Annotated in this window: 50 protein-coding genes, 2 pseudogenes and 1 CRISPR repeat array (1 of these 53 running past the window's edge); of the genes and pseudogenes, 43 read left to right on the top strand and 9 right to left on the bottom strand. The window is 53.6% G+C overall.

Features of this window, described 5'->3' with window-relative positions; translation table 11 throughout:
* From coaBC to DXH47_RS03115, 9 genes are all read left to right on the top strand, one after another.
* Positions 1–552, top strand: partial view of a bifunctional phosphopantothenoylcysteine decarboxylase/phosphopantothenate--cysteine ligase CoaBC gene (gene coaBC / locus DXH47_RS03155; RefSeq protein WP_129031634.1) — the final stretch only. The gene continues 657 nt to the left of window position 1, outside the view; the window shows 552 of its 1,209 coding nt (coding positions 658–1,209); its start codon lies off the left edge, out of view; its stop codon occupies positions 550–552.
* Between the two features lie 13 nt (positions 553–565).
* Entirely contained in the window at positions 566–2,974 is a 2,409-nt protein-coding gene (gene priA, locus DXH47_RS03150) for a primosomal protein N' (protein ID WP_129031633.1), read from the top strand.
* A 30-nt stretch (positions 2,975–3,004) separates the two neighbouring features.
* Positions 3,005–3,949, top strand: coding sequence for a methionyl-tRNA formyltransferase (gene fmt, locus DXH47_RS03145; protein WP_129031632.1), 945 nt, complete (start codon positions 3,005–3,007; stop codon positions 3,947–3,949).
* A complete protein-coding gene (rsmB, locus tag DXH47_RS03140) occupies positions 3,949–5,289 on the top strand; it encodes a 16S rRNA (cytosine(967)-C(5))-methyltransferase RsmB (RefSeq protein WP_129031631.1) in 1,341 nt (446 codons plus the stop codon). Before fmt ends, rsmB begins: the two co-directional genes overlap by 1 nt.
* Before the next feature lie 12 nt (positions 5,290–5,301).
* Complete coding sequence (locus DXH47_RS03135) at positions 5,302–6,048, top strand: Stp1/IreP family PP2C-type Ser/Thr phosphatase (protein ID WP_129031630.1); 747 nt, start codon at positions 5,302–5,304, stop codon at positions 6,046–6,048.
* On the top strand, positions 6,048–8,096 hold the full coding sequence (gene pknB / locus DXH47_RS03130; RefSeq protein WP_129031629.1) for a Stk1 family PASTA domain-containing Ser/Thr kinase: 2,049 nt from the start codon (positions 6,048–6,050) through the stop codon (positions 8,094–8,096). The genes DXH47_RS03135 and pknB overlap by 1 nt, the downstream gene beginning before the upstream one ends.
* Before the next feature lie 75 nt (positions 8,097–8,171).
* The gene (gene rsgA / locus DXH47_RS03125) at positions 8,172–9,065 is read left to right on the top strand and encodes a ribosome small subunit-dependent GTPase A (RefSeq protein ID WP_129031628.1); all 894 of its coding nucleotides are present in this window, start codon (positions 8,172–8,174) and stop codon (positions 9,063–9,065) included.
* A gap of 12 nt (positions 9,066–9,077) precedes the next feature.
* A complete protein-coding gene (rpe, locus tag DXH47_RS03120) occupies positions 9,078–9,731 on the top strand; it encodes a ribulose-phosphate 3-epimerase (protein WP_129031627.1) in 654 nt (217 codons plus the stop codon).
* A complete protein-coding gene (locus DXH47_RS03115) occupies positions 9,731–10,402 on the top strand; it encodes a thiamine diphosphokinase (RefSeq protein WP_129031626.1) in 672 nt (223 codons plus the stop codon). Before rpe ends, DXH47_RS03115 begins: the two co-directional genes overlap by 1 nt.
* Before the next feature lie 180 nt (positions 10,403–10,582).
* Here the strand turns inward: DXH47_RS03115 and rpmB are convergent, their stop codons facing one another.
* Positions 10,583–10,768, bottom strand: a complete 186-nt coding sequence (gene rpmB / locus DXH47_RS03110; protein ID WP_129031625.1) for a 50S ribosomal protein L28 — start codon at positions 10,766–10,768, stop codon at positions 10,583–10,585.
* A 235-nt stretch (positions 10,769–11,003) separates the two neighbouring features.
* On the opposite strand from rpmB, the gene DXH47_RS03105 reads away from it, so the two are divergent.
* The 22 genes from DXH47_RS03105 to DXH47_RS03000 all read left to right on the top strand — a co-directional run bounded on the left by DXH47_RS03105 (position 11,004) and on the right by DXH47_RS03000 (position 35,021).
* Complete coding sequence (locus DXH47_RS03105) at positions 11,004–11,366, top strand: Asp23/Gls24 family envelope stress response protein (RefSeq protein ID WP_129031624.1); 363 nt, start codon at positions 11,004–11,006, stop codon at positions 11,364–11,366.
* 36 nt (positions 11,367–11,402) lie between these two features.
* A complete protein-coding gene (locus DXH47_RS03100) occupies positions 11,403–13,115 on the top strand; it encodes a DAK2 domain-containing protein (RefSeq protein ID WP_129031623.1) in 1,713 nt (570 codons plus the stop codon).
* A 73-nt stretch (positions 13,116–13,188) separates the two neighbouring features.
* Positions 13,189–15,222 carry an ATP-dependent DNA helicase RecG gene (gene recG, locus DXH47_RS03095; RefSeq protein WP_129031622.1) on the top strand — a complete coding sequence of 678 codons (2,034 nt, stop codon included), beginning with the start codon at positions 13,189–13,191 and terminating at the stop codon, positions 15,220–15,222.
* 18 nt (positions 15,223–15,240) lie between these two features.
* Positions 15,241–16,275, top strand: a complete 1,035-nt coding sequence (gene plsX / locus DXH47_RS03090) for a phosphate acyltransferase PlsX (protein WP_129031621.1) — start codon at positions 15,241–15,243, stop codon at positions 16,273–16,275.
* 75 nt (positions 16,276–16,350) lie between these two features.
* Positions 16,351–16,602, top strand: a complete 252-nt coding sequence (acpP, locus tag DXH47_RS03085) for an acyl carrier protein (RefSeq protein ID WP_129031620.1) — start codon at positions 16,351–16,353, stop codon at positions 16,600–16,602.
* Positions 16,603–16,677: 75 nt separating this feature from the next.
* The gene (gene rnc / locus DXH47_RS03080; protein WP_129031619.1) at positions 16,678–17,376 is read left to right on the top strand and encodes a ribonuclease III; all 699 of its coding nucleotides are present in this window, start codon (positions 16,678–16,680) and stop codon (positions 17,374–17,376) included.
* 12 nt (positions 17,377–17,388) lie between these two features.
* The gene (gene smc / locus DXH47_RS03075) at positions 17,389–20,937 is read left to right on the top strand and encodes a chromosome segregation protein SMC (RefSeq protein WP_129031618.1); all 3,549 of its coding nucleotides are present in this window, start codon (positions 17,389–17,391) and stop codon (positions 20,935–20,937) included.
* Positions 20,938–20,943: 6 nt separating this feature from the next.
* On the top strand, positions 20,944–22,434 hold the full coding sequence (gene ftsY, locus DXH47_RS03070; RefSeq protein ID WP_129031617.1) for a signal recognition particle-docking protein FtsY: 1,491 nt from the start codon (positions 20,944–20,946) through the stop codon (positions 22,432–22,434).
* Positions 22,435–22,610: 176 nt separating this feature from the next.
* A complete protein-coding gene (locus tag DXH47_RS03065) occupies positions 22,611–22,952 on the top strand; it encodes a putative DNA-binding protein (RefSeq protein ID WP_129031616.1) in 342 nt (113 codons plus the stop codon).
* A gap of 19 nt (positions 22,953–22,971) precedes the next feature.
* Positions 22,972–24,420 carry a signal recognition particle protein gene (gene ffh / locus DXH47_RS03060; RefSeq protein ID WP_129031615.1) on the top strand — a complete coding sequence of 483 codons (1,449 nt, stop codon included), beginning with the start codon at positions 22,972–22,974 and terminating at the stop codon, positions 24,418–24,420.
* A 412-nt stretch (positions 24,421–24,832) separates the two neighbouring features.
* Complete coding sequence (locus tag DXH47_RS03055) at positions 24,833–27,484, top strand: cation-translocating P-type ATPase (protein WP_129031614.1); 2,652 nt, start codon at positions 24,833–24,835, stop codon at positions 27,482–27,484.
* Between the two features lie 39 nt (positions 27,485–27,523).
* Positions 27,524–28,702, top strand: coding sequence for a P-loop NTPase family protein (locus tag DXH47_RS03050; protein WP_129031613.1), 1,179 nt, complete (start codon positions 27,524–27,526; stop codon positions 28,700–28,702).
* Positions 28,703–28,705: 3 nt separating this feature from the next.
* Positions 28,706–30,061, top strand: coding sequence for a vWA domain-containing protein (locus tag DXH47_RS03045; protein WP_129031612.1), 1,356 nt, complete (start codon positions 28,706–28,708; stop codon positions 30,059–30,061).
* Positions 30,058–30,351, top strand: a complete 294-nt coding sequence (locus DXH47_RS03040) for a hypothetical protein (RefSeq protein WP_129031611.1) — start codon at positions 30,058–30,060, stop codon at positions 30,349–30,351. The genes DXH47_RS03045 and DXH47_RS03040 overlap by 4 nt, the downstream gene beginning before the upstream one ends.
* Before the next feature lie 87 nt (positions 30,352–30,438).
* A complete protein-coding gene (gene rpsP / locus DXH47_RS03035; RefSeq protein ID WP_129031610.1) occupies positions 30,439–30,714 on the top strand; it encodes a 30S ribosomal protein S16 in 276 nt (91 codons plus the stop codon).
* 9 nt (positions 30,715–30,723) lie between these two features.
* Entirely contained in the window at positions 30,724–30,984 is a 261-nt protein-coding gene (locus DXH47_RS03030; protein ID WP_129031609.1) for a KH domain-containing protein, read from the top strand.
* 99 nt (positions 30,985–31,083) lie between these two features.
* A complete protein-coding gene (gene rimM, locus DXH47_RS03025; RefSeq protein ID WP_129031608.1) occupies positions 31,084–31,602 on the top strand; it encodes a ribosome maturation factor RimM in 519 nt (172 codons plus the stop codon).
* Positions 31,602–32,375 (top strand): tRNA (guanosine(37)-N1)-methyltransferase TrmD, encoded by a 774-nt coding sequence (gene trmD, locus DXH47_RS03020; RefSeq protein WP_129031607.1) that lies wholly within the window; start codon positions 31,602–31,604, stop codon positions 32,373–32,375. Before rimM ends, trmD begins: the two co-directional genes overlap by 1 nt.
* 114 nt (positions 32,376–32,489) lie before the next feature.
* Entirely contained in the window at positions 32,490–32,846 is a 357-nt protein-coding gene (rplS, locus tag DXH47_RS03015) for a 50S ribosomal protein L19 (RefSeq protein WP_129031606.1), read from the top strand.
* A 165-nt stretch (positions 32,847–33,011) separates the two neighbouring features.
* Positions 33,012–33,206: a hypothetical protein gene (locus DXH47_RS03010; RefSeq protein WP_129031605.1), complete on the top strand. Its 195-nt coding sequence runs from the start codon at positions 33,012–33,014 to the stop codon at positions 33,204–33,206.
* Positions 33,207–33,549: 343 nt separating this feature from the next.
* On the top strand, positions 33,550–33,882 hold the full coding sequence (locus DXH47_RS03005; RefSeq protein WP_129031604.1) for a winged helix-turn-helix transcriptional regulator: 333 nt from the start codon (positions 33,550–33,552) through the stop codon (positions 33,880–33,882).
* A 194-nt stretch (positions 33,883–34,076) separates the two neighbouring features.
* Positions 34,077–35,021, top strand: a complete 945-nt coding sequence (locus DXH47_RS03000) for an NADP-dependent oxidoreductase (protein ID WP_129031603.1) — start codon at positions 34,077–34,079, stop codon at positions 35,019–35,021.
* 343 nt (positions 35,022–35,364) lie between these two features.
* Here the strand turns inward: DXH47_RS03000 and yjeM are convergent.
* Positions 35,365–36,872: pseudogene (yjeM, locus tag DXH47_RS02995) on the bottom strand (glutamate/gamma-aminobutyrate family transporter YjeM).
* A 71-nt stretch (positions 36,873–36,943) separates the two neighbouring features.
* The gene (locus DXH47_RS02990) at positions 36,944–38,359 is read right to left on the bottom strand and encodes a C69 family dipeptidase (RefSeq protein ID WP_129031602.1); all 1,416 of its coding nucleotides are present in this window, start codon (positions 38,357–38,359) and stop codon (positions 36,944–36,946) included.
* 268 nt (positions 38,360–38,627) lie between these two features.
* Between DXH47_RS02990 and DXH47_RS02985 the strand changes: the two genes are divergently transcribed.
* The 3 genes from DXH47_RS02985 to glpK all read left to right on the top strand — a co-directional run bounded on the left by DXH47_RS02985 (position 38,628) and on the right by glpK (position 41,459).
* Entirely contained in the window at positions 38,628–39,524 is an 897-nt protein-coding gene (locus DXH47_RS02985; RefSeq protein ID WP_129031601.1) for a YitT family protein, read from the top strand.
* A 66-nt stretch (positions 39,525–39,590) separates the two neighbouring features.
* The gene (locus DXH47_RS02980) at positions 39,591–39,779 is read left to right on the top strand and encodes a 2-hydroxymuconate tautomerase (RefSeq protein ID WP_020090404.1); all 189 of its coding nucleotides are present in this window, start codon (positions 39,591–39,593) and stop codon (positions 39,777–39,779) included.
* Positions 39,780–39,956: 177 nt separating this feature from the next.
* Positions 39,957–41,459 (top strand): glycerol kinase GlpK, encoded by a 1,503-nt coding sequence (gene glpK, locus DXH47_RS02975; RefSeq protein WP_129031600.1) that lies wholly within the window; start codon positions 39,957–39,959, stop codon positions 41,457–41,459.
* 92 nt (positions 41,460–41,551) lie between these two features.
* Here glpK and DXH47_RS02970 read toward each other — a convergent pair whose 3' ends face one another.
* Positions 41,552–42,370 (bottom strand): Cof-type HAD-IIB family hydrolase, encoded by an 819-nt coding sequence (locus DXH47_RS02970; protein WP_129031599.1) that lies wholly within the window; start codon positions 42,368–42,370, stop codon positions 41,552–41,554.
* Between the two features lie 188 nt (positions 42,371–42,558).
* Here DXH47_RS02970 and DXH47_RS02965 point away from each other — a divergent pair, with 188 nt between their 5' ends.
* Together DXH47_RS02965 and DXH47_RS11610 are read left to right on the top strand one after the other, a co-directional pair.
* Positions 42,559–43,929 (top strand): RsmF rRNA methyltransferase first C-terminal domain-containing protein, encoded by a 1,371-nt coding sequence (locus DXH47_RS02965; RefSeq protein ID WP_129031598.1) that lies wholly within the window; start codon positions 42,559–42,561, stop codon positions 43,927–43,929.
* Between the two features lie 193 nt (positions 43,930–44,122).
* A complete protein-coding gene (locus tag DXH47_RS11610) occupies positions 44,123–44,272 on the top strand; it encodes a hypothetical protein (protein WP_170954937.1) in 150 nt (49 codons plus the stop codon).
* Between the two features lie 173 nt (positions 44,273–44,445).
* On the opposite strand, the gene fni is transcribed toward DXH47_RS11610, so the two are convergent.
* From fni to mvk, 4 genes are all read right to left on the bottom strand, one after another.
* Complete coding sequence (fni, locus tag DXH47_RS02960; protein ID WP_129031597.1) at positions 44,446–45,489, bottom strand: type 2 isopentenyl-diphosphate Delta-isomerase; 1,044 nt, start codon at positions 45,487–45,489, stop codon at positions 44,446–44,448.
* Positions 45,490–45,499: 10 nt separating this feature from the next.
* Positions 45,500–46,573, bottom strand: coding sequence for a phosphomevalonate kinase (locus DXH47_RS02955; RefSeq protein ID WP_129031596.1), 1,074 nt, complete (start codon positions 46,571–46,573; stop codon positions 45,500–45,502).
* 86 nt (positions 46,574–46,659) lie between these two features.
* Positions 46,660–47,634, bottom strand: a complete 975-nt coding sequence (gene mvaD / locus DXH47_RS02950) for a diphosphomevalonate decarboxylase (RefSeq protein WP_129031595.1) — start codon at positions 47,632–47,634, stop codon at positions 46,660–46,662.
* Positions 47,631–48,560 (bottom strand): mevalonate kinase, encoded by a 930-nt coding sequence (mvk, locus tag DXH47_RS02945; protein ID WP_129031594.1) that lies wholly within the window; start codon positions 48,558–48,560, stop codon positions 47,631–47,633. Before mvk ends, mvaD begins: the two co-directional genes overlap by 4 nt.
* Before the next feature lie 267 nt (positions 48,561–48,827).
* On the opposite strand from mvk, the gene DXH47_RS02940 reads away from it, so the two are divergent.
* The 7 genes from DXH47_RS02940 (at position 48,828) to DXH47_RS02910 (ending at position 57,570) form a co-directional block, all read left to right on the top strand.
* Positions 48,828–51,665, top strand: coding sequence for a helicase C-terminal domain-containing protein (locus tag DXH47_RS02940; RefSeq protein ID WP_129031593.1), 2,838 nt, complete (start codon positions 48,828–48,830; stop codon positions 51,663–51,665).
* A gap of 58 nt (positions 51,666–51,723) precedes the next feature.
* A complete protein-coding gene (locus DXH47_RS02935) occupies positions 51,724–52,230 on the top strand; it encodes a cell wall elongation regulator TseB-like domain-containing protein (protein ID WP_129031592.1) in 507 nt (168 codons plus the stop codon).
* A 25-nt stretch (positions 52,231–52,255) separates the two neighbouring features.
* Positions 52,256–53,437 carry a pyridoxal phosphate-dependent aminotransferase gene (locus DXH47_RS02930; protein WP_129031591.1) on the top strand — a complete coding sequence of 394 codons (1,182 nt, stop codon included), beginning with the start codon at positions 52,256–52,258 and terminating at the stop codon, positions 53,435–53,437.
* An 88-nt stretch (positions 53,438–53,525) separates the two neighbouring features.
* Positions 53,526–54,269 carry a DnaD domain-containing protein gene (locus tag DXH47_RS02925; RefSeq protein ID WP_129031590.1) on the top strand — a complete coding sequence of 248 codons (744 nt, stop codon included), beginning with the start codon at positions 53,526–53,528 and terminating at the stop codon, positions 54,267–54,269.
* A 215-nt stretch (positions 54,270–54,484) separates the two neighbouring features.
* Positions 54,485–55,540 (top strand): zinc-dependent alcohol dehydrogenase family protein, encoded by a 1,056-nt coding sequence (locus tag DXH47_RS02920; RefSeq protein ID WP_129031589.1) that lies wholly within the window; start codon positions 54,485–54,487, stop codon positions 55,538–55,540.
* 431 nt (positions 55,541–55,971) lie between these two features.
* Positions 55,972–56,272: direct repeats of the CRISPR family, unit length 36 nt; unit sequence GCTTCAGATGCATGGTAAATCTATAAGGTCAAAACC.
* A gap of 312 nt (positions 56,273–56,584) precedes the next feature.
* A complete protein-coding gene (gene cas9 / locus DXH47_RS02915) occupies positions 56,585–57,247 on the top strand; it encodes a type II CRISPR RNA-guided endonuclease Cas9 (protein WP_170954936.1) in 663 nt (220 codons plus the stop codon).
* Positions 57,248–57,255: 8 nt separating this feature from the next.
* Positions 57,256–57,570 carry a CRISPR-associated endonuclease Cas9 REC1/REC2 domain-containing protein gene (locus DXH47_RS02910; protein WP_129031587.1) on the top strand — a complete coding sequence of 105 codons (315 nt, stop codon included), beginning with the start codon at positions 57,256–57,258 and terminating at the stop codon, positions 57,568–57,570.
* On the opposite strand, the pseudogene DXH47_RS02905 reads toward DXH47_RS02910, so the two are convergent.
* Positions 57,567–57,671: pseudogene (locus tag DXH47_RS02905) on the bottom strand (IS30 family transposase); the annotation flags it as partial. The gene DXH47_RS02910 and the pseudogene DXH47_RS02905 overlap by 4 nt on opposite strands.

The following is a 57,671-nucleotide window of genomic DNA, read 5'->3' as shown; positions in this document are numbered from 1 at the left end:
GCGGCTGCGGCCCAACAAGCCGGTGCTGACGTGACGCTGATCACGGCTCCGACACGGTTATCAGCGCCCAGTGGGGTGACCGTGGTGCCGATTGAAAGCACCCAGGACCTGGAACAAGCAGTCATCAGCCGGTTGCCAAAAGCCGATGGGGTCATCATGGCCGCGGCCGTGGCGGATTTTCAACCCCTACACCAAGCAGAGCAAAAAATCAAAAAAAGTGCGGATAACGATCAGCTGGTGTTAACGTTGAAGAAGACGCCCGATATTTTACGGGAAGTCGCCCAACGCAAGCGTGTTGACCAGGTCGTGGTTGGCTTTGCTGCCGAGACCCAGGACCTGTTAGCTAACGCCCAGAAGAAACTAGCGACTAAGCACCTGGACTTATTGGTCGCTAACGACGTTTCGCAGGCAGGAATCGGGTTCAACGGTGATAATAACCAGGTGACCTTCTTGTTTAAAGACGGTCACCGCGACCAGACACCCATTACCAGTAAACGGGCCATCGCCACGGCCCTAATCGAACACGTGGCGAAAATTTTTACAGAGAAATGAGGGCGGGATGACGATGGCACAAATTGCACAAGTTTTAGTGGACGTGCCAACCATGCAGACCAACGACCCCTATTCGTACGCGATCCCGGATCAATTGGCCGACCAACTCCAACCGGGGATGCGTGTGACGGTCCCGTTCGGCCACCGGGTGGTCTCGGGCGTCGTCGTGGGCTTTACGACCAGCACACAGTATGAGGGCCAGTTAAAGTCGATTCGCGCCGTGTTAGACTTGGCGCCGGTCTTGAACCCAGAGCTCCAACAATTGGCCGATTGGCTGGCCCAAACGACTTACGCCTTTCGCATCACCTGTATCCAAACGATGTTGCCTAACTTATTGAAGGCCTCCGTTGAACGTCAAATCGTCCCGACCAACGAATTGACGGCTACGGAACGGGCCGTGTACTTTCCTGACGGGGCGGCGCGCGACTTCGATACCAGTAAACTCGACACAGACACGGTAGCGGGCCTGTTGAAGTTACGTCGCGCTGGCAAGGTTACGGTGACTTATCAAGTCAAGGACAAGGCTAGCGTCAAGACCACCCCGGGGATCACCACGTCTTTGGCCCCACAACAACTGGAAGACCTCAAACAAAGCGTGGCCACGCGGGCGCCGAAGCAGGCGGCTTTACTGACCTATCTGCAAGCCTTGCCTGACCATCCGGTGCCGCAGGCCAAGGTAGCCCACGCTGCGGGGGTCAGCTCAGCGGTGATTCGGGGGGCGGAGACCAAAGGCTGGCTCAAGCGTACGCCACTTGAAGTCTACCGTGATCCGTTTCAACAACCAGTGAAACCCACGACACCGTTACGATTGAACGCCGAACAGCAGGCCGCCGTAGATGCCATTACCACGGCTGTCACCCAGCGCCAAGCCAAAAACTTCTTGGTGGAAGGCGTGACCGGAAGTGGCAAGACGGAGGTTTATTTGCAAAGCATCGCCGTGGCGTTGCAACAGGGCCGTAGTGCGTTGATGCTGGTCCCCGAGATTGCGTTGACGCCGCAGATGACCAACCGGGTCAAGGCCCGCTTCGGCCAACGAGTGGCAGTCTTACACAGCGGTCTGTCCAAGGGCGAACAGTATGACGAGTGGCGCCGCATTGACCGCGGCGAAGCGACCGTGGTCGTGGGCGCCCGCTCGGCGGTCTTTGCGCCGATTCAACATTTGGGCCTCATCATCATGGATGAGGAACATGAAAGCAGTTATAAGCAAGACGAAAATCCGCGCTATCATGCCCGCGACGTGGCATTATGGCGGGGCAAGTATCACGATTGCCCGGTGGTGTTAGGGAGTGCCACGCCGTCGTTAGAGACCAGAGCGCGGGCCGCCAAGGGGCTCTACACCCGCTTAGTGTTGGCGCACCGGATCAACGACCGGCCGCTGCCCACGGTCCATATCATCGACATGCGCGCTGAACTCAAGCAACACCAGGGCGATGACGATTTTTCCGCGCCGCTACTCACGGCGATTCAAGACCGGCTCGACCGGCACGAACAAGTCGTCTTGATGTTGAATCGCCGTGGTTTTTCTTCCTTTATGATGTGTCGGGACTGTGGTTTTGTCTTGAAGTGTCCGAACTGTGACATTTCGTTGACCTACCACGTGAACCCGCGGGTCATGAAGTGCCACTATTGTGGGCATGAAGAAGCTGTGCCGACGGTCTGCCCCAATTGCCGTAGCCGGAAGATTCGTTACTACGGTACCGGGACCCAAAAGGTCGAAACCGCCTTGCAAAAGTTGTTGCCCACGGCCCGTATCTTACGGATGGACGTAGATTCGACGCGGCGCAAGGGGGCCCACGAAAAGTTGCTCAATCAATTTGGGCAGCACGATGCAGATATTTTGTTAGGGACCCAGATGATTGCCAAAGGGCTGGACTTCCCCAACGTCACGCTAGTCGGGGTCTTAAACGCCGACACGGCTTTGGGTTTGCCCGACTTTCGGGCTAGTGAGCGGACCTTTCAACTGTTGACCCAGGTCAGTGGTCGGGCCGGTCGGGCGGAGAAGCCCGGTGAAGTCTACATCCAGACCTTTAACCCTGATCACTACGCCATTCAACTAGCACGCACGCAGGATTACGAACGGTTCTTCGTGACTGAGATGCACATGCGCCACCAGGGCAATTACCCGCCGTACTACTACGCCATTCAGCTCACGGCGAGCCACGAAGATGAAAGCGTCGCGGCCAAAGCGATGTATCAGATCTTAGCCGCCGTCAAGCAAGGTTTAAGCGACCAGGCGATTATCCTGGGCCCGACGCCCAAGGCGATTGCGCGGGTCAAGCGGAAGTATTATTATCAAGTGGTAATCAAATATAAACACGAACCACATTTAAAAGCGGTCTTAGACCAGATTCGGCAAGGCTCCCAGCGCGCACCGCGAGGACTCGCTGTGGCCATTGATGCTGAACCGATGAATTTTATGTAAGAATCAATAATCAGAAAGTATGGTGCCTAAATGACCTCAGTTATTTTTATGGGAACGCCGAAGTTTTCCGCGCCCATTTTACAAAGTTTAATCGACCACGATTACGACGTCTTAGCCGTGGTGACTCAACCCGACCGCCCCGTGGGCCGCAAGCACGTCTTGACCGCTTCACCGGTCAAACAAGTTGCCGTAGCGAACGGCTTAGAAGTGCTTCAACCCGCCAAATTGAGCGGTAGTCCCGAATTGGACCGAGCGATTGCGTTAGCTCCTGACCTGATCGTGACGGCCGCCTTTGGGCAGTTCTTGCCGACCAAGCTGTTAAAAGCGGCCAAGGTCGCGGCAGTCAACGTCCATGCCTCCTTACTCCCGAAGTATCGGGGCGGAGCGCCCGTGCACTATGCCATCATGAACGGGGATGCCGAAACTGGCGTGTCCATCATGTTCATGGTCAAAAAAATGGACGCGGGCGACGTGTTAGCTCAACGGGCCATTCCAATTACCGACCAAGACGACGTGGGCAGTATGTTCGACAAGTTGAGTGATTTGGGACGCGACCTGTTATTAGAGACGTTGCCGAAACTCTTAGCAGGCGACATTACGCCAGTCGAACAGGACCCGGAGAAAGTCACGTTTGCCCCGACCATCAAGCCGGAAGAAGAACGCGTCGACCTGAACTTAAGCGCTCATTTGATTGACTGCAAGGTCCGGGCTTTACGCCCGCACCCTACGGCCCATCTCTACTTGAATGGGGTGCGTACTAAGCTGTGGCAAGTGCGGGTCCTCGACCAAACGACTGATTTAGTCCCCGGGTGCCTAGTTAGTCATGATAAGCACCATTTGGCTATCGCAACGGGGGAGCACGGGGTGTTAGCAATTGATGAACTGCAACCGGCTGGTAAGCCCAAGTTAAGTATCACAGACTTTCTGAACGGTTCAACGGACACGCTCACAGTGGGCGAACAGGTGGCGAAATAATGACAAAAGATAATCCCCGCGCATTAGCGGTTGAAAGTTTGACTCGGGTGGCCAATGGCGCCTACTCCAATTTACAATTAGATAAGATGATCGCCAAAAGCGACTTGAACGATGCCGACCGGCGGCTCTTGACCAACTTGGTCTACGGTACGATCCAACATCGCTTGACGTTGGACTACTATTTACGCAGTTTCGTCAAACCCGGCGAGCGGTTAGAACCCTGGGTCGAAAATACCCTTTTGATTGCGCTCTACCAATTACTCTATCTGGACCGGATTCCCAAGCGCGCCATTTTTAATGAAGCGATTCAGTTCGCTAAGGACAACGGTCACGAGGGGATTCGCCGATTTGTCACCGGAATCTTACACGCCATCGACCGCCAAGGGGTGCCCGATTTAAACCAAATCAGCGACCCGTTGAAGCGCCTTAGTGTGACCTATTCGATGCCGACCTGGCTGGTAACGCGGTTGACGGACCAGTTAGGCGCCGAAAAGACTCAAAGTATCTTAGCAACGATCAACCAACCGGCGGCCCAGTCCGTGCGGGTTAACACGGCGGTCACCACGAAAACCGAGGCCAAGGCGGAACTCGAAATGGCGGGCTTCACCGTTACCGAAAGCGAAGTTTCCGGCGAAGGCTTACGGCTCGACGGACAACCGGCTAGTCGCAGTGAGCTCTTCAACCAGGGCCAAATGACGATTCAAGACGAAAGTGCCATGTTACCGGTCGAAGCCTTACAGTTGCAGCCCGGTGATCAGGTCTTAGATGCCTGTGCAGCACCCGGCGGCAAGACCACCCAGATTGCGGCGGCTTTGGATCCAGAAAAGGGCGGCCAGGTGACGGCGTTAGACCTACACGAAAAAAAGGTCAAGTTGATTGCTAAAAACGCCGCGCGGTTGCAAGTCGCCGACCGAGTCAACGCCATGGCTTTGGATGCCCGCAAGGTCGATTCCGAGTTTTCGGACGCGACTTTTGATAAGATTTTAGTCGATGCGCCCTGCTCGGGAATCGGCTTGATTCGGCGGAAACCGGAGATTCGCTATGATAAAACGCCACAAGACAGTGAACATCTCCAAACGATTCAACTGGCGATCTTAGACGCGGTCAGCCGAAAATTAAAGCCGCAGGGGACGCTAGTCTACAGTACCTGCACTATCTTGGCTACGGAAAACGATGACGTGGTGGCCCAATTCTTGGCTACGCACCCGAATTTTGAAAGTGTGCGGGTGACGACGACTAAGAACGTGAAGGCGGACCGGGAAACCGCAACGCTGTCAATTTATCCCGATGATTTTGACACGGACGGCTTCTTCGTCAGTGCGTTTCGACGGAAAAACTAGGGGTGATCAGTAATGGAAGTGGCTTATCGAACGGCCATTGGCAAGCAACGGGCCGATAATGAAGATTACGTGGATGTGTTCACCAACCAGGCGGGGCAACACCTCGCATTGATTGCGGACGGCATCGGCGGCCATCAGGGGGGCGATGTGGCCAGCGCCATGGCCGTTTCGCACTTAGGCCACGATTTTGAGGCGACTGAGTGGTCCAGTACCCAGGCCGCCGAAGATTGGCTGAGCAACCAGATTACGGCCGAGAACCGGTCCATCATCGAAAAGTCGGCCCAGTTTGCCGATTTAAGCGGCATGGGGACCACCCTGGTGGCGGCGGTGTACTTTCCGACGGCAGTCGTGGTGGCCAGTATCGGGGATTCCCGAGCTTACTTGCTGCGCGAGAGTCACTTACGCCAATTGACCGAAGACCATTCGCTGGTCAATGAGTTGGTCAAACGTGGCGAGATTAGCCGTCAGGCGGCCCGCCATCACCCGCAAAAGAACATTATCGTGCGGTCATTAGGCATTTCGACCGACGCCAACTTTGATTTGAACGTGTATCCGTTGGTGACCGACGACCAACTATTGCTGTGTACCGACGGGTTGACCAACATGGTCAGTGACGACCAGATCAAGACGGTCCTGCTTCGTGACCAGACCGAAGCCCAAAAGTGTGACGAGCTGGTAACCCTAGCCAACGCGGCTGGGGGGCTGGACAACATTACCGTTCTCATCGTGGTGAACCGCACGGGGAAGGTGGCGAGCTGATGCGGACCGGGTATACCCTAAACGGGCGTTATCGAATTTTACGGGCGCTGGGCGAGGGTGGCATGGCCAACGTGTATTTGGCTCACGATTTGATTTTAGACCGTGACGTGTCCGTGAAGCTCTTACGCTTGGATCTCCGTGATGATCCGAACACCATCCGGCGCTTCCAACGTGAGGCGTTGGCAGCCACCGAACTGTTACATCCTAACATCGTGCAAGTCTATGACGTGGGCGAAGAGAATGGCATGCAGTATTTGGTTATGGAGTACGTCAAAGGGATGGACCTCAAGGCCTATATCAAGACGCACTTTCCCATCGCCCATGCTGACGTGATCCAAATCATGGAACAGATTTTAAGTGCGGTCCAAACGGCGCACGCACACGGCATCATTCACCGGGATTTGAAACCCCAAAACATTTTGATTGATGACCAACAAGTGGCCAAAATCACTGATTTTGGTATCGCGGTGACTTTGTCCGAACACAGTCTGACCCAGACCAACACGGTCCTAGGTTCGGTGCACTACCTGTCACCAGAACAGGCCCGCGGGGGGATGGCGACGAAACAGTCGGACATTTATTCATTGGGGATTATTTTGTACGAAATGCTGACCGGGACGGTACCCTTTGAGGGGGAGACGGCGGTCTCGATTGCGTTGAAGCACTTCCAAGCTGACATTCCGTCCGTGCGCGCCGTGGATTCGACCATTCCTCAAGCGTTAGAAAACGTGATCTATCAGGCTACGGCTAAGCGCCCCGAAGACCGCTACGCCGACGTGGCTGCGATGGCCAGTGACTTACAGACGACGTTGTCACCGGACCGGGCGGGTGAAGCCCGGTTTACGCCCCAGTCGGATGATGGCGGCGAGACCAAGGTGCTCCCCGTCAGTGCGTTGAGTAGTCTTACGGCGAACAATTCGGCTTCTGCCGCCGATTCTGCGGCTTCCGCAGCGACGGCAGCCAGCGACCCACCCACGAGCGATGTTGCGGGTAAGGTGCGCTACAAGAAACGCCACCCATTGCGGTACCGATTGATTTGGGTCGCGGTGACCCTCTTCTTCCTCTTGGTGGGAATTCTCATTGGGGTCGCGTTGTTCCGGCCCCAGATGACCAGCGTGCCGAACGTGATTGACCGCCAAACGGCGAGTGCACAGACCACGTTGAAGGCGGCTCACTTGAAACTAGGGAAAATCCACCAAACGACCAGTGCTAAGATCAAACGGCACCATATCGTACGCACGGAGCCGCGGTCCGGGACCCAGCTCAAGCAAAACACTAAGGTCGACCTCTGGGTCAGCACGGGACCGCAGAAGTATAAACTGGCGAATTACCAGGGGGATGCTTATGCCAGTACAGCTGCGAAGCTACAAGCCTTGGGGTTCCGAGTGAACCGTGAGTCGGTCCACTCGACCAGTGTGCCGGCCGGTCGAATCATGCAACAAAGTGTGAGTGCGGGGAAGCGCGTGGTACCCAAAAACGTCACGTTGACTTTTACCGTGTCGACTGGGTCGCAGACCGTGACGCTCAGTGACTTGACCGCCAAGACCAAGGCCCAAGCCCAAGATTATGCGGTAAGCCACAACCTGAACCTGGCCTTTAGCTACGCCTATTCAAACGATGTGGCCAAGGGCAAGGTCATCCGGCAATCGCCGGGGGAAGGGGCCGTGGTTCAAGAGGGTGATGAGATCACGTTGACTCTGTCACGCGGGCCCGAAGAACAGGCATCGGAGACCGACCAGTTCAACGTGAAGGTCAAAATCCCATTTGATAGCAGTGTCACCAGCTCGAGTAGCTCGGACGATGATGATGACGATGACGACAGTGATGAGAGTAGTTCTTCATCCGTGTCATCAGCCAGCGAGAACTTGATCCAAATTTACTTAAAGGATCAGGACCACCAGGACAGTTCAATTTATAAACAACTGACCATTACCGATGACACCACGGTGACCTTACCGTTCACCCTGACCAGCGGAAAGCCCGGGGCTTATAAGATTGTGCGTAATGGTAGCGTGATTGCCGAAGACAAACACGTCACGAAAAATTAAGAAAAAACCTGCATTTAAAGCTCAGTTCTTTTATAATATAAGGGGACTGAGCTTTTTTATGAAGGAGGTGCATCGATGGAAGGACAGATTCGCCAATCGTTAAGCGGCTTTTACGATGTGTTTAGTGATGGCACACTGTACCGAACCCGCGCCCGGGGCAATTTTCGCAAGAAGCGCATCACGCCGTTGGTGGGTGACAGAGTGGAATTTGAAAGCGAGACGCCCAAAGAAGGGTACATCTTAAAGATTTTACCCCGGCACAACGCGTTGACCCGGCCACCGGTCGCCAACGTCGACCAAGGTATCGTGGTCACGGCGGTCAAGGCGCCGGACTTTTCGACTAACCTCTTGGACCGGCAGTTGATTGCCTTAGAGATTAGTCAGATTGCGCCGGTCATCTACTTTACCAAGACCGATTTGATTACGCCGGCAGAAATCGCCAAATTTGAGACTTTGGCGGCCGGCTACCGAGAAATTGGTTACCCAGTCATCCTCACGGCACAACCTTTTGAACAGACGGGCTTAGCCCAATTGCGTGAGTTGCTCAAGGACCGCGTGTCCGTGATCATGGGGCAAACGGGGGCCGGCAAGTCGACGTTATTGAACCACATCGCCCCCGACTTGAAACTTGCCACGGGGGAAATCTCGACGGCCTTGAACCGGGGCCGTCATACGACGCGTAAGGTCAGTCTGATGCCCGTTGCCGGCGGGTTAGTGGCCGATACCCCCGGCTTCTCGTCGTACGACACGTTAACGCTGGACTACCGCGAACTGGGGCAATATTTTCCGGAATTTGCGGCCTTAGCCCCGCAGTGTCGTTTTCGGGGCTGCGTGCACATCAACGAACCGAATTGTGCGGTCAAAGCCGCCGTCGACGCGGGAACCGTCCTGCAGAGTCGGTACGCGACCTATTTACAATTAGTGACGTTGTTAAAGAACCAAAAACCTGTTTACCATAAGAAGAAATGAGGAAGAGAATTTATGATTAAAGTAGCGCCATCCATTTTAAGTGCAGATTATGTCAACTTACAGCCAGACATCGAAAAGGTCGACCAAGCCGGTGCCGAAGTCTTACACATCGACATCATGGACGGTCAGTTCGTGCCCGCCTTGTCTTACGGTCCCGGTTGGGTCAAAGCCATTCGGCCAATCACCAAGATGGTCTTAGATGTTCATATGATGGTCCAAAACCCAGAACGGTTCGTGGACGATTTTGCTCAGGCCGGTGCTGACATCATCGGGGTCCACGTCGAAGCCACGCCGCACATTCACCGGGCCTTACAGATGATTCAAAACGCCGGGGTCACCCCGGAAGTCGTGATTAACCCAGGCACGCCAGTCAGCGCTATTGAACCGGTCTTAGACATGGTCGGCCAAGTGCTGGTCATGACGGTCAACCCTGGGTTTGGCGGCCAGAAGTTCCTGCCAAGTACCGTGGAAAAAATCGCCCAATTAGACGCTATCAAGCGCGAAAAAGGGTATAACTTCGATATCGAAATCGACGGTGGGGTCAACGACCAGACCGTTGTCGACTGTGCCAAAGCGGGGGCCACGGTGGCCGTTGCCGGCTCGTACGTCTTCAACGCCGATGACCCGGCTGCTCGGGTCCAAGCCTTAAAGGACGCGACTAAGTAATGTTACGGGGGGGAACGTTTAATCTGTTAGTAGGGGGTCCTAAGGCCAATTGGCCCGCTGATCTGACCCAGATTCCTGGGACTTGGATTGGGGTCGATCGGGGGACCTTACGGTTGATCGAACACCATATTCAGCCCGTGGCGGCAATCGGTGACTTTGATTCTCTACAGCCCACGGAGCTCCAGCAGGTTCGCCGCAACGTTAAGGACGTGCGGTCGGCGCAAGCGGAAAAGGATTTTACGGACACCCAGATGGCCGTCATGGTCGCTTTTCGTGACTACCATGCTGACCGAGTTGACATTTACGGGGCCACGGGTGGTCGCTTGGACCATTTCCTGGCTAACCTGTTTTTGGTCTTGGAACCGCAGTACAAGACCTATGCCAGCCGGATTCGCTTGATCGATAAGCAAAACACCATCTCGTACTTTTTACCAGGGCAGTACACGATCCATAAGGAAGCCGATAAACAGTACCTGGCGTTTATCCCGTTAACGCCGATCGACCATTTGAGTTTGACCGACGAAAAATACGAGTTGCACGATGAACCCATTCCGTACGCGATTTCCTTCGCCAGTAACGAGTTTGTCGGCGAGACAGGGAGTTTTCAGTTCGATACCGGACTATTGTGCGTGATTCAAAGTTGTGACGCCTATGAGTCGCGGCACGGTTAAAGCTCACAGGGGGCCGTGTTTGGGGGCCAGCAGCCTAGCTAAGAGCAAAAAATAAAGTCGTGAGCGTCCCGTTTGGGGGCGGCTCACGACTTTTTTCGTTAATTTTAAGTGACAAAAAATGCATGTTTGCCGATCACGTGACCAGTTAAACATGCATTCGTGTTATAAACCGTGTTTAACTTAAACGCGGGTTACCTTACCTGATTTCAGAGTCCGGGCAGAGACCCAAACCTTTTTTGGCTTACCGTCCACTAAGATGCGAACCTTTTGCAAGTTCGGCTTCCAAGCACGACGAGATGCGTTCAAGGCGTGGGAACGCTTGTTACCGAAGCGTGTCCGCTTACCATTCAGAAAATCTTTTGCCATGGCGTAAACCCTCCTTTGTGGATTTATTACTTTTAAAAAAAGCAGATGCTTTTTGCTCACCTGACTAATTTACCATAGAACTTTCCCGAACGCAATCTTTTCTTTCAAGGATTATTACTTGACAGTTAATTACCGCTACCCCGTGGTTTTTAGTGTTCCTATTTCTATTTTTCGGTTGGTTGTGGTAAGATTAATTTCTGTTAAGATTCTATTCTTTGACAAGGAGGCTATTTCCATGGCCGTAAAGATTAAGACTCAGTACGGAACAATTGATATTACCAATGAAGTGATTGCGACCGTAGTTGGGGGCGCCGCGACTGACAATTATGGTGTCGTGGGCATGGCAAGCAAGAACCAGATTCGGGATAACGTAAATGACATCCTGCGTCGTGAGAACTATGCACGTGGCGTCGTTGTTCGCCAAGAGGACAACGGCGTGGCCATTGACGTCTACGTGATCGTTAGCTATGGCACCAAGATTTCCGAAGTGTCACGTAACGTTCAATCCAAGGTAAAGTACAACCTGGAAACAATGCTCGGCGTTACCGCCAATTCAGTGAACGTTGTTATCCAAGGAGTGCGGGTATTGGCGGATTAGCCAACCGGACGACCGAAAGTCAAGGAGGATACTTAGTTGAAAGTAACAGAGATTACTAATCTTGAGTTTGGTAAGATGGTTCAGGCCGCCTCGCAAAAACTAAACCAAAATGCAGATTTTATTAATTCATTAAACGTTTTTCCCGTTCCCGATGGGGATACTGGGACGAACATGAGCCTGTCACTGGCCAGTGGGGCCAAGTACGAACGTGATGCCGAAAGTACCGCCGTGGGCGACTTAGCAACAGCCTTAGCTAAGGGTCTGCTCATGGGGGCCCGGGGAAATTCAGGGGTGATCTTATCCCAGATCTTCCGCGGCTTTTCGCGTAAGCTCGCTAAGAAGACCACGTTAACGGCCCAGGACCTCGCTGACGGCTTTGCCGCCGGGGCAGAAACGGCCTATAAAGCGGTCATGAAGCCTACCGAAGGTACGATCTTGACGGTCGTACGTGAAGGGGCTCAAGCCGGGTTAGACGCCGCTAAGCAGACCGACGACGTGTTGGTCGTGATGGATGCGGTCAACAAGGCTGCTGCTGATGCCTTGGCGACGACACCAGACCTCTTACCGGTCTTAAAGCAGGTCGGCGTGGTCGACTCTGGTGGTCAAGGGCTGACCTTCGTATTGCGCGCCTTCGATGATTCGTTGAACGGCCGCGTGGCGGAGAACGATGATTACCAACCCGACGATGCCGAGATGGATGAAATGATCAACGCTGCCCACCACCAAAGTGCCCAAGGTAAATTAGACCCGGCCAGCATCAAGTACGGTTACTGTACCGAAATCATGGTGCGCATTGGTCGCGGCAAGCAGGTCGACCATAAATTCGATTACGATACCTTTTACAAGTACCTCGCCGACCTCGGGGATTCTCTTTTGGTGGTCAACGACGATGAAATCGTGAAGGTCCACGTGCATACGGAACACCCGGGCAAGGTCATTGCTTGGGGGCAGGAGTATGGTGACTTGGCTAAGGTCAAAGTCGACAACATGCGGATGCAACAAGAGACCATCATGGAAAAAGATGACGACGAACAACCGGCCGCAGCCGCTACGGCAGCGGCCGCGCCCGTGGCTACGGCGGAACAGCCGGCCTCGGATACGGCGATTATCGCCATTGTTGCCGGGGATGGGTTAGCCACGCTCTTCAAGAGCTTAGGGGTAACCCACGTAGTGCAAGGGGGCCAAACCATGAACCCAAGCACTCAAGACATCGTGGACGCTATCAACGCCTCGAAGGCTAAGCGCGCCATCGTCTTACCCAACAACAAAAACATTTTCTTAGCCGCGGAACAGGCTGCCGATGTGGCGGACATTCCGACGGTGATCGTGCACGCCAAGTCCATTTCGCAAGGAATGACGGCGATGTTGGGTTATAATCCGGATGCTGAATTGGATGATAACCAATCCGCGATGGAAGATAACCTGAGCACGGTCAAGAGTGGTCAGGTCACGCACGCGATTCGCGATACCGAACTGGATGGTTTGACCATCAAGGAAGGCAATTACATGGGGATCGTGGACGGGACCATCAAGGCTACGGATACGGACCTGTTAAAGACGACTGTGGCGATGGTTAAGGCCATGTTGGATGACGATAGTGAAATCGTCACGATTATTTACGGTGCCGACACCACGGCAGACGTTGCGGACCAATTACAGCAACAAATCGCCGACCTCGATGGCGACCTCGAAACGGAAGTTCATGAAGGTGACCAACCGGTTTACCCATTCTTGATTTCGGTGGAATAATCAGTTGGCACTAAAAAAGATTGGACACGCGTGTCCAATCTTTTTTATCATAGGAAGTGGGAGGTGACGCAGCATGGTGAGTTTAAATGATTCGGTGAGTGCCCTGAGCGGGGTGGGCCCCAAGCGAGTGACTGCCCTAAAGGAACTGGCCATTGAAAACATCAACGACCTGTTGACCTACTTTCCCTTCCGTTATGAAGATCTGCAGGCCAAAGATCCCAGTGAGTTGACCGATCAGGCCAAGGTGACCTTGAAAGGAACTGTCGCTGCGGAACCGGTCGTGACCCGTTTCGGTCGTAAGAAGAGCCGGTTGAATTTCCAGTTGCTTTTAGACGATCACCAGATTATCCCCGTGACGTTCTTCAACCAGCCCTGGTTGCGAGACCAGATGGAAGTTGGCCACGACTTAGTGGTGTACGGGCGCTTTGACGCCAAACGGCAAAGCTTATCTGGCATGAAGCTGTTAAGCAGTGCCAACGGGGCGATGGGGTCGATCTACCCGGCCAATAAGGAGATTCGCCAAGCCACCATTAAGAAATTGGTGGTGGCCGCCTACGATGCTTATGCCCCGACCATCGTCGATTTGATTCCGGAGCCTGTCCGGGTCAAGTACCGCTTGTTGCATCGTCAACAGATGATTCACGACATGCATTTCCCGGCCGACGCCGTGGCGGCCAAAGCAGCTCGGCGCACGGCAAAATTCGAGGAATTTTTCTTGTTCGAGTTGCGTTTGCAGATTATGAAGCAACAGGACCATACGCTGTATGGCCAGGAATTAACCTATGATTTAGCCCAGTTGCGGGCGTTTATCACTAGTTTGCCTTATGAACTGACCGGCGCGCAGAAAAAAGTGGTCAACGAGATCTGCTTCGACCTGAAACGGCCGGTCCACATGAACCGGTTGCTGCAAGGCGATGTGGGGAGCGGGAAGACGGTAGTGGCGGCCATCGCGATGTACGCCGCCATGACGGCGGGCGTTCAGACCGTTTTGATGGCCCCCACGGAAATCTTAGCCGAGCAGCACGCCAATAATTTGGCGCGCCTGTTCGCCGATTTTCCAGTCAACGTGGCGCTACTGACCGGAGCGACCAAACCGGCGGCCCGCAAAGTGCTCTTGCCCCAGATTGCGAACGGTGAGGTCAACCTGATCGTTGGCACCCACGCCTTGATTCAACCAGACGTGCACTACCGTCATTTAGGCTTGGCGGTCATCGACGAGCAACACCGCTTCGGGGTCAACCAGCGCCAAGCGTTACGCCAGAAGGGGGCCCAGCCCGACATTCTAGCGATGACGGCGACACCGATTCCCCGGACGTTGGCGATTACGGCGTATGGCGAAATGGATGTGTCGATAATCAACGAATTACCGGCCGGCCGACAGCCCATCAAGACCACCTGGATTCGTAGTAACCAGGAAGCCAATATGCTCCAAGAAGTCAAGACGCAACTGGCCGCCGGGTCGCAGGCCTACGTGGTCACGCCGCTGATCGAAGAATCTGAAGCGGTCGACATGAAGAACGCCCAGGCGATTTACCAACGGTTCCAAGCGGAGTTCGAGCCGACCTACCGGGTGGGCTTGCTCCACGGTCGGATGAAAAATGATGAAAAAAATGCCATTATGGCGGCCTTTAAGGCCAATGAGTTTCAGGTGTTAGTGGCGACGACCGTCATCGAGGTCGGTGTCGACGTGCCCAACGCCACGTTGATGCTGATTTACGACGCTGACCACTTTGGGCTGGCGCAGTTGCACCAGCTCCGTGGCCGGGTCGGTCGGGGACAAAAGGCCTCGCAGTGTATCTTAGTAGCCGACCCGAAGAACCAACTGGCCATCGAACGGATGACCACGATGACCACGACCACCGACGGCTTCGTGCTGTCACAACGGGATCTGGAATTGCGCGGGCCCGGTGATGTGTTGGGCCGCAAGCAGTCCGGGGTGCCCGACTTCAAGGTCGGTGACCCCGTGGCCGACATTAACGTACTCAGCGTGGCCCAGCAGGTGGCTAAGGTCGTGGTGACCGAACCCAACTGGGCGGAACAACCCGCTAATTTAGCCGTGGCGGCCTTTTTGACCACCACGGCGCACCAACCTACAACCATGGATTAATGAAGGAGACGAAAGTTCATGAAAATTGCCGTTGACGCCATGGGGGGCGACTACGCCCCCGACGAAATCGTCAAGGGTGTCGAGTTAGCCCGCGACGCCTATTCGGATTTAGAATTCTTGCTGTACGGGCAAAAGACTAAGGTCCAACCACTCTTACAGGACCAGACCCGTATCACCTTAGTCGACGCCCCGGAGGTTATCGCCATGGGCGATGAACCCGTCCGGGCGGTTCGGCGGAAGAAAAACTCCAGCATCGTCTTGGCTGCGACAGCGGTCAAGGAAGGCCAAGCCGACGCCTTCTTTTCGGCTGGGAACACCGGGGCCGTCTTAACGGCGGGCCTGTTGATCGTGGGCCGCATCAAGGGCGTGGAACGTCCCGGCTTGACCACGACGCTGCCGGTCCTACGCAAGCTCGACCAGTCGAGCTTCGTGATGCTGGATGTCGGTGCTAACGCCGACACTAAACCCTTCAGCGTGATTCAGTATGCTGTCATGGGGCAGTACTACGCCCAAAGCGTGATGCACGTCGATAATCCGCGCATCGGCCTGTTGAACAACGGGACCGAAGCCGATAAGGGTGATCAAGATCACCGGGCGATTCATGATGCATTGGCCCAGATGCCAGAATTGAACTTCGTCGGTAACGTGGAGTCACGCGAACTGTTAAACGGGGCGGCCGACGTGGTCGTAACCGACGGCTTTACCGGCAACGCCACGCTTAAGGCCATCGAAGGGACGGCATTGTCGATGCTCAAACTCATCAAGGGTGAGATCATGAGCGGCGGTCTGGGTGGTAAAATTGGGGCTGGGCTTTTGCGGCCGGTCTTTCATAACGTCAAGGCGGCCATGGATTACTCGCAATATGGCGGGGCCGTTTTATTAGGCCTCAAGGCGCCGGTGGTCAAGACTCACGGGTCGACCAAGGCACCGACCGTCAAGAACACCATCGGCCAGATTCGGGAGTTATTGAAGGCCCAAAGCGTGCAACAATTGGGTAGCTATTTTGACCAACACGCCGAACAGATGGCGACCATCAAAGAGACTCTGAAGTAAGACCTAGAATCTGCTAGACAAGGCCGTTAAAAACGGTTAGACTACTATTTGAATACTGTGAGCGAGGGATTGGACATGACAAAAGCAGAGATTTTTGATAAGATTGCGGATATTATTGCGGATCGCTTCGAATTTGACCGGGACCAGATCAACGACCAATTGAATTTCAAGCAGGACTTAGATGCCGATTCAATTGATTTCGTTGAGTTTGTCCTAGAGTTAGAAGATACGTTTGGGGCGGAGATTTCCGACGAAGATGCCGAGAAACTCACCACCATTGGTGAAGTGGTCGACTACATCGTCGCCCATCAAGAGCAACAAAAATAGTTACTGAGCGAGTCCGGGCCGCAACCTTTCGTCCCGGGCTTTTTCAATTTAAACGAAAGAAACGAGGAATGTGACGTGATATCTGGATTAAACCAGGAATTAGCGGACAATTTTGGAATATACATCAAGAACCAAGCGTTACTCGACGAGGCTTTTACCCAGGCCTCGTACGTGAATGAGCACCCTAACCAGGGATTGAAATTTTATGAACGAATCGAATTTTTAGGCGATGCCGTCATGCAATTGGTGGTATCGAACTACATTTATCGGCGTTACCCGCAAATGCCGCAGGGGCGTTTGACCCGCTTACGGGCCGCAATGGTCAACGAGAATAGTTTTGCCAGTTTTGCGCGTGAGTGTCACTTTGACCAATACATTCGGTTGGGTAAGGGTGAGGAAAAGGCTCAAGCCCGGCAGCGAGATTCACTGCTTTGTGATATCTTCGAATCCTTCATTGGAGCGCTATATCTCGACCAGGGTCTCGATAGCGTCGTTAAGTTCGTGACCCAGGTAGTCTTTCCCAAGTTGGACGAAGGTCGCTTCGATGAATTCTTCGACCACAAGACGGAACTGCAAGAATTGGTCCAAAAAAATGGGAGCGTGGATATCGACTACCGCCTACTCAACGAAGAGGGGCCGGATAATGACTTGGCCTTTCAAGTCGCCGTGTACGTGGACGACAAGCTGTTAGGTAAGGGAACCGGGCACTCCAAGAAGCATGCGGAACAAAACGCGGCGCGCCACGCCCTGGAAAATTTAAAAGCTGAAGAATAAGGATGGGTCACGATGCGGTTAAAGACACTAGAAATTAGCGGGTTCAAGTCCTTTGCGGACCAGACCCGAATTGACTTTTTGCCGGGGATGACCGGCATCGTCGGTCCGAACGGGAGCGGTAAAAGTAACATTGCCGAAGCGGTTCGCTGGGTATTAGGGGAGCAATCGGCTAAGAGTTTGCGGGGCACCAAGATGCCCGACATCATTTTTGGCGGGTCCTCGGACCGGCACGCGTTGAACCGGGCGGCAGTGACCATTACCCTGGACAATAGCGACCACTATTTAAAAAGTGCGTACACGGAACTCACCATCAGTCGGCGCCTGTACCGTAGCGGGGAAAGCGAGTACCTGCTGAACGGGCAGACCTGCCGACTTAAAGACGTCACGGAACTGTTGATGGATTCGGGGATGGGACAGGATTCCTTTTCAATCATATCGCAGGGTCGCGTCGCCGCGATTTTTAACAGTAAACCCGAGGACCGCCGTAGCATCATCGAAGAGGTGGCCGGGGTCTACAAGTACCGTAAACACAAGGAAAAGGCCCAACGTGAATTGGACAGGACCATGGGCGATTTACACCGGGTCGAAGACATCATCGCTGAACTCGAAGAGCGGCTGAAACCGTTGGAAGAGCAAAGTGATTTGGCTCGCGACTATCTGGACCAAAAACGGCGCTTTGCCATCTTGGACCGCACGCAACTGGTGCGCCAGCTGCAGGCTGAGACCACCCAGAAAGCCACCGTCGATAAAACGGTCCGGCAAAAGGGCGGCCTGGTCCATGAACAGCAATATGCCCAACAGCAGCAGGGAAAACAAGTCCAAACGTTACAGAAAAAGCAACACGACTTGTTAGCCCAAAAAGACACCCTGCAAGCCCAATTGGTCACGACCACGAAAGCCGTCGAACAACGCCAGGGCCAGGTCAATTTGACCAGTGAACAACGGCAGAATCAGGAACGGGAACAGAAACGCTTGGCCCATGAGCTGGCCAGCACGCAGCAGCACCAAACGGCATTGGCCGCCACGATTGAACAAGACCAGGCGGCCTTAGCGGCTTTACGGGCCGAAATGGCGACCCACCAAACTAAGGTCAAGACCTTGAAGAGGGCAACGGATGATCAGGTGTTGGCGCGGTTACGTGACCAATTGGACCATCTGCGGACGGCTTATTTTGACCAGAAGCAACAGGTGGCGAGTTGGCGGAATCAACAACAGTATCTGCAACAAGACCAGGCCCGTCAACAACAACGTGGGCAACGGCTGACCAGTCAGCTCGCCGATCTGAAGCAAACGGCGCAAACGACCGCCCAGCGGGTCCAAGAGTTGACGACTAAAGCGAGTGCGTTACACGACCAACTGACCACGGCTGAACAGGCTTACGACACCGAAGCTGGGCAGTATCAACAACAAGAGACCGCCTACCGACAACTCCAGCGTCAATGGCAAGCGGCCCTTGAAGTCTACCAGCGGGCCAAGACACAAGCAGCCGGGCAACGCGCGGCACTGGCGGAATACGGCGGCTTTTATCAGGGGGCCCGGGCCGTGCTGCGGCAACGAGAGCAGTTCACGGGCTTGCTGGGCGCCGTATCGGAACTCTTGCAGGTTCCAGCAGACTACACCACCGCCATCGAATACGCGTTAGGTGGTCAGCTTCAACAGATCGTAGTGGACACTCCCACCACGGCTAAGGCGGCCATGACCTACTTGAAACAACACCGGGCCGGCCGGGCGACTTTTTTACCGGTCGATACGGTTCACCAGCGGCACTTGGATGCCACGACTCAACGGACGCTAGCACAAATGGATGGCGTCGTTGGGGTGGGGAGTGACTTAGTTGATATCACCCCCGCTGCGCAACCCATTTTAAACTACTTACTGGGCACCACGATTTTGGCCCACGATTTGGATGCGGCCGTGGCCATCAGCCAACGGTTGCACCACCGGTATCGCGTCGTCAGCCTAGCTGGCGATGTTATCAGTGCTAGCGGAGCGATGACTGGGGGCCAGGCGAAGCACGCGTCGACCAGTGTCTTGCGGCAACGGCAGGATTTAGCCCACTTAGAGGCATCGCTGACCACGATGACGACGCAACTGCAGGAACGCGAGACGCAGGTCAAAACGCACCGTGAGGCGTTACAGGCCAGTGACCAACGAAGTCAAAAGTTGCGGGCAACGATGAACGAGTTGCAGCCGCAATGCCGGCAAGTCGACGACCAGTTGGCCACGGCCAAAACCGCGGCCGAACAAGCTAATCGGCAGCTAAAGGCCGCCCAACTCGACTTGCAACAAGCTACGGCGACGGATCAGGACCAGCAGGGCAACGACCTTCAGGCCAAAATCGATCAGGGGGTAGCGACCAGCGCGCAACAGGAACGTGAATTGGCTGACTTGCAGACGCAACTCAAGGACGCGACGGCGCAACAGGCCAGTCGGCAAACGGTCCTGACCGAGCAGCAAACCTGGTTAGCCGGGGCGCAAGAACGAGAACAACAACGACAACAAGCGTTGGCTCAACACCAAAAAGAATTGGCAAGTGACCAGGCTCACCAACGAGGCCTTAAGCACGATCAAGCTCAACTCAAGCAAGACGAGGGCTTGACGCCCCAAGAAGCCGCGGCCCAATTGAAACAAGCGCAAGCTGACCAGACCCAAACGCAACATGCGTTGACGGCGAATGATGATGCGTTGACCACGGTCAACGATCAATCGGCGCAAGCCACGGCGGCAAATGACCGGGCAACCGGGCTCTTGCAGGTCGCAAACGATGACCTGCATAAGGCGCAAGTCACCCAGACGCGCTTAGCGGCGTTGATTGACCAGCAACAGGGTGATCTCGCCGAGAAGTACCAGTTGAGTTTGGCGGCGGCCGCAAAGGACGTGAGTGACTTGCCGAGTGACCAATTGACCAGTCAGCTGAAACTCTTGAAACGGGGATTGGCCGAAATCGGTCCGGTCAACGTCAACGCTATCGACGAATACAAGGACGTGCGACAACGGTACGACTTCTTGACGCAACAACGTGACGATCTTTTGACCGCGCGCGACCAGTTGACCGCGACCATGAGCGAGTTGGATAATCAAGTCAAACAACGCTTCGAGCGGAGTTTTAAGCAGGTGGCTAAGAAATTCACGGCCACCTTCAAACAAATGTTTAATGGCGGCACGGCAGAACTGGTCTTGACCGACCCGGATGATCTCCTGACCACCGGGATTGACATCATGGCTCAACCGCCGGGCAAAAAATTTCAAAACATGGGTCTGTTATCCGGGGGTGAACAGGCGTTGACCGCCATCACCTTGCTCTTTGCGATTCTACAGGTCCAACCGGTCCCGTTTTGTATCTTAGACGAGGTCGAAGCGGCTTTGGACCCGGCGAACGTGACGCGCTTTGCCCGTTACATTCACCAGTTCCAGGCCCAAACACAATTCATCGTCATCACGCACCGTAAGGAGACCATGGTGCAGGCCGACGTTTTGTACGGCGTGACCATGCAAGAATCCGGGGTCTCCAAAATGGTGGCTGTGGATCTAGACCAAGCCAGCACGGTAGAAGGGAAGTAAACACACATGGGGTTATTTGATATCTTTCGGCGGCGCGCTAAGCACCCAAAGAGCGCGGCACCAGACACGAGCGAGACCAGTCAGTCGCTTAGCGAGGCTTCGGCGGCACCCGCCAGTGAGGTTAAAGCGACTAGTGAAGCGGAGACGTCGACTAGTGACCAATCCGTCAGCACTAAGACCACTAATTCAATGACAACACCGACACCCGCGACTGACGGTTCCACGACCGCAGCGAAGACGTTCCAACCGACGCCTACTGAAGAATCAGTTAGCAGTGCGGCACCGGTCGCACCAGCAGCCAGTCAGGAAAATGAGCCGCCGGTTGCCGCTTCAACGACGTCGATTGCTCCGGCAAGTGCCAGTTCAGCCAGTCAGGTTCAGCCAACCAGCAGCTTAGGCTCGACTACCAATGGGGAGTCCGAGACAAGTGCTGAAGCGGAGACGAGCGTCAGTGCTGAAGTCGGCACGAGTGCCGGTGAGAAAGCGGAGTCGATGAGTGAGACGACCCCGAAAACTGCCCCAGAGCAGCCCACCGCAACTAGCGACGAACAACTCTACGATCGCGGGTTGGCTAAGACGCGGCATACGTTTGGCGAACGGCTGAACGCTTTACTGGCGAACTTCCGTCACGTGGACGAGGGCTTCTTTGACGATTTGGAAGAGACCTTAATTGGTGCCGACGTGGGCTTCGACATGGCCGTAAAACTCAGCGATTCGTTACGTGACGAAGTTAAGCTGCAAAACGCGAAGAAGGCCGCCGACGTGCAGAACGTCATCGTCGAAAAGATGGTCGACATTTACGACCAGGCCGGTAGCCAAGAGGAAAGTAACGCCTTGAACGTGGCCCAAGAAGGTCCCACGGTCATCCTGTTCGTCGGGGTCAACGGGGTCGGCAAGACCACGACCATCGGCAAGATGGCCAACCGTTACCATCAAGACGGCAAGAAGGTCTTACTAGCCGCGGCGGATACCTTCCGGGCCGGAGCGACCGAACAATTGGACGTTTGGGCCAAGCGGGCTGACGTGGACATCGTGACGGGCAAGCCACAATCGGACCCCGCCGCGGTAGTCTACGACGCGGTCCAAAAGGCGAAGAAGGAAGACTACGACATCCTCTTCGTCGATACGGCGGGGCGGTTGCAAAACAAGGTCAACTTGATGAACGAGCTGGCCAAGATGAAGCGCATCATCACACGCGAGATTCCAACGGCACCCCACGAAGTGCTGCTGGTCTTGGACGCCACGACCGGGCAGAACGCGTTGACGCAGGCCAAACTCTTCAAGGAAGCCACCGACGTGACCGGAATCGTCTTGACCAAGCTCGACGGAACCGCCCGTGGGGGAATCGTTTTGGCTATCAGAAACGAATTGCACGTGCCGGTGAAGTTTATCGGGCTGGGCGAACAGATCGGCGACTTGCGGCCGTTTGACCCTAGTGAGTTCGTGTATGGCCTGTTCAAGGGCTTGATCGATGTTTCGGCGTTAGGTAAAAAATAAACTAATAAATCATCGGGTGGGTCGTCTGGTAGTTAAATACCGCTGGACGGCCCCCTTTTTGTGGACTGGACCGGCGAATTGTGGGAGTCAGCGGCCGTGACCCACGAAAAAAATTGACGAAAGCCGTAAAAATCGGTACTCTAATAGAGTGTGACACTACCAAGGAGGGGACGTTTATGGAACTAGAGAAGAATTATCGGATTAACTCCCTCTTTGCGTTCTATCAACCGTTATTGACCGTTAAGCAAAATAATTATATGCAGCTCTACTACGGCGACGATTATTCGCTCGGCGAAATCGCCGAAGAATTCAACGTCAGCCGCCAAGCGGTCTACGATAACCTGCGGCGGACCGAGAAAATTCTCGAAGATTATGAGGCTAAGCTGCATTTATATCAAGAATTTACCGCGCGCAACCACCAGGCCGACCAGATTCAGACCTACGTGGCGCAGCATTACCCCCACGATGCGGCGTTGAACCGCCTCGTGGCAGGCTTAGAACATCTCGAAGAACAATGAAAGTTAGGTGGCAGATTTAATGGCGTTTGAAGGATTAACCGAACGATTACAAAACGCGATGCGAAAGTTGCGGGGCAAGGGCAAGGTCTCCGAAAGTGACTTACGGGCCACGATGCGTGAGATTCGTCTGGCCTTACTCGAAGCCGACGTTAACTTTACGGTCGTTAAGGACTTCGTCAAGCAAGTTCGTGAACGGGCGATGGGGGCTGACGTCCTCGAAGGCTTGAACCCCGCCCAACAGATCGTCAAGATCGTGGACGAAGAACTGACCAAGACCATGGGGGAAGAAGCCGTTGACCTGAACAAGGCGCCGAAGATTCCGACGATTATCATGATGGTCGGACTCCAAGGGGCCGGGAAAACCACAACGGCCGGCAAACTCGCTTTGAAGCTGAAGACCGAACAAAACGCGCGGCCGTTAATGATTGCGGCCGACGTGTACCGGCCCGCCGCCATCGACCAATTGGTCCAGGTCGCTCAAGGCATCGACGTGCCGGTCTTTCAACTGGGGACGGACGTCAACCCCGTCGACATCGTACGGCAGGGGTTAGCCCAAGCCGAAGAAAAACATAATGATTATGTCATTATTGATACCGCCGGGCGGTTACAGATCGACGAACAGTTGATGGACGAATTGGCCAACATCAAGGAATTGGCCCACCCCAACGAAATTCTGTTGACGGTTGATGCGATGACCGGGCAAAATGCGGTTGCCACGGCCGAGGGCTTTAACGATAAGCTCGACGTGACCGGGGTCGTTTTGACCAAGTTAGACGGTGACACCCGTGGTGGGGCCGCTCTGTCGATTCGGGCCGTCACTGGTAAGCCAATCAAGTTTATTGGTCAGGGTGAAAAGATGAGCGACTTGGACGTCTTCCACCCGGACCGGATGGCGTCACGGATCTTGGGGATGGGCGACATGCTGTCGCTGATCGAAAAGACCCAAAAGGAATACGACCAGAAGCAGGCCCAACAACTGACCGAAAAGATTCAGGAAAACTCGTTTGACTTTAACGACTTCGTGGACCAAATCAGCCAGATCCAAAAGATGGGGCCGATGGAAGATTTGATGAAGATGATTCCGGGGATGGCCAATAACCCCGCCTTAAAGAACGTCCAGATGGACCCAAAAGACATCGAACATCTCAAGGCGGTCGTCTACTCGATGACCGAGCAGGAACGGACCAACCCCGACGTGTTGAACCCGTCCCGGCGCCGACGCATCGCCGCTGGGTCTGGTCGCCCGATTCACGAGGTCAACCGGATGATCAAACAGTTCAACCAGATGAAAAAGATGATGAACCAGGTTTCCAAGGGCAACATGTCCGGCATGGAACAAATGATGGGCCAGACCGGCATGGGCGGCGGTATGGGTGGCCGCATGCAAAAGATGGCCATGAACCGCATGTCCCGGCAAATGAAGAAGAACAAACGCAAGCGTCTGAAGCGTAAGCGGCGGAAAAAGTAATTAGACCCGGCATTTAAGACCTAAGCTTAGGCTAATGGGTGGCAATCATCCGTTAGCCTGAGCTTTTGCCGGTTATGTAAACGTTTTTACACGGTTGTGCGCCCGTAAATATCACCTGGGGTGGAAGGAGGCGAGCTTGCAATCGCTAGCGCGGTGAAACTGGTTGAACCGTCGGCAATGTAAATGGTAGACAGGCCGCTGGAAGTCCGGTATACTAACCTTACTCATAAGGGAGTAACTAGCAGCAAGCCTGCGACAATATCGTCAGCCAGAAGACGTTCCGGTATTGTCTTAAATAGTGAGACTTATGTGTGTTCACCATTGTGTGTGCATGCGTAGGTCTCATTTTCTTTTATCAGGAGGAAATGAGATCCGCGGGGCACCGAAACCATCACTTTTTTGGAGGCAAAATATGACCAAATTACCGTTATATCAACAGACCGTGGCCAATTTGTACCAAGATTTACAGACCAATGACCAGGGGTTAAACGCGACTGAAGTGCAATCTCGGTTGGATAAGTACGGCCAAAATGCGTTGACTCAACAGAAGAAGCCCTCATTATTGCAACGTTTCATCGGGCAATTCAAAGACCTGATGATCATCGTGTTGCTAGTGGCCGCGCTCTTTGCTGGGCTGACCGGTGAAGTGGTGGATGCCGTCATCATCTTATTAGTGGTGGTCTTAAACGCCATCTTCGGGGTCTTTCAGGAGGCCAAGGCTGAGGAAGCCATCGATGCTTTAAAGGAAATGGCGGCCCCGAACGCCACGGTCCGGCGCGATGGCCAAATCCACACCGTTAAAAGCGACGAGCTGGTGCCCGGCGATATCGTGCTTTTAGAAGCCGGAGACGTGGTGCCCGCCGACTTACGGCTGGTCGAAGTGGCCGGCTTGAAGGTCGAGGAATCGGCGCTGACCGGGGAATCGGTCCCGGTCGAAAAGACCAACGCCACGTTAAGCGGTCAGGACCTGGGCATTGGGGACCGGACCAACTTGGCTTACATGAACAGTAACGTCACTTATGGGCGGGCGACCGGGGTGGTCGTCGCCACGGGGATGCAGACCGAAGTTGGCCGGATCGCCGGGATGCTAGAAAGTGCCGACGAGACCACGACGCCGTTACAAGCTAACCTGGTCCAACTCGGGAAAGCCTTGACTGTTTTGATTCTGATCATCGCCGCCGTGGTCTTTGGCCTCGGGTTATGGCGCGGAACGGCCAACGTAGTCGACATGTTATTGACGGCGATTTCGTTAGCCGTGGCCGCCATTCCAGAAGGTTTACCGGCCATCGTGACCGTGACCTTAGCCTTGGGGACGCAACGAATGGCCAAGCGCCACGCGTTAGTGCGGAAATTACCGGCGGTCGAAACGCTGGGGAGCACCGACATCATTGCCTCGGATAAGACCGGGACGCTGACGCAAAACAAGATGACCGTTGAACAGATCTATCAAAATGGCAAGCTTGTCCCGGCTGGCGACAACCCGGTCCGCCAAGACGACCCGTTAGCGCGGGTGATGCTGCTCAGTAACGACACGCAGCAACTCACCGACGGGTTAGCCGGCGACCCCACGGAAACGGCTCTGGTCCAGTACCAGTTGGACCGTGACTACCCGGTGGCCCAGACGCTAAAGGACTACCCACGGGAAGCGGAGATTCCCTTTGATTCGGAACGAAAATTAATGACCACGGTGCACCCGTTAGCCGACGGTCAGTTCATGATCGCCGTCAAAGGGGCGCCGGACGAATTGCTAAAACGGGTCACCCAGGTCGATAATGCTGGGGAGGTCACGGCCATGACGGCCGACCAACGTCAAGCGATTTTAACGACCAACCACGACTTGGCGACTAAAGCGATTCGGGTACTGGCCTTTGCCTACCGCATCGTGCCCAGTGTGCCGACGACGCTAAGCAGTGAAACCACCGAACAAGACCTAATTTTCGCCGGGTTAGTGGGGATGATTGACCCAGAACGGCCGGAAGTGGCGCAAGCCGTCGCCGAAGCCAAGGGCGCCGGGATTCGGCCGGTGATGATCACCGGGGACCACCGCGACACTGCCGCGGCGATTGCCCAACGGTTAGGCATTATTACTAAGGACGAAACGGCCCACGCCGTCTTGACGGGGGCCGAGCTGGACGATTTAGACGATGCCACGTTCCAAAAACAGGTCGACCAATACGCGGTCTACGCCCGGGTCGCGCCCGAGCATAAGGTCCGCATCGTCAACGCCTGGCAGAAGCGCGGTAAGGTCGTGGCCATGACTGGGGACGGGGCCAACGATGCCCCCGCCTTAAAGGCCGCCGACATCGGGATTGGCATGGGGATCACCGGGACCGAAGTAGCTAAGGGGGCCAGTGACATGGTCTTAGCCGATGACAACTTTGCGACCATCGTGGTGGCCGTCGAAGAGGGGCGCAAGGTCTTTGCCAACATCCAAAAGGCCATCCAATATCTATTGTCCGCCAACTTAGGGGAAGTCTTGACTCTGTTCATGATGACCATGCTGGGCTGGCAGATTTTAGCGCCAGTCCACATTCTGTGGATCAACCTGGTCACGGATACCTTACCGGCCATCGCGCTGGGGGTCGAACCGCTAGAAAAGAATTTGATGGCCCAACGGCCGCGGGGCCGGCAGTCGAACTTCTTCTCCGGCGGGGTCTTTAGCGGCATCCTGTATCAGGGGCTGTTAGAAGGGCTACTGACGCTGGGCGTCTACTGGGTGGCCATCACTTACCCAGTGCACGCCAACGCCGACTTGGCCCACGCGGACGCCTTGACCATGGCGTTTGTGACCTTAGGCTTGATTCAACTCTTCCATGCCTTTAACTCCAAGTCGATTCATGGTTCACTTTTTACCATTGGCATTTGGAAGAACCGCTTCTTCAACTGGGCCATCGTGATTGCCTTTGTCTTACTAGGCATGACGATTCTGGTGCCGGGCTTGAACGGGCTCTTCCACGTGACGGCCTTGACCGGGTTGCAATGGGGGATCGTTATCGTGGCCGCTGCTTTAATGGTCGTGATTGTCGAAATCGTGAAGTTCTGCCAACGACGCGTGGTAAAATAAGACTAAACACGTTTTACGGACAGGAAAGGGAGTTTTTAGGTGGCACTCACTTACCAACAATGTTTACGAGCCGTCGGGGTAGTCTTAGCCAGTGATAGCGTGCCGACCATCGTGGGGGAAGCCGGCATCGGCAAATCCGCGTTGGTGGCCGATTTGGCCCACCAGCGCCACGCCAAGCTCTTCACCACGGTCGTGAGTTTGGTCGAAAAAGGGGACCTGGTGATTCCGGTGCCCCCGCTCACGAAAGAATCCTTTATCCAGACCAAACACTACGGGCAGTTAGCCGACGTGCAGTTTGGTTATTCCCACACCTTGGTGGCGTTGATTCGCTACGCCGAGGCCCATCCGGATGAGGAGATCATCTGGTTTCTTGATGAATTTAACCGGGGCAGTCAGGCCGTGCAAAGTGAGCTGATGAACCTGGTCTTACAACGCCAAATCAATACGTTGTTATTGCCTAAACAGGTCCACTTGATCTTAGCGGAAAATCCGGACACCACCATGCAAGGCTTTCAGCGTAGCCATTACGGGGTCACGCCGGGGGATGCCGCGATTGCCGACCGGACGACACGGTTAGTGCTGCAAGCCGACACGCCGACTTGGTTGGCCTGGGCGCGAGTCCAGGTCAACGGCCAACCGCGCATCGACCCACTGGTCACGGCTTACTTGACGGAGAACCCGACAGATTTATTTACGGCACCAACGGGTGATGAAGAAGGTGCCGATTTACAGCCGACGCCACGGGCCTGGGCGCGAGTCTCGCGGCTCTTACGGGAGCTGGACCGGCAGGACTTGTTGCAAAACACGGCCATCGTTCAAGAACTGTTACGGGGGAATTTGGGCCTTACCGTGGGCACGGCCTTTGCCGGGTACGTCCACACCAAGCGGCCCACCATCACGGTCGAACAGGTCTACACGCAAGATGGCACCGTGGGGCGGTTTCGGGCCTTGAATCCGGCTCAGCAACAACGCTTGTTGAGTCAGTGTGTTGCCGCCCAACACGACTGGCCACTGACCACAAGCGAATACGCGGAACGCTTCACCCAACTGTTGATGCTGTGTGCACCGGACGGGCAATTTGCCCTGGGCCGTGAAATCGCCCAACAAGATGGGCTCCTCGAAGCGCTGCACGACCAAGTTGACGCTACAACGGCCGTAGCTCAGCTCTATTCGGTCCTGACCCAGATTGGGAAACGCGGCAGTCAGATCGAGGTGTAAACCATGCGCAGTCTTTCAGCTCAATTAACCCGCTTAGCGACGTTATCCGCCGCCCAACAAGGGCCAGCCACCCGCGAATTATGGCAATCGAGCGTGATGTATCTGCTCTTGCACGACCCATTTTACGGCCGTGTTTTAAGTCAGCTTACCAGTCGGTTGGCCAACGGGCCGACGCCCTTAGAACTGCGGGCCCGTCCGACCGATTGGCAACTGGTGATTAGCCCCGCACGCTTAGCGCAAACGGGCTGGACGGGACAACAATGGTTGGCGATGTTGCGGCACACGGTCTTACACCTGGTGTGGCAGCACCCGGAGCGCTACGCTCAGGCCGAAACGGCCCCCAAGCAAGCCGCCCTGGTACGCTGGGCAACGGATGCGGCGGTCAACGACTATCTGAGTGACTTGCCGGCCCAGGCGATTACCAGCCGGACCATCCAGGCTTTGACCGGGCAACCCACCACTAAGCAACAGGATTCGGCGGTGTACTGGCAACAATTGCGCCATTGGCAGGCGACCCAAACCACGGGACGGGAGGCGAGTGATACCCGCGCGCCCAACCAGAGCGGCGACCGGACTAGTACCCGCTTGGCAAAAGCCACAACGAATGCGAGTTTACAAGACGGTCACCACGGCTGGGAAACGGCGCTACAAACGCCCCCGGCGGCGCGTGAACAGTGGCGTCAGCAGGTGTTAGCGACCACCGCAGCAACTCTAAGCGCTAAGCAACGGGGGACTTTGCCGGGACGCATCGAAGCAACTTTATCACGAGTCAAAATTGACCGGCCGTTGTCCTGGCAGGGTCTGTTACAACGGCAACTCGGTCAGGTACCGGCGGGTCGCCGACCAGCCTACGGGCGGTTCAACCGCCGCCAGCCGGTACGGATGGATTTACCGGGGCAAATCGTGCAGACCTACCAACAAATTGCAATTTTTATCGACGAATCGGGGTCGATGGGCAACCAGGAGATTGCCTATCTCTTGGGCCAACTGACCCGGTTACTCACGATTTACCCAGCGGCGATTCGGGTTTATCCGTTCGACACCGAAGTGCATCGCCAGGCCAGCTTTCGCTTGCAAGGACGGGTGCCCGACCTTAAACGCGTTGGTGGCGGAGGCACTCGCTTTCAAGCGGTATTCACTGCGTTGCCCCGGTTGCTCGGCAGTGCGCCGGGCCAACTCGTGATTATCTTGACCGACGGGTATGGCGAACGAGCCGTCCGGATGCCGGCACCCGTTGACGTGATCTGGTTACTGACCAGTCCCACCACCCAATTTTCGGTGAGACACGCCCCGGGAACGGTCATTAGCCTGGCCGATGATCCACAACTTAAAGCCTTAGAGGGGGGCAATGTAAGATGACGGTTTTAACGGCGAATGAATTACGGGCGCTATTGTTACAAACGGCGGCGTATCAAAACGCCATGGCGATTTTAAATGATGAGTGGGGCAGTCGGGTGCAGGAAAATCCCCTGTACCAGGCCCCCATCAGTATCGCAGATCTGCAATTTGTGGCCCACCTTCAAGCGACCGGGATTCACCGGCCCGTCCTGGACTTTACGGACTACAGCGCAGTCTCGGAGTGGATTATCACCCATCAAGCGGCCTTAACGCCGAACGTTATCGCCTGGTTACGCCGACCATTCGATTAATTTAAAGGTGTAAAGAAAAAACTCTTTACATCATATCTAGAAACTGGTATATTATTACTCGTTGAAAGAAATACAGGAGGTGTCTATATGTCAGTAAAGATTCGTCTTAAGCGGATGGGTTCTAAGAAGCGCCCATTCTACCGAATCGTGGTTGCCGATTCCCGGAGCCCTCGGGATGGCCGGTTTATCGAAAACGTTGGGACCTACAACCCAATCGTGGCTCCAGCCGAAGTTAAGTTAAACGAAGAATCCATCATGAACTGGTTGAACAACGGTGCTCAACCTTCAGACACGGTGAAGAACTTGCTTTCGAACGCCGGAATCATGAAGCAATACCACGAAGCTAAGTACACTAAGAAGTAGTGATTAGCCATGACCGATTTTAAGGCATTAATTCTTGCGATTGTCAGCCCGCTCGTGGCCCATCCCGGTGACGTGGTCGTCACGACCGCCGAGACGGAGCGATTTTACGAGTATCGGTTAACCGTTCATCCGGACGATGTCGGTCGGGTGATCGGTAAGCAAGGCCGGGTCGCACAGGCTATTCGGACGATTGTCTATAGCGTGCGCGTCCAAGGTAATAAACGGGTTCGGCTCATCATCGATGACCACCCGACAAAGACTCTCGAGTGAGGCGGCGACGTTTCCCTCGAGTTTTTTGTATCATCAAGCTAACGAAGCGGGGCAGGACCCCAGTAAAAATACGACACATAACCAAGATAGGGGGACAACATGACTTACTATACGGTGGGGACTATCGTCAATACCCACGGCATTAAGGGCGAAGTTCGGGTCGTCGCCACGACCGACTTTCCGCAAAAACGTTTCGCTGTGGGCGCCATTCTTTGGGCCTTTTTGCCACAACAAAAACAACCTGTGAAATTGACTGTAGCCACGGTGCGGCAACATAAACAATTTTACTTGTTAGGCTTTACCGACCGGCCGTCGATCAACGACGTGGAAAGTTTGAAGACTGCGACACTCAAGATTACGGCCGACGAACTCCAGGCCGATGACTTAGGCCCCGGTGAATACTACTACCACCAAATCGTGGGCTTAGACGTGGTGGATGAAACGGGCCAAAAGTTAGGGACCGTCAAAGAGATTCTGTCACCGGGCGCTAACGACGTCTGGGTGGTCCAACGCGCGGGTCAAAGCGATTTATTGTTGCCCGTCATCGACCAAGTGGTTAAAAAGGTGGACCTCGACGCCCACCAAATCACGGTAGAATTAATGGAGGGACTCGATTAATGCGGATTGATGTGTTAAGTCTTTTTCCCGATATGTTCAGTGGCCCGATGCACGATTCCATCGTGGGTAAGGCCATCGAGAATGGCCATTTGACCATGCCCGTGACCAATTTTCGGGACTATTCGACCAATAAACACGGCAACGTCGACGATTACCCCTTTGGGGGTGGCGCGGGGATGCTCTTGCAACCCCAACCCATCTTTGATGCGCTAGCCGCGACCGAACACCAGGCAGCTGAAGCGGGCTTGCCCAAGGGGCGGGTTATCTTGACCGATCCGGCTGGGGTGACCTTTGACCAGCATGTAGCCGAAGATTTCGCGCACGAAGAGCATTTGACCTTTTTGTGTGGTCACTACGAGGGCTATGATGAGCGGATTCGCAATCTGGTGACTGACGAGGTCTCGCTGGGTGATTTTGTCTTGACCGGGGGGGAATTAGCCACCATGGTCATGATCGACGCGACGGTACGGTTGCTACCTGGTGTCTTGGGTAATGCCGAGTCGGCGCCCGGCGATTCGTTTTCGACTGGTTTATTGGAATACCCGCAGTACACGCGGCCAGCGGATTTTCGTGGGTTGACCGTTCCGGACGTCCTGATTAGCGGGAATCACCAAAAAATCGATGAGTGGCGGCAAAAAGAGGCCCTGCGGCGGACGTACTTGCGTCGCCCGGACCTCATCGACCACCAGCAGTTAACCGCCTTACAAAAACGCTTGTTGGCCGACGTGCGGATCGAAGAAGAAGAAAAGCAATCTCCTCAGTCAAGCGATTAGCCTTTACAGGGCGCCGGGGATATGCTAAACTTATTTTTGGCTGTTTAGCCACAACAACAACGTTCCGCTGTCGATAATCTGAGATAATGAACGTTGGCGAAAGGAAAGAAAATCATGCGCCAAAATCAATTAATTGCAAAGATCAACCAGGACCAATTACGTGACGACATTCCGGACTTCCGTGCCGGTGATACTGTTCGGGTTCACGCTCGGATCGTTGAAGGGTCTCGCGAACGGATTCAATTGTTCGATGGGGTCGTTATCAAGCGTAAAGGTAGCGGCATTCAAGCAACTTACACTGTTCGAAAGATCAGTAGCGGTGTCGGTGTGGAACGGATTTTCCCATTACACTCCCCACGGGTTGCGAAGATTGAAGTTCTTCGTCAAGGTCGCGTTCGTCGTGCCAAGTTGTACTACTTACGTGATCGGAATGGTAAGGCTGCCCGGATTCCAGAACGCCGTCGGAGCTAAATCGTTTCTAAAAAAGAACGCTCGGTTTTTACCGGGGGTTCTTTTTTTACGCCCTTTTTAAGGGGACACCATTGTTGAGTCGGGGGAAGTCTGACTGGCGGGTTTAAATGGCGAGTCACGTGTGCGATAATTAAAGTCTAGTTGAAGCTGATTGGAGGTGGATTCATGATTAAACAATCAGCCAATTCAATGATTGCCCCAGTACTACTTATTGTGATGAGCATCGTCACGGCATTTAACTTGCCCTTATTCAGCCTTAAGCAGGGCGTGGACGTTGCCGGCATCGTTGTCTTAGGAGGACTCTTGGTGAAGCAAGGGGTTGTGGCCAGAAAAGCAGGTCGCAAGCTGCCTCTGATTTAAAGTCAATTAAGCTCGTGCAGGACCCCAAGCTGGGTGAATTTTGGGGCCTTGCACGAGTTTTTGACTGCCGCTGGCTGAACACACGAAGGTCGGCCTGTGGGAGCTATGATGGCAACGTTTAAATTTATTACTTTAACCTAGGCGATAATTCAAACTGGTGGATCAGAGAAAGGCGCTCCCCGGGGGCTAAATAGTGAGTCGCGTACCGGCTTAAGCGCACCTAGTTGCTGGCTATAGAATTGAACCGATGCCCAACGGATTAATTGGTTGGTACTGGGGGGATAGGTTATATTAAACTAGTGGTGGCTAATATCAAGATTAATAAAAGAGAGGTAAGCATGGTATGGAAAAATCGGACGAAACGATTTTTGTTGATTGCCCAATTGCCGGGGTCCAAAAGATTGTTCGCGGCAAATGGAATATGGTCATCTTGTATTTCTTACATCAGCAGACTTTGCGTTTTGGAGAGCTCAGTCGGAAGTTACCAACGGTCACCCAGGCCCAGTTAACCAAGGATTTACGGTTATTGGAAGGCTATGGGTTGATCAACCGTAAAGTTTACCCCCAAGTTCCACCGAAAGTTGAGTACTCGTTAACGGCTATGGGTGACCAGTTCATGCCGGTCCTACGTGCCTTGGAACAATTCGCGGACGTTTACGAAGTTAAACAAGCTTAGACTTTGGTGGCGCCAAGGTTAAAACCCTTACTGGCACCCCACCGTAAGATGAAAATTTTTATGATTTTTGACGTTGCGCGGCGCGGGAGAAGTCAAATCTATTTAAAAAGATAGTAACTATCAAAAAAGTTAGGACTTTAAACGTGTAGCCAATCTTGTCATACTGGGATTACTTTAAGAAAGTGAGTGACGTCATGAAAAAAGTAATGTTGAAGCAGTATGGCGACGTTGATGTGCTACACATGGTGGAAGTTAAGTCCCCACAACCGGCCGCCCACCAAATCGTCGTGAAGACAGCGGCGATTGGGGTGAACGACCCCGACGTGGTGATTCGGCAAAACGGGCCTTTCCCCACGATGCCGGCCGCTATCAAGCCGGTTTTACCCCATTCACTGGGAGAAGATTTTGCGGGCGTGGTGACGGCGGTAGGATCAGCCGTAAGTCGTTTTGCCGTGGGCGACCACGTGATTGGTATGGCCTACATGGCCACCTATGCCGAAGAAATTTTGTTAGATGATTCTGCGATTGTGGCCACCGTGCCTAAGAACTTAGATTTAGTGCCACTGGGGGGCTTTTATTTAGGTGTGGCAACGGCTTATGCGGCAACGATTCGCGATGGTCAAGTTCAGGCTGGACAAACGGTCTTGATTCACGGCGGGGCTGGTGGTGTTGGCGGTCAAGCCATCCAACTGGCTAAAAATGCGGGGGATCACGTGATTGCAACGGGCTCGGCGAAACAAGCGGCCTATATGCAGCAATTGGGGGCCGATGAGACGATTGATTATCGATCGCAAGATTTCACCCAATTAGTGCAGGACGTTGATTTGGTGGTCAATTTGACGGGGCCCAAAACACTGGCCGCTAGCTATCCCGTCGTCAGACCTGGTGGCCGGGTCACGTCGGTCAATGGGCTTATCGACACGGCGGAAACGAAACGGCGGGGAATTACAGGGATTTATTCAATGGGTTATCTCTCCGTACAGGAGCTTGAAACGGTGATTGCGCTATACAGTCAGGGCAAGCTCACCGTGCGTGTCGACCGGACGTATCCGTTTGAGCTGGAAGCCATTAAACAAGCCCATCGCGATTTTCAAGCGGGTGGTAATACGGGAAAGAAAATCATTGTCTTTAACGATTAAAAAATTGAGAAAAGGCGAGCATTTCTTGTGCGCTAGTCTAGGGGCAGTTCTACCGCTTGGGTTGACAAGTCGTCAAACCAAAAAGGTCGGAGCTGTCTCTTTTAGGTGGGTGAAAAACTAGTGAGCAAGGTGAGCTGGTCAACCATGAGGTTTATGCCTCTGGTTGGCGAAAAAACGGATATGATGGGTTAAAGATTGGATTTAGGGGGAAGACGTAAAAATTAAACAAATTACTTTAACTTATTCATATATTCATCCCAGTGGTTCAAGGGACATAAAATCCAGCTGAAAGCAAAAAAATCCGTTGCTGGTCAAACCAGCAACGGATAATAGAGAAACAATTTTAGTTTTCACTGGGTTCCTCATTAGCCGACGTCCGTTTTTGGGCGTTGTGGTAGAAGAGCCAAGCTACGGCCCCAAAGAAGATGGGACCGATGATGGTCCAGAAGGCCGTCATGTAGTCGTGTTCGAAGATCGGTTGCAGGCAGGTAAAACCAATCCCGCCGACCAATACGATCAGGACGACCGTCACGATGGTGTTGGTCCAGAAGCGGCTGGTGTAGATTTCAAACGGCCACTCCAAGTCGGCGCGCTTCTTGAAGAACGGGAAGGCCCCAATCAAGAAGAGGTACGGGAAGGACGTGGAAACGTTCCCCATGTCGGTCAAAATCAGGTAGAACTGCTTAGCAGCCGAACCCCCGAAAGCTACCAGGAAGACGAAGATGGCCACAATGATGGCTTGAAGCCACATCGAGTAGGCGGGCATGCCGACTTTGTTGAGCTTGGTCATCTTCTTAGGCCACAGCTCCGGTGACGATCCCAAAATGAAGGATTTCAACGGGGAGTAGATCAACACAAAGAAGGAGCCCAAGTAACCCATAAACATGCTTAACCCGGTCAGTCGGGCAAATAAATGACCTAAGCCCACTGCGGTCCCGGTCGACAGGTTCAAGGCGTGGCCCAGAACAAGTCCCAGATTGTTCATTAACACGTAGGTGATGTTTCCTAAGTTTACGGCGTTGTGGCCCAAAATATCGTGCCAATTGGCGCTAATGCCCCATAGGAAGATGGAGATTGAGTACATCAAGGTAATCGCAATCGTGGAAATGATGAGGCCCTTGGGGAAAGTCTTTTCGGGCCGGTCCATCGAGTCGGTGATTCCGCCCATGGATTCCATGCCGGCGTAAGCGAAGACCGCGTACGTCACGAAGGAAATCAAGGCCATCGGGGATGAGAATTGCGGGTTCGGGGAAGCCGTAAAGCTGTGCAACCCGTTGATGGGTTGGGCTAAATGGCCACCGTTAGCAATCACAATCACGATGCTAGCCACGAAGAACAAGGCCGTGAGGAACATGACGAAGATGCCCCCAGTGATGAAATCTTCGCAATCGAGTTGACCCCGCGGGTGGCAAAGAAGGTGACGACTAGGATCCACAGAATTCCCAACAATCCCACGGTTTACGTCGACGTGAGGCCGAACAACGACCAGGTCTGCGTTTGGTCACTGCCGGAAATCAACGTGGACAGTGGAATCCAGACCTTGGACGAGGTCGACAACATCCAAATAATCCACGAGGACAACCAGATGAAGGTGCCAATAAAGGCCCATTTTTCGCCAATCGAGCCGGCTAACCAAGAGTAAATGCCCCCCTTGGCTTCTTTAAAGGCCGACCCATACTCGGCCAGCATCAATGCGCTGGGCAAGAAGAACAATAGGGCGGCCAGCACGTACCAGACGATGCTGGCATAACCCATTTGGTCGTAGGCCACCGTGGTGTTCGCAAACCCATAGATGGCCGTAAATATCATTAAGATTAAAGTAGGTAATTTAATCTTTTGCTGTTTTTCCATTTGTTTTAATATCTCCCATTTGGTACGGGCGAACTCGGATCTAAGACGACCACCAAGTCCGTCCAATCAATTTATAAATTCAAATCTTGGTGGTAGTTCAAGGGTCCTAAGTCCGTGGCCTGGGTAATCAGTTGCGTCGCTAACTGACGGTAACGACTAAGGCCCAATTCGGCGGCCTTAGTGGACTGGGTGGTTAAATAGGTTGCCAATTCCAAGCCAGTTAACTTTTGGGCGACAGCGTCGGTCGTTTGGACTAATTGGCGCAGGTCGATGCGCAATTGTTTTTGCGTGTCGCTGACCAGGGCCTGAGTTGCGTGGTAGTGGGCGTCGTTTAAGACGCTGACCAGCTTGTAGACCCAGTAAGCCGAATCCGGTGAATAGGTTGCCGTGCCGAGACGGTAGGCCGCAGGCGTCTGAGTGATGCCCGCGTAAAACGGGATGTAGACGCTTTGTGCCCCCACGCCCATAGCTAACCAGTGGATACCGGCTAACGCAGGCTCCAGGTCTGGCCGCAGTTGCAAAACGTGTGATTCTTGCGTCTTGGCGAGGCTGACGGGCCGAAACCGGGTCTTGTCGGCGGGACTACCGGCCCCGACCGGATCGTACGGGGTGCCCTGGTAGTGACTGCTGAGGTAGTCTTGGGCGTCGTTGACCCCGAGTTTTTTGGTCGCGTACTGAATAAAGGGTAAGTCAAATGATTGCGGTTGCGCGGCGACTTGCGGGGTGAAGACATGCTGGCCGTACCAGACTCGCGGAGTGTTGTAGTACAGGTCCGATTGGTCCTGGGTCCCAAAGATCTCACGCCAATTGAACCGGTCGTTGTGCGGGTTGAGGTGGTTGTGAGCCACGAATTCCTGCAGGTGCGGCGCGGTGATGAAGTTGGCCGGGTCGTTGAAATCGACCACCTGAATGGCCATCTGGTTAGCGACCACGGCGTAGGCGTTATCCGGAATCCGTTGGGCGACCCAGTAGTGGCCAGCACCCGTTTCGAGGTACCAGGCTTCACGTTGGTCAGCGAACAGGATCCCGTTCGATTCAGCGGTGCCGTAATGGCTGACCAGTTGGCCGAGACGCTTGACCCCGGCTCGTGCACTGTGCACGTACGGGAGAACGACGGTGACCATGGCCTCTTCGGCGATGCCGTTTTTGACTAATGGGTCACAGCCCAGGACCCGCTCGTTGGAGTAGGTACTTTCGGTGGCGCTCATCGCCACACCATACTCGTTGATGCCGGATTCTTCGAAGACGCCATACTTGGTGGTCCACTCGGGCGTGGCCGTGTACTTAGCTGCTTGGGCTGGTAACGGCATGGTAAAGCCATTGTCCGGACTGGTGAAGCTTACCGGTTCACTCGCTGTTTTAGCGGGATGGACCACGAAGTGCTTGGGCCAAGCGGCCTTAGCGTCTTCGTTACGACCGATCATGACCGAGCCGTCCAACGACGCTTTAGCCCCGATAAGAATACTGGTACAAGCAGAATAATTCATAACGACGCTCCTTTCATTTTTTGCATAAAATTACGGTACTTATTCTAACATTTTTGGGTTAAAATGAGTGGTTTCGGGGTTAACTCTCATTAATTAATTTATTATTCTCATCAAAGTAAATATTTATACAATTAGCGCATAGTGTGACGTCCGTAAAGAATAAATCAGTCGGTGGGCTATCCCGCCGTTTGCGGGGCTTAGGCCCATTGCCGGTTAACGGCTGACTAAGCGCGCGGTGCGAATAAACATTGGGGGAGCGAGAAGACAGATGAGAAATTCATTAGAATTAAAGCGGCAGGCGCAACAATTTTTGGTGGCGATTGGGTCAGCCGTAGTCAACGCCATCGCGTTAAACGATTTCTTGATTCCAGGTAAGATCTTTAGTGCGGGCATCAACGGGATTGCTCAAATCTTGGCATTAGCCAGCCAGGCCAGTGGGTTACCGATTGGGACTGGCTGGTTCATCCTCCTGTTCAACTTGCCCATCGGCGTGTTGGGCTGGGTCAAGGTGGGGCAAAGTTTTACGCTATATTCCATCTTCGTAGCGGGCTTGACCGCGGGGCTATCGCTGATTTTCCCCGTAGTGGCGGTCGCGCATAACGCGTTACTGGCGGCATTGTTTGGGGGAATTTTAACCGGTGTTGGCGTGGCTTACGCGTTGAAATTCGGGTTTTCGAGCGGGGGAATGGATATCGTGGCCGTAGTCCTGCAAAAAACGACTGGACGGACGATTGGGACGCTGATGCTACTGATCAATTTGGCCATCATCCTCTTGGCGGGCGGTCTGTTTGGCTGGGAGAGTGCGTTGTACACCATCATCTCCATCTACGCGATGTCACGGGTGGTCGACAGTATCCACACGCGGCACCAGAAACTGACGGCCTTCATCGTGACCACTCAGTCAACGGCGGTCATCGACCAGCTTTACCAAACGTTGATTCGTGGGATTACCGTGATTCCATCGATGGGCGCGTATCGCCGGCAGACCAGTACCGTGTTGATGGTCGTTATCTCACGTTACGAGTTGTACGATTTAGAACACGCGGTCAAGGAGACCGACCCGGACGCCTTCGTCAACTTGGTCAGTACGGTGGATATCGAAGGGAAGTTTTACGATGAGACCGAACAACTCAAGGCCCGTCAGCAACGCCAACACGAACATTAAGATTGCTCCGTTTCCCACCAACCGGTATAATAGGAGTTATCCTAAAATGAGAAGGGAACGAAACTTATGCCAATTGTAAACATCGATTTGATTGCTGGCCGCTCACAAGCCCAATTGAAGGCCTTGGTCCAAGACGTCACCAGCGCTGTCACTAAGAATACCGGCGCCCCGGCGGAACACGTCCACGTCATTTTACGCGAAATGCAACCGGACCGTTACGGCGTTGCGGGTGTCTTAAAGAGCGACGAAAAGTAACCAAAAGTTGAAGAAATCTTATAAACCGCCATCAATGCCGAGATTATCGCGTTGGTAGCGGTTTTATTTGTGAATTTAATTGGCGAATGGCGGACTTTTCGGTATACTAGAGACAATTGTGACAGCACGGTTCTTTATAGCCGTAGTTAATGAACGTATGAAATGGAGATTCTGACGATGGATGATCAACAATACATGATGGCAATTGACGAAGGGACGACCAGTACCCGCGCGATTTTATTTGATCGAAACGGTCAGATCGCGGGTCAGGCCCAGCGGGAGTTTCATCAGTACTTTCCCCAACCGGGATGGGTGGAACACGATGCTAACGAGATTTGGAACGCAGTCCAATCCGTAATTTCGGATGCGCTGATTAATTCTGATGTCCAACCCTACAAGGTGCGGGGCATCGGGATCACCAACCAACGGGAAACCGCGGTGATTTGGGACAAACGGACCGGCGAACCCATCTACCATGCCGTTGTGTGGCAATCTAAACAAACTAGCGCTATTGCTGACCAATTGAAGGCCGATGGTTACACCGAAAAGATTCATCAAAAAACCGGCTTGGTCGTGGACTCGTACTTCTCGGCCACGAAAATCAAGTGGATTTTAGACCACGTCGATGGCGCTCATGAACGGGCCAAGAATGGCGAGTTGTTATTCGGAACGATTGATACCTGGATTCTCTGGAAATTGACGGGCGGGCGGGTCCATGCAACTGACTATACCAATGCCAGTCGGACCATGTTGTTCAATATCCACACGTTGAGTTGGGACCAGGATATTCTGGATTGGTTAGGAATCCCGGCAGCAATGTTGCCAGAAGTGCGCTCGTCATCGGAGATTTATGGGTACACGGCGGGTTATACCTTCTCCGGAGTCCAGGTCCCAATTGCGGGGATCGCGGGAGACCAACAAGCCGCTTTGTTTGGGCAAACAGCCTTTGACCGCGGGATGGTCAAGAACACCTATGGGACCGGGGCGTTCATCATGATGAACACTGGGACGGAACCGACGCTTTCGACCAACGGGTTGCTGACCACGATTGCTTATGGTTTAGACGGTCAGATTAACTATGCACTGGAAGGGTCCATTTTCGTGGCTGGTTCGGCGGTCCAGTGGCTGCGCGACGGGATGCGGTTCTTCGACCATGCCAGTGAATCGGAAAAAATGGCCGTCGATGCTGAGACCACCGGCGGCGTGTATGTCGTGCCGGCCTTTACCGGTCTCGGAGCGCCGTATTGGAATCAAGAAACGCGCGGTGCCGTCTTCGGGTTGACCCGGGGCACCACGCGCGAACAGTTCGTGCGCGCGACCGTAGAAGCCATCGCGTACCAGACGCGGGACGTGGTCGACACCATGACCAAGGAAACCAAACTACCGATGCAGTCCTTGAGTGTTGACGGTGGGGCGGCGAACAATAACTTCTTGATGCAGTTCCAGGCCGACATCTTGAAGACGCCCATCAAGCGGGCGGCCATCAACGAGACCACGGCGCTGGGCGCGGCTTACTTGGCCGGACTAGCGGTCGGCTTCTGGTCCGATATCGATAGTATTCGCAAGATGCACAAGCTACGAGACGAATTCGTGCCGCAAATGGCGGACGACCAACGCGAAAAGTGCTACGCGGGTTGGCAAGCCGCCATCAACGCGACCCAAACATTCCACCAAAACTAATTAAACCTAAGCAAAAAGTGCCAGTGAAACCATCTCCTATGAGCGGAGTCGTTTCGCTGGCACTTTTAAATTGCGTTTAAGGGTTATTATTTTTATTCGGCGACGTCTAAGTGCAGGTAATCTGCCAAATAGTTAGCGAGTCCGTCATGGTCGTTATCCACGGCGGTGACGTCGTTAGCCAATTGCTTGATGGCTGGCGTGGCGTTTTGCATGGCAACCCCCCAGCCGGCGTAGTCGATCATGGCCCGGTCGTTGTGTTCGTCACCAAAGGCGATGATGTTAGCACGCTGCACGTGATAATGGTGGGCTAAGACTTCAACCCCGGTGGCTTTTTGAATGCCCTTGGCCCCTAGTTCCACTACGGAATCGGGGCCACCCCATGGGGCCGCATCGATTTGGTCGTTAAAATTGTGTCGTAGATAACTCAAGAGTTGGTCTTGATGACTCCGGTCGACGGCAATCGTTAGACTAGTCGGGTTTTGGGTCAGAGACTTTTGGTTGAGAATTTGATTGCTCTGCAAAACGGACGGGAAGAAGCCGATTTGGCGGGGCTGGTCCTGCATGGCCAAGAAGAGGTGCTTGCCTTCCGCCGCAATCATTTGAATGCCGAGTTCGGCGCGGTGGGCTAACAGGTCAAAGGCGATGCCCCGGTCGAAAGTGTACTGGTACTCACCAGCCCACTCGTGATGGGGGATATGCCCCAGACTACCGTTGAAGTTAATCATCGGGCCGTCCAGATTTAAATCGTCATAAATATTGGCGGAGAGGCGATTGGGCCGCCCCGTCACGATACTAACCAGGTGTCCCGCCTGGCGTGCGGCCGTTAAGACGGCCTTGGTTTTGGGACTGACTTGGGATTGTTTGTTGAGCGTCGTCCCATCCAGATCAATGGCAATAAGTTTTCGTTCCATTTTCAAAACACCTCACATTTTTGAAATAACTAGTCTTTCTAATCTAACATAAAATGAAACAGTTTGCGACTATTTCAACTAGAGTGTGACCGGGGAAACGGGTATAATGGGAACGGTTGAAACCAAAAAAGAACGTATTTTGTAGAATACAAATAGTTAGTTGTAGCTAACAAGATGGGAGAATAACGGTGAATTTACCAGATGATTTTGTGACGAAATATCAGCACCTTTTAGGTACTGAAGCCCCCGCATTTTTGGCAAGTTTGACGACGGGAACGACGACGGCGGGTTACCGAGTGAACCCGCAACGGCAACTTTCAGCAAAGTTGACGGCGGCACCCCGGGTACCCTATGCGCCTTGGGGTTATTACGGAACGGTCAAGGGACGAAGCTTAGCCCACCAGAGCGGGGCCGTTTACAGTCAGGAACCTAGTGCCATGTTCGTGGGTGCTACAGCGGCACCCCAACCGGGCGAACGGGTCTTGGACCTCTGTGCTGCCCCTGGTGGCAAGACTACGCATCTGGCCAGTTACCTGCAGGGTAGTGGCTTACTGGTCACGAACGAAATCAACCGGAAGCGGGTTCGCGTCTTGGCGGAAAACGTCGAACGGTTCGGAACAGCCAACGCGTTGATCTTAAACGATTCGCCGGACACCCTTAGTCCGATTTTTCCAGATTACTTCGATAAGGTGCTGGTCGATGCACCGTGTTCTGGCGAAGGAATGTTTCGTAAGGACCCAGCGGCGATGGACTACTGGTCCTTGGCGTATGTCGAAGAATGTGCCGCACGGCAACGGGAGATTTTGACCGAGGCCGTAAAAATGGTCAAACCTGGTGGCCAGCTGATTTATTCGACCTGCACCTTTGCCCCGGAAGAAGACGAACAGATGATGGCGTGGGTCTTGAAGACCTTCCCCGAGTTTTCCCTGGTTCCCGTTGAAAAGAGCGGTGGCGTGGTTGATGCACGGCCGGAGTGGGCCGATGGTAATCCAGATTTGAAGCGCGCCGCACGATTGTTCCCGCACTTATTAAAGGGCGAGGGACACTTTGTGGCCAAGCTCCAACGGGCCACCACGGCCGAAGCCAAACGAGTTCACGGCCAAGCCCAGCTGGGGCAGGCTCTGACCGGTGCACAGCGAAAACTCTGGCAAGACTTTGCGCAACAAGTTCTCGGGACGGTCCCCGCGGGTGATTTGGTCACTATCAAGGATCAGTTGTTCCTCACTCCGGCTCAGTTGCCGGCTTTAACTGGTGCGCATGTCTTCCGGCCGGGCTTGCATCTCGGGACTTTCAAGAAGAACCGGTTCGAACCGGCTTATGCCTTGGCATTGGCCAGCGATCCCCAACAGGTTGCCCAAACGCTGACTATCGACAGTGAGCAGTGGCAACAATGGGTTCACGGTGATGCCTTAACGTTAACGACGGCGCCAGCGAAGGGCTGGTACCTACTGACTTGTGACCAGCAACCGGTTGGTTTCGGGAAAGTCGTCCAAAAGACGGTGAAGAACTTCTTTCCAAAAGGCCTGCGATTCACGGTCTACCCGGAAGATTTGACTTAAGTTAGTCCCATGAAAGTAATGGTTACGCTCGCTCCCATGATTGGTGGAAGCGAGCGTTTTTTAGGCGAAAATGATACAAAACGGTTGCCTTCGAGTCGCTCTAAGCGTGTATACTATTTCTCATTGTGCGCCAAAAAGGGTCACCGGTAATGAGGACCGGTGACACGGAAACAAAATTGAGGAGGAGTGGCGAATGAAACGACAATTGAGTGTGGGGACTCAGCGGGCAATCCACGGCGTTTATCGGTTGAGTGATGGCGTCATTCAAAGTTTGAACGTCGTGATGATGGTGGGCGTTACGTTGATCTTAGGGACGATTAGCTTATTCCAACGGCGACGGTAGGACCTCAAATCGGTCGCAACTTGAAGGTAGACGTTATTTTCAGAGAATAACGGTCGGCTTCAGGTGATCATTAACGATTCAACGAGTCCATGAAATATATCACCATTAAAAAACCAGCAAGTGCGATGCCCAGGACAGTAATCTTGGGCACGTGACTTGCTGGTTTTTGTTGGTTATCGTTCGTTGTTTAACTGACGTTGACGCCGGTAATTTTCAAGTTCGGGTGAGAACAAGAGTGGTTGTTGCCGTAGGTCAGCCACGGTGCGGGCCCCGAGAAGGGTCATGATGCGCCGTAGCCCGTCCTGCCAGTTTAAGAGGAATTTTGCGGTGGCGTCCTCGTCCGTTTTCAACAGGTGATGCAGGACTTGCCCGGCACTGCCGACCACCGTGGCCCCTAAAGCTAGCGCCTTGGCGATGTCTAACGGGTTACGGATGCCGCCCGTGGCAATCGTTGTCAAGTCAGGAACTGCTTGGGCTTCCAATAAGGATTCGACCGTGCTTTGGCCCCAATTAGCCAGGTAGTCCAAGTCCTTTTGTGGTCGGCGGAAATTTTCAATGGTCGCAAAATTGGTTCCTCCACGACCGCCTAGATCGACGTAGTGCACGCCCACGGCGGCTAGGCGGGTCAACGTTTCGCGGGCCATGCCGAAACCGACTTCCTTGACGATGACCGGGACGTTTAAAGCCGCCACCGTTTCACCGATGCCATCGAGCCAGTGGAAGGCCCGGTCGCCTTCAGGCATGATCAGTTCCTGAGCGGTGTTCACGTGGAGTTCCAACGCGTCGGCCGCCAACATGTCAACTACCCGCTGCGCCTGAGCGACGGTATGGCCGGCACCCAAGTTAGCGAAAACCAAACCGTCGGGGTTGTTTTCCCGTAACGGCGTAAAAGTCGCAATGGCCCGGTCATCCTTTAAGGCGATACTCTGCGAACCACTAGCAACGGCCATTTTGGTTCTGGCAGCTAGGCGACCTAACTGGGCGTTGACCTGGCCGGTCCGGGGACTGCCACCGGTCATAGCCTCGATTAAGAGGGGGATTGGAAGGGTCAAAGGCCCCAAAGTCGTGGTCAGATCCGTATCGGCCACGCCCATCTCCGGGAAACTTTGGTGTACGAACCGGAGCTGATCAAATTGACTGGTCGCTTGGGACGTGTAAAATTTTTCGGCAAGTGAGAGGTGTTCATCTTTACGGTGAGCGTGGCGTGACAGTTCCATAATGGACTCCTTATTCGATGACGTGATGGACGTTTAATTTCAATGGTTCGATGCCGCGACGTTCCCAATCGTGCAGGAGGTGAGCCAGGTCTTGAGCAGCATTGATGATGACGATCCCGCAATCACCGCCCCCGGCACCGGAAGATTTTGCGGCGCCACCACTATTGACCGCCGTATCACACATCGTCTTGAGCAACTTGGTCTCAATGGTGACGTGGCTGAGGTGGGCCAATTGGTTGAGCAACTGGCGGTTCTTGGTGATTTCACGTTGGATGGCGGATAAGTCACCGTCGTGAAAGCCTTGGATCATGCGGTGTAGGCAATTCTTGCTGGCCTGTAAGAAATCGTGATAGCTTTGGCGCTTAGTTGCCTTGAACAACGCGATGCGGTCAACTAAGTGGGACGTGGAAGCCGGGGTCCCCGTCCAGCCAATCAAGAGGCGTAAGGGGGCTGGGGGCGTCAAGAGTTCGATGTCGAGTCCCGGCCAATCAATGGTCAACAGTTCAGCTAAGCTGAGTTCGCGGCGGGCCGAGGCCAACCAGTCGCGGTCAAAAGCCCGGTAGGCGATCCAACCGCCGTACACGGAGGCCGCAATATCGCCTAATGAACCGTTCCCCTGGACGTCTAAGTGGGCGATGGCCGCCAGTTTGAAGAGGCGGTCTTTGCTCATTTGGATGCCATAAAATTGACAGAGCGCTTTGACCGTGGCGACGGTGACCGCCGCCGAAGAACCCAGGCCGTACTTTTTTCCGTCGACGCTATCGAGTTCACTGTTCACGTTCAAGTGGTACATGTCTAACGGCTTACCCAAGGACTGGGCGTACTGCTCGGTCAAATGAATCGCCGATAGAATATAGTGGAAGGGATTGTCCCGGTTGTCAAAGACCAGTTCGCTTCCCTGGCGTTGCCAGTAGATGGAATTTTCTTGGTACTGCTTAGAGGCGATGCTACCGTAATCGTGGCTCGCTTCGATGGTCACGGTTACGAACTGGTTGAGTGCGACAATAATTGCCGGGTACCCCGGCTCAACGACGGCGTATTCGCCGGCAATATAGAGTTTTCCGGGTGCTTGGGCGGAAATCAAAAAATCAGGTCCCTTCTGCGACGTACGAGTCGCCAATAACTAACATGAAAAATTGTGTAATTGAGTTGATTCTGCTGGATAGTCGATCACAGCCAACTGAGGCCGGGACCGGGATGGGCCACGATGACGCGGTCATGGCCAAAGTCATGGGTGAACCGTGCCGTGATCGCGGCGATGTCTTGAGATTGGCAAAAGACTTTCAGGTTCGGTCCCGCGTCTAAGGTGTAGTAGCAGGCGATGCCCGCGGCACGTAAATCCCGCACGGTCTGCATAGCCGTCAAGGTGGCGCCATTGAAGTAGCTGAACGCTGGGTCGGCGCTTAACGTCAAGGCGTGCATGCGCATGGCGTTACTTTCAAGAATCTCACCGACCTGAGTGAAATCGTGGTCCAGAATAGCCGGCTTGATGGCCGCTAAATCGTGAGCCACGACTTGTTTCCAAGCTGGGTAGTACGGGGAGGTGGCCACGCTGGCTTGCATCCCTTGGCGGGAACTGACCCGCTTTTGGTGCGGATCCAAGACTAGCGCAACGATGGCGACGGGCCAGGTCACTTGTTCCAGCAAAGGTTCGGCGTAAGAAGTAGCATCATTGTGACCAGCGTGCCATTCGACGAAGCCCCCGTAAATGGAGCGGGTGGCGGAGCCGGAACCGCGGCGCGCTAGCCGTGATAAATCCCGGCGACTGAGCGTCAACCCCGCTGCTTGACTAGCCGCGCCAGCCAGGGCCGCAAAGGCCGAGGCCGATGATGCTAAGCCAGCTGCCATGGGTACGTGGTTCGTAGACGTGACCCGAGCGAAGGTGTCCTGCCGGCTTTGCGCGCGCACTAAATCTAAGAGGTGCCGGACCTTTTGGCTGGCCGCTGGGGACAGTCGTTGCTGGTTAACGGTGACCTCGTCGGCGCTCAACGCCGGGTCGAAGGCCACCGTGGTATCCGTATAAAACTGGTCGAGGGTCAACGATAAGCTGCTGGTCTCCGGCAGAATCAAGTGTTGGTCCGCTTTCCCCCAGTACTTGACCAGAGCAATGTTGGTGTGGGCGCGAGCCGTGACGGCTGTCGTCATTTGGACGCCTCCTTTGAGTGGTGAAACGCTTCGGTCCAGGTGGCGGTGGCGCCAGCGGCTAACACGGCATCTTTGACGCGCTGAGCACTTGCTGCGGAGTCACACAGGGCGATAAGACAACCGCCCATGCCGCCCCCGGTCAGTTTAGCGCCTAACGCGCCGGCTTGCAACGCGACCTGAATCAAGCGGTCGAGTTCCGGTGAGCTGACGCCCAAACTGGCGAGTTGGGCTTGCCCCTGGTTCAAAAGTTGGCCGAGCTTGGTAATGGCGCCCGTCTTGAGGGCGTCGCGGGCCGCGTAAGTCAGTTGCCCCAATGTTTCGAGTTGCTGGGTCGTCGCTTGGGGAAAAACGGTCTTGCGGCGGGCCACAGCGGCGACCGCTTGACCCGTCTGGCCTTTAACACCGCTATCGGCGATGACCAGGTACCCTTCAAGGTTGAACGGAATCTGGGTGATTATCTGGTGGGGCAAAAGCCAAATCGGTGTGGCCGAGCTGGCAGTCGCTGCATCGATACCACTGGGATGGCCGTGGGTGACCTTTTCGGCGATACCAGCGGTCGCTAACAGGGTTTCACGGGCCAACGGGCGGTCAAAAAAAGCGTACATCGCCCGGGTGATGGCCACCGCGACGGCGGCTGAGGAACCCATGCCCCGTTCGGCCGGCAAGTCGCTTGTGATAGCCATGTGAAACGGGACGTCATGACCGTGGAACCGGTCTAAAAGGGCGGTGATCAAAGCCACGACGCCGGCTAAATGGTGATTCAACTGAGCGATGGGCCCGTCAAAGTACCGACTGGACAAGGTCTGTCCACTCGGAATCGAGGTCATCACGACGTGCGTATTTACCGAGGGGAGTGGGAGGGCGATGGCCGGTTGACCATAGACCACACTGTGATCCCCGATAAGAATTATTTTGGCATGACTCATGCCGGTGCCCGTTCGAGACAAACTAATCGCTCGCTTTCTATCTGAATTTATCTACCAGAATATCATACTCTACTGCTAGTTATTGCGCTAGTTTTGCCCGTCAAAATTCCGAAATGAGCGAAAAATTAACGTTTTCTATAAGATTTGGCGCCAATATGGACGAAAATTGCCGCAAAATACGTCGAAGTGAAGCGTAGCGCTCGGGGGTGAAGTGGTGTATCATAGTGCCAGTTATAATCGCATTTGTGCAGAAATTGGTGAGCAGACATGGATCAAGACACGGTCTACGCGGTCGTTGATATCGAAACGACCGGTACCAGTGTGCAAGATGGCGATCGCATCATCCAAATTGGGTGTGTCTTCGTCCAGCATAATCAAATTATCAACCACTTTACGACTGACGTGAATCCACTCCGCGAGATTCCGGCAGCCATTTCCCGGTTAACGGGGATCAGCAACCAGCGGGTCCGACACGCACCGTTGTTCGATGATGTGGCCGGGACCCTTTACAGTCTCTTGACGGATACGGTCTTCGTGGCGCACAACGTCAACTTCGACTTGCCGTTCGTCAACGCCGAACTTGCCCGGGTCGGGTATCCGGAACTAGACATTGAAGCCCTCGACACGGTCTCGTTGAGTCAGATTCTCTTACCGACGGCGGCTAGCTTTCGGTTGCGGGACTTGAGTGGTCTGTTTAACATCGAACACGACAGCCCGCATTCGGCGGATAGTGATGCCAGCGCGACCGCGGAACTTTTTATTTTTCTTTTCCGGCGCTTACGGGCGTTGCCGCTGGTGACCTTACACCAGATGATTGCCTTAAACGCCAGTCTACCGCGGCAGACCGCGACGCTTTTTCGCGTGGCGTTAGCGCTGAATACGCAGCAACCACGGAAATTACCGGACTACCTATACGTGAAGAACGGTCTGGCCTTACGGCGGGCTGAACCGGCGGTGCCAACACCACTAACGGCTCCGACTAAATATCCCAAGACCAAAAAGCAGAAGCAAAAGCTGATGCCCCAAAACTTGGAATGGCGTCCGGAACAGGCGAAGATGATGAATTACATCTATAATAACTACGCCCATGCTGACCAGCACCCGGTCAAACAAATGGTGGTCGAAGCCCCCACGGGAATCGGGAAGAGTCTGGGGTACACGCTTCCCATGGCCTATTTGGGCCAGACTGGCCGGCCAGTAGTCATCAGTACGGCCACGACGCTCTTGCAGGAACAATTAATGGAACAAACGCTTCCATTATTACGGCAGATTGTGCCGTTTCCCATCAACGCCACAATAGTTAAGGGCAGTCGCCACTACCTGGACTTACAGCGTTTCGCTGGAACGCTCGCGTTGAACGAAAGCTCCAAGCAAACCCAATTGTTGAAGCTACGGTTGTTGGTCTGGTTGACCATGACCACTACTGGTGATCTTGATGAGTTGCACCTGGCAACGTATCGCGCCCCGTACTTTCAAGAGATCGTCCACGAAGGCACGGTCACTGAAGACAACCCGTTCTATGATGATGACTTCTTACGGCGACGGGATCAACAACTCAGTCAGGCCCAGTTCGTCATCGTCAACCACGCCTATCTAAGTGAGCATGCGGCCGACTTAGGTCACCAACTTGACCGCCCGTACCTGGTCATCGATGAAGCCCAACACCTGCCGGATAGTACGCTGCGGCAACGACGACGGCGGGTCAAATTTGCCAAAATCATCAACGAATTACACCACATCCAGCGCGATATCAGCCGGGAGATGGGGCCTAGCTTGCTGACGCTGTTCGCCGCCGACCAGGAGACACAAGCGACGCTGACGCACTTGTTGCACAGTAGTGAACGGGTCGAAAAGGCACTGGTCACCGTGGTCAATCAGCTCTTCTTGAACTTTTTGGCGGCTAAACGTGGTAACGCGCAGAACACTACCATCGAAGAGCTAGTCAGCGCCGACGACTTGGCCCATAACGGACAGCAACTCCACACAGCGTTGACCCAGATTAAAAATGGGGACACCCAACTATTAGTCCAATTAGGCGTTATTCGTCAGCGCTTCGACCAAGAACACGAACGCTTCGTGGCTTCTCAACGCTACCTCTTCGAACAACTCGATACCCGCGTCCACTTGGTCGATGAGCTGTTGCAACGACTGCTCGGTATCTTTCAGGAAGCGACGGAACAAGATGCCAGCAGCTTGTTTTGGGTCACCATCAACCACGTGGGTGACCGGGGGAGTTTGGAACTGGCTAGTGGCTTACTGGCGACGCAGGGTTTTTTGCGTCAGCAGATCTATGCGGCCTTTCAACCGGTCTTACTCACCGGAGCGACGTTGTTTTCCTCTGGCCGTTCGCAGTACGTGTTGGATCAGTTTGACCTCGACCGCGAGGACACGGTGACCCACCGGATGCGTAGTAGTTTCGACTACGCCACGCAGGCCCAACTCCTGTTGGCCGATTCGGGGCCGAACCTGACGCGGGTGGCACCGGCAGATTACGTGACCTATTTGACCACGGCACTGACCCAGTTGGCTGGTGCCGTGCATAAGCAGACACTGATCCTGTTCAATTCCTTAAATGTCATCGAGCAGGTCTACGACCAACTGATCCACCAACCAGAATTCGCCCGCCGCGAGATCTTAGCCCAAGGTATCAGTGGCAGTCGGGAACGGATGACCAAACGTTTCGTGACCGGCCATGACTCGATTCTCTTGGGGGCGGCTAGCTTCTGGGAGGGTATTGATTTACCGGCAGACCAGTTGGAGCTCCTGATTGTCACGCGCCTGCCGTTCGAGTCGCCTGACCGGGTCTTTGTCAAGGCCAACTACGCGCGATTGGAAGCGGCGGGGAAGAACCCGTTTTATAACGCCGCCTTGCCCGCAGCTACGTTACGCCTGCGCCAGGGGGTCGGTCGCTTGATTCGGACGCCGCAAGACCGTGGGGCCGTGGTCATCTTGGACCAACGACTAGTGGAGCGGCAGTACGGTAAGAGTATTTTACGCGCCTTACCCAAAGATTTGACGCCGGTCACGGGAGATGTCGGCGAGTTGACCCAGGCACTGGTTAAATTTTTTGAAAAGGATTCCCCAGACTCGGTCGACCCCGCTTGAAATTTGATATAATTGAAAATGATTGAATCTAAGTGAATAAGGGAGTACGGACAAATTGATGAGACAACAGTACCAACGGCGCCGGCGACCCCGGCATTGGGTGTTAATCGGGGTCTTGGTGGTGATTCTCGTGTTGCTTTTGGGTGGGGGTTACTTAATCCACCGAGCGACCGATCCGTTTAACCAGGCCCAGACGCACGCCGAAAAGGTCGCCCGCCAAAAGGGCCATTTGACCAAAACGACGCACTTCTACTGGACCAATCTTGACACGACCTACTACACGGTCGCCGGGCAAAACAAGGCTAAACAGTCGGTTTACGCCATCGTGCCAAAGTCCAGTAAAGCCGACGTGACGGTGCTCAAGAAAAAAGACGGCATGTCACGCAACGTGGCGTTGAAGCGTGTTTGGCAACGCAACCCCAAGAAGGTTTTGTCGGCGGCACTCAGCTTGTTTAACGGCAAACCTGCTTGGCAAATCAGCTACCTAAGTAAGAGTGGTAAGTTGTGTTACCTGACGTTACAATATAGTAATGGTAAAGTGTTACAACAAATTTCGAATCTTTAAGGTTTAGAATCTGAGGAGGTTACCTATGAAACAGTTAGCTCAACGTGCTAGAGCCGTGCAACCCTCGGCCACCTTACAAGCATCCCAACGCGCCAAAGCTTTGGCCGCCAGTGGAGTGGATGTCATCAACTTGGGGGTCGGTCAACCCGATTTCCAAACACCGGCGCCCATTAAAGCGGCCGCTAATCAAGCTATCCAGGCCGACAAAGTCGATGGTTACACCGCCACCACGGGAATCGCACCCTTGCGTCAAGCCGTGGCTGACCACTTGCAGGCCACGCAAAACGTCATGGTGACGACCGACCAAGTGGTCGTGACTACCGGGGCCAAAATGGCACTGTACGCGCTGTTTCAGGTCCTGCTCGATCCCGGTGATGACGTGTTGTTACCGGCCCCGTACTGGGTCAGTTACGCCGAACAGGTGCGCTTAGCCGGCGGGAACGTCCTCGAAGTTGCACCCACGGCCGACCTCAAGGTGACACCCGAACAATTAGCAGGGGCCGTGACGGCTAACACCAAAGCTCTGGTCTTGAATTCGCCACAAAATCCGTCGGGGGTGGTCTACACGCCCGCGGAATTAAAGGCGATTGGTGACTGGGCGGTGGCGCATGACCTTTGGATCGTCTCCGATGAGATTTACAGGGACTTGGTCTACGACCGGCCGGCCCCAGAACCGTCTATGTTGACGTTGAGCGATGCCATTACCGACCATACTATCGTCATCAACGGGGTCTCGAAGACTTACGCAATGACCGGTTGGCGTATCGGCTGGGTGATTGGGCCTAAGGTCGTTACCGCGGCCTTGGGTAAGGTCTTGTCTCACATGACCGGAAACCCCGCGGCGGTCAGCCGGTACGCGGCATTGAACGCCTTGACCGGTGACCAACAATCGGTGGCAACCATGAATGCCAGTTTCCAGGAACGGTTGGATTTGATTTACCCCTTGCTAACAGCATTGCCCGGGTTTAAACTGGCCACTAAGCCGGCCGGGGCGTTCTACCTGTTCCCCGACGTGAGCGCGGCCATGACGAAGAAACACTGCGCGACAGCTAGTGAATTCGTGGGTCGCGTGCTCGACGAGGCCCACGTGGCGGTGGTGTCGGGTGAAGCGTTTGGCTTACCGCACCATATCCGCTTAAGTTACGCGGCGGATCGCGACCAATTGCTGACGGCGATGGCGCGGCTAAAGACGTTTATGGAAGCTTAAACGTTTCAAAACGAATTTGAATGAAAATGGACAAACGGTCGGGCGCTCAGAGAGGTCCGGCCGTTTGCCCGTGATGGGAGGACTATTCATGGATGAGTTTACACGACGCTATATGCAGGCGGGTCAGACCAGTGTGGCCAACTTTTTGATTGACCATTTCCAAGAGGTGGGGATGACCACGGACCAACTATTGGTCTACCTCCAATTGAAGCGCTGGTTGGACCGGGGTGACTACCTGCCCGAAAGTGACGTCTTGGCCCGCAACCTAGGCTGGGACACCAAGCGGGTCTTCGAGGTCTTGCACGAGATGATCGCCCAAAAGCTGATGACCATCAACACGGTGACCAATGACCAGGGACGCAAGGTGGACCGTTATGACTTTCAACTGTTAGATGAAAAGTTGAGTCAAGTGCCAGACCAGTCATCTCCCACGGTAACCCCGACTAGTGCGGCGACGACCAGTGCGGACCAACAACCGGCGGCCCCCGCGGCTTCTTCACGGGCAACGGTCTTTAATCAGATTGAGACTGAATTTGGGCGGACTTTGTCTCCCATTGAGATGGAGACCGTCAGTCAGTGGCTCGATGAGGACCATTACCGTCCAGAATTGGTCCAGTTGGCCTTACGTGAGGCCGTCTTGAACCAGGCGTACAGCCTGAAGTACATGGACCGTATCCTGCTGAACTGGGAGAAGAAACATTTGACCAGTGCGGCACAGGTCCAGCGCGAACGTGAGAAGCAAGCGCCCCGGCGGAACACTAAGACCAACGAACCTAACCAGCCCAGTCAACCGCATTTTGACTTTAAAATTTATAAATTGACCGATGACTAGTGACAATCGGTGATTGGCGTCGTGTACCCGGAAAAGGTGCGCGGCGTTTTTTAGTTGCCTTCGAGTAGGTGGAAGGGGGTAAGCTAGAATTTGTGGCGGGTTAACGGCCCGCACGTGGTTGCGGGGAGTCATGTTTGTCGCTTGCAAACGGTTTATTTGATAAACTAGCGGGGATGAAGACCAGCACCCATGACTTGATTAGGAGGCAACAACTTATGAAAACAGCAGTATTTGTGAAACCCGGTGAGATGACCGTCGAAGACCGGCCGATGCCGGAGATCAAGGAACCAACGGACGCCGTGTTAAAGATTGTGCGGGCTTGCGTCTGTGGGTCTGACTTATGGTGGTACCGGGGCATCAGTGACCGGCCGCATAATAGTCCCGCGGGCCACGAAGCGATCGGTATCGTCGAAAAGGTGGGCTCAGCCGTCAAAGATGTGCAACCCGGCGACTTCGTAATTGCCCCCTTCACCCACGGCTGTGGCCACTGTGCCGCTTGCCTGGCGGGTTTTGATGGGGATTGTTTGAATGCGGAATCCGACGGTGAAATCGTGGGTTACCAGGGTGAATACCTCCGTTTTCGTAACGCGGCCTGGGCTTTGGTCAAGGTACCGGGGCAACCTGGTGATTACACGGATGACCAGTTGAACGACTTGTTGACGTTGTCTGACGTGATGGCCACCGGTTACCACGCTGCAACGAGCGCCGAAGTGCACCAAGATGATACCATCGTCGTGATGGGCGACGGCGCTGTAGGCTTGTGTGGTGTGATTGCGGCCAAGTTGTTGGGCGCTAAGCGGATCATTGCGATGAGTCGTCACGCCGACCGCCAGGCACTGGCTAAGGAATTTGGTGCAACGGACGTGGTTCCGGAACGGGGCGATGACGCGGTCAAAGCGGTCATGGCCTTAACTGACGGTGCCGGCGCTGATGCGGTGCTGGAATGTGTCGGCACGGAGCAATCCGTCGACACGGCGGTCAAGGTCGGCCGTCCGGGCGCGATTGTAGGCCGGGTCGGTGTACCGCAAAAAGCGGACATGAACACCAACAACCTATTCTGGAAGAACATCGGGTTACGGGGCGGTATCGCCGCGGTGACCACGGATGACCGGCAGACCTTACTCAAGGCCGTGTTGGATGGCGAGATTCATCCTGGGAAAGTGTTCACGCAACGCTTTAGTTTGGATGAGATTCAGAAGGCCTATGAAGCGATGGACCAGCGGAAAGCGATTAAGTCGTTGCTGGTGGTGAGTAGAGCGACGAATAACTAGATAATGTAAGGTGGGGTCAAAAAATCATATTTTGGTTTTTTGACTCTTTTTTGTTATGAGAAGTCTATAATGTTGTGGAAATTTCTTCTTGAAAGATTCAAGGGAACAGTTTTAAGACGTTAAATTTAGAAAATAGTAGATGAAATTGAATATGACTACACAAGCTGTATGGTACACTAAAGGTGTTAATAAAAAAGCGTATGGAATTAAGTAGTCAAAGAAAGTTATCTTGATCCCCAATAGTCATTGTCCACAGGTCCCTTAATTGAGAATATTGAGGAGGATGATGACGAGGATAGGTTTACTAGCGGTTGACATCAAGTTCTCATAAATTAATAGAAACCGTTTCAACAAATGGCGTTATTACGCCATTTGTTATACTTGATACTATGATGGTTTACTTTAAATGATATTTTGATGAGTATATGATGGCTTCAGATGCATGGTAAATCTATAAGGTCAAAACCCCGACCCCGTGGCGACTATGACCCACGTTTCGCTTCAGATGCATGGTAAATCTATAAGGTCAAAACCTGACCCGGTCGCGACCATGACCCACGTCTCGCTTCAGATGCATGGTAAATCTATAAGGTCAAAACCGACTAGATGGGACAGGTATCTTTGTGTCTTGCTTCAGATGCATGGTAAATCTATAAGGTCAAAACCCACAGACATGGGCTTTATGTTTAGCTCGGAGCTTCAGATGCATGGTGAATCAGTAAGATCAAACCACCGATGTGGAATGATTCAGTAGTTATGATTTTTGGATGCATGGTAAATTTACTTAGAAATGTTCAGTATGGTTAAAAATGGCTTTAGTAGTCGGCATTTGGTCGGATTATTAAAGCCATTTTTTGATAATCTAAAAATTTAAAGGGAGTTTCTAGTTAAGAAAGTTGCGGAAATTAAGATACAAGTGTAATTATTATTGTTCAAATTTAACAGCTAAAATAAAATAGTTCTAGACAGATTGAAATGGGGCGCGCTAAACTATAATCAGTAGCTGATATGGAGATTTTAAATCGGGTAAAAGGGGCAATTATAATGGGAAAAAAGTACGGAATCGGGTTAGATATTGGAACGAGTTCCATTGGTTGGTCCGTTGTGGATGAATCTGGTCATTTAATTCGTGTCAAAGGCCAAACGGGATTAGGTGTCCGGTTGTTTCATGAAGGACAAACAGCTGAGGAACGACGAACTTTTCGGACAACTCGACGGCGATTGAGTCGTCGGAGATGGCGGCTACGGTTATTGCGCGAACTATTTGATGCTCCAATTTCAGCAATTGACAAAAATTTTTTTGCACGTCAGAAACTATCCAGTTTATCACCGCAGGACAAGTACTTTGCTAGTCCATATCATCTTTTAGATAATCGTTCGGATCAAGATTTTTATCAACAATATCCAACGATTTACCACTTGCGGCAAGCATTGATGACCAATAAAAGGCAATTTGATTTACGTGAAATCTACTTAGCAATTCATCATATCGTGAAATATCGAGGGAACTTTTTGTCCAGTGGGACTGCCAAAGATTTTAAACCTGGCGAGTTAAAACTAGAAACTTATTTTGAAACGTTGAATGCTCAATTAGCAATTCTTTTTATAGATGAACCAATCCAGTTACCTTCATTAAATTGGGATGAATTAGTGACTCTATTGACTGATACTAGTCAGTCGCGGAATGACCGTCAAAAAGCGGTGTAAAACAATTGATGGCGAATGGTGATTCTCAATGGAAAAAATTTTATACGGCTTTCACCAAGGCAATTTTAGGATTAAAAGCCCAAGTAGGGTTACTTGTGGGTATCCAGGATGCTACAGATATTAAAACATTAACGTTTAGTCTAGACAGTCTTGAAGACCACCAAGAAGATATGACAGCATTGTTGTCAGACGAACAAGTACAGTTTATAGACTTACTGGCAAAATTATATGCAGCACTGCAACTGACAATCATTATTCCAGATGGACAGACGTTTTCCGGGCAAATGGTCAAGACTTATGAAATCGGCAAATTACAAGTTTAATCCGAACAAGCCCGGAATCTTTCAATGGCAGTCTGTTGATGATGTATTTTTAATGGTCGTTGATTAATTAGTTCAAGTGCTGCTAGGATCTCATCAGTCGT

The sequence above is a fragment of the Levilactobacillus suantsaii genome (assembly GCF_004115745.1).
In the GTDB taxonomy this organism is placed as follows: Bacteria; Bacillota; Bacilli; order Lactobacillales; family Lactobacillaceae; genus Levilactobacillus; species Levilactobacillus suantsaii.
Note: the sequence above shows the minus strand (reverse complement) of the source record. Positions and strands in the feature narration are given on the sequence as shown.

What these genes read in the sequence shown, in the direction of transcription:
- priA (WP_129031633.1), top strand. Translation starts at nt 566, where the DNA reads ATGGCACAAATTGCACAAGTTTTAGTGGACGTGCCAACCATGCAGACC.
- fmt (WP_129031632.1), top strand. Translation starts at nt 3,005, where the DNA reads ATGACCTCAGTTATTTTTATGGGAACGCCGAAGTTTTCCGCGCCCATT.
- rsmB (WP_129031631.1), top strand. Translation starts at nt 3,949, where the DNA reads ATGACAAAAGATAATCCCCGCGCATTAGCGGTTGAAAGTTTGACTCGG.
- DXH47_RS03135 (WP_129031630.1), top strand. Translation starts at nt 5,302, where the DNA reads ATGGAAGTGGCTTATCGAACGGCCATTGGCAAGCAACGGGCCGATAAT.
- pknB (WP_129031629.1), top strand. Translation starts at nt 6,048, where the DNA reads ATGCGGACCGGGTATACCCTAAACGGGCGTTATCGAATTTTACGGGCG.
- rsgA (WP_129031628.1), top strand. Translation starts at nt 8,172, where the DNA reads ATGGAAGGACAGATTCGCCAATCGTTAAGCGGCTTTTACGATGTGTTT.
- rpe (WP_129031627.1), top strand. Translation starts at nt 9,078, where the DNA reads ATGATTAAAGTAGCGCCATCCATTTTAAGTGCAGATTATGTCAACTTA.
- DXH47_RS03115 (WP_129031626.1), top strand. Translation starts at nt 9,731, where the DNA reads ATGTTACGGGGGGGAACGTTTAATCTGTTAGTAGGGGGTCCTAAGGCC.
- rpmB (WP_129031625.1), bottom strand. Translation starts at nt 10,768, where the DNA reads ATGGCAAAAGATTTTCTGAATGGTAAGCGGACACGCTTCGGTAACAAG.
- DXH47_RS03105 (WP_129031624.1), top strand. Translation starts at nt 11,004, where the DNA reads ATGGCCGTAAAGATTAAGACTCAGTACGGAACAATTGATATTACCAAT.
- recG (WP_129031622.1), top strand. Translation starts at nt 13,189, where the DNA reads ATGGTGAGTTTAAATGATTCGGTGAGTGCCCTGAGCGGGGTGGGCCCC.
- plsX (WP_129031621.1), top strand. Translation starts at nt 15,241, where the DNA reads ATGAAAATTGCCGTTGACGCCATGGGGGGCGACTACGCCCCCGACGAA.
- acpP (WP_129031620.1), top strand. Translation starts at nt 16,351, where the DNA reads ATGACAAAAGCAGAGATTTTTGATAAGATTGCGGATATTATTGCGGAT.
- smc (WP_129031618.1), top strand. Translation starts at nt 17,389, where the DNA reads ATGCGGTTAAAGACACTAGAAATTAGCGGGTTCAAGTCCTTTGCGGAC.
- ftsY (WP_129031617.1), top strand. Translation starts at nt 20,944, where the DNA reads ATGGGGTTATTTGATATCTTTCGGCGGCGCGCTAAGCACCCAAAGAGC.
- DXH47_RS03065 (WP_129031616.1), top strand. Translation starts at nt 22,611, where the DNA reads ATGGAACTAGAGAAGAATTATCGGATTAACTCCCTCTTTGCGTTCTAT.
- ffh (WP_129031615.1), top strand. Translation starts at nt 22,972, where the DNA reads ATGGCGTTTGAAGGATTAACCGAACGATTACAAAACGCGATGCGAAAG.
- DXH47_RS03055 (WP_129031614.1), top strand. Translation starts at nt 24,833, where the DNA reads ATGACCAAATTACCGTTATATCAACAGACCGTGGCCAATTTGTACCAA.
- DXH47_RS03045 (WP_129031612.1), top strand. Translation starts at nt 28,706, where the DNA reads ATGCGCAGTCTTTCAGCTCAATTAACCCGCTTAGCGACGTTATCCGCC.
- DXH47_RS03040 (WP_129031611.1), top strand. Translation starts at nt 30,058, where the DNA reads ATGACGGTTTTAACGGCGAATGAATTACGGGCGCTATTGTTACAAACG.
- rpsP (WP_129031610.1), top strand. Translation starts at nt 30,439, where the DNA reads ATGTCAGTAAAGATTCGTCTTAAGCGGATGGGTTCTAAGAAGCGCCCA.
- DXH47_RS03030 (WP_129031609.1), top strand. Translation starts at nt 30,724, where the DNA reads ATGACCGATTTTAAGGCATTAATTCTTGCGATTGTCAGCCCGCTCGTG.
- rimM (WP_129031608.1), top strand. Translation starts at nt 31,084, where the DNA reads ATGACTTACTATACGGTGGGGACTATCGTCAATACCCACGGCATTAAG.
- trmD (WP_129031607.1), top strand. Translation starts at nt 31,602, where the DNA reads ATGCGGATTGATGTGTTAAGTCTTTTTCCCGATATGTTCAGTGGCCCG.
- rplS (WP_129031606.1), top strand. Translation starts at nt 32,490, where the DNA reads ATGCGCCAAAATCAATTAATTGCAAAGATCAACCAGGACCAATTACGT.
- DXH47_RS03010 (WP_129031605.1), top strand. Translation starts at nt 33,012, where the DNA reads ATGATTAAACAATCAGCCAATTCAATGATTGCCCCAGTACTACTTATT.
- DXH47_RS03005 (WP_129031604.1), top strand. Translation starts at nt 33,550, where the DNA reads ATGGAAAAATCGGACGAAACGATTTTTGTTGATTGCCCAATTGCCGGG.
- DXH47_RS03000 (WP_129031603.1), top strand. Translation starts at nt 34,077, where the DNA reads ATGAAAAAAGTAATGTTGAAGCAGTATGGCGACGTTGATGTGCTACAC.
- DXH47_RS02990 (WP_129031602.1), bottom strand. Translation starts at nt 38,359, where the DNA reads ATGAATTATTCTGCTTGTACCAGTATTCTTATCGGGGCTAAAGCGTCG.
- DXH47_RS02985 (WP_129031601.1), top strand. Translation starts at nt 38,628, where the DNA reads ATGAGAAATTCATTAGAATTAAAGCGGCAGGCGCAACAATTTTTGGTG.
- DXH47_RS02980 (WP_020090404.1), top strand. Translation starts at nt 39,591, where the DNA reads ATGCCAATTGTAAACATCGATTTGATTGCTGGCCGCTCACAAGCCCAA.
- glpK (WP_129031600.1), top strand. Translation starts at nt 39,957, where the DNA reads ATGGATGATCAACAATACATGATGGCAATTGACGAAGGGACGACCAGT.
- DXH47_RS02970 (WP_129031599.1), bottom strand. Translation starts at nt 42,370, where the DNA reads ATGGAACGAAAACTTATTGCCATTGATCTGGATGGGACGACGCTCAAC.
- DXH47_RS11610 (WP_170954937.1), top strand. Translation starts at nt 44,123, where the DNA reads ATGAAACGACAATTGAGTGTGGGGACTCAGCGGGCAATCCACGGCGTT.
- fni (WP_129031597.1), bottom strand. Translation starts at nt 45,489, where the DNA reads ATGGAACTGTCACGCCACGCTCACCGTAAAGATGAACACCTCTCACTT.
- mvaD (WP_129031595.1), bottom strand. Translation starts at nt 47,634, where the DNA reads ATGACGACAGCCGTCACGGCTCGCGCCCACACCAACATTGCTCTGGTC.
- mvk (WP_129031594.1), bottom strand. Translation starts at nt 48,560, where the DNA reads ATGAGTCATGCCAAAATAATTCTTATCGGGGATCACAGTGTGGTCTAT.
- DXH47_RS02940 (WP_129031593.1), top strand. Translation starts at nt 48,828, where the DNA reads ATGGATCAAGACACGGTCTACGCGGTCGTTGATATCGAAACGACCGGT.
- DXH47_RS02935 (WP_129031592.1), top strand. Translation starts at nt 51,724, where the DNA reads ATGAGACAACAGTACCAACGGCGCCGGCGACCCCGGCATTGGGTGTTA.
- DXH47_RS02930 (WP_129031591.1), top strand. Translation starts at nt 52,256, where the DNA reads ATGAAACAGTTAGCTCAACGTGCTAGAGCCGTGCAACCCTCGGCCACC.
- DXH47_RS02925 (WP_129031590.1), top strand. Translation starts at nt 53,526, where the DNA reads ATGGATGAGTTTACACGACGCTATATGCAGGCGGGTCAGACCAGTGTG.
- DXH47_RS02920 (WP_129031589.1), top strand. Translation starts at nt 54,485, where the DNA reads ATGAAAACAGCAGTATTTGTGAAACCCGGTGAGATGACCGTCGAAGAC.
- cas9 (WP_170954936.1), top strand. Translation starts at nt 56,585, where the DNA reads ATGGGAAAAAAGTACGGAATCGGGTTAGATATTGGAACGAGTTCCATT.
- DXH47_RS02910 (WP_129031587.1), top strand. Translation starts at nt 57,256, where the DNA reads ATGGCGAATGGTGATTCTCAATGGAAAAAATTTTATACGGCTTTCACC.